Here is a 57,671-nt window from a genome sequence, read left to right as displayed (position 1 = left end):
CTTCGGCGGCAACACCGACTTCCTCAACATGCTGGAGCGCGAACGCCTCGAGTCCAAGAAGATCTCCAAGACCAGCGCGGTCACCAGCATCATTCCCTACGGCATGGCCGAAGATGACGTGCACGTCGGGCCGAGCGACTACATCCCGTGGCTCAAGGACCGCAAGTGGTGCCACATCCGGATGGAGGGGACGACCTTCGGAGACGTGCCGCTCAATCTCGAGATGAAGCTCGAGGTGTGGGACTCGCCCAACTCCGCCGGCGTGGTGATCGACGCGGTGCGCTGCGCCAAGATCGGCCTCGACCATGGGCTCGAGGGAGCGCTGATCGCCCCGTCGAGCTACTTCAAGAAGTCACCGCCGGTGCAGATCCCCGACGATCGCGCGCTCGAGATGACCGAGCGCTTCATCGCCGATCCGGTCGGGACCGAGCGCCTGTTGCGCGACAAGCCCCCGACCGTGAAGCGCGAGAGCCCGATGAAGGCCGGCTCGACCGGGCCCTCGGTGAACGGCCACCCCGCCGCCGGTCCGGACGAGCGGCGCTCGCGCGGCTCGGCCAAGAGGCGCAAGCGCCGCAAGGCGGTCCGCTCGCGCTGAGCGGCTGATGGCTGGGCAATTCATCACGTTCGAAGGCGGCGAGGGTTCGGGCAAGTCCACGCAGCTCGTCCGCATCGCCGCGCGCCTGCGGGCGCGCGGAATCGAACCGGTGATCACGCGCGAGCCGGGCGGCACGCCCCTCGCCGAGGCCGTGCGCGCGCTGTTGCTCGACCGCCAGGAGCCACTCGAGCCCGTCGCCGAAGCCGGGCTCATCGAGGCCGCGCGCGCCGACCTCTTTGCCCGCGTGATCGCCCCCGCGCTTGCCGCCGGCGGCACCGTGCTGTGCGATCGCCACGCCGACTCCACGCTCGCATACCAGGGATATGGCCGCGGGCTCGATCTCGAGCTGCTGCGCTCCTGGAACGCGGCGGCCACACGGGGCCGGGCCCCCGACATCACCCTGCTCTTCGACATCGACCCCACCCATGGGATCCAGCGTCGCGCCGCGGCCGGAGCGTCCAATCGCATCGACCGCGAGCCGCTCGACTTCCACCGCCGGGTGCGGGAGGGGTTCCTCGAGATCGCGCGCGGCGCTCCGGAGCGGTTCGTGATCCTGGATGCCTCCTTGCCCGCGGACACGATCGAGTCCCGCTGCTGGTCGATGATCGAGGAACGCCTGCGGCGCCCCGGTGAACCGGCCGAAAAACCCGTGATATAGTCGGGGTCCTCGCTTCCATTCCCGGCCGCCAGGAGGATGCTTGATCCGTCGACATTTTGCCCTGGCCGGACTGCTGGCCGCGCTGTTCGCCGTGGGCTGGTGGGTCGGGCGCAGCAGCGCCACCGGCCCCTCGGACCTCTACGCCAACGTCGACGGGTTCATCGAGGTCCTGCAGAAGGTCGAGCAGTCCTACGTCGACACGGTCGAGCCCGAGGTCCTGGTCGACGGCGCGATCAAGGGCATGCTCCACGACCTCGATCCCTACTCGCAGTACCTCGACGAGTCGTCCTGGGACAACCTCAAGGCCACGACCCACGGCAGCTTCGGGGGGATTGGCATCGTGGTCAGCGTGCGTGACAACTATCCGACGGTGATCTCTCCGATCGAAGGAAGTCCCGCATGGACGCTCGGGCTGCGGCCCGGCGATGTGATCGTGAAGATCGACGGCGCCTCCAGCGCGGGGCTCACCGTCGACGAGGTGGCGACGCGCCTGCGCGGCCCGGCCGGCACATCGGTGAAGATCGCCGTGCGTCGCGAAGGCGAGGAGGACGCGCAGGAGTACACGATCCAGCGCCAGGTCATCGTCACCAAGAGCGTTCCCTACTCGTTCATGGCCGAGGATCACACCGGATATCTGCGGCTCGCGAACTTCTCGGAGAACTCGGGAGCGGAGATGCGGACGGCGATGGAGCGCCTGCGGCTGCAGGGCGCCACGCGGCTGGTGCTCGATCTGCGCGCCAATCCCGGCGGACTCCTGGATCAGGCGGTGGACGTGGTCGAACAGCTCGTGAAGCCCAATACGCTGGTGGTGTTCACACGCGGGCGCGCGAAGGGACAGGACAATCGCTACTACTCCTCCGAGCGCCGCCCCCAGCTCGACTGGCCGATGGTGGTGCTGGTGGATCAAGGAAGCGCCTCGGCCTCCGAGATCGTGGCGGGCGCGCTTCAGGATCTGGATCGCGCGCTGGTGGTGGGGCAGACCACCTTCGGCAAGGGCTCGGTGCAGAGCGTGTTCCCGCTGCGCGGCAAGAACGCCGCGCTCAAGCTCACGACGGCCAAGTACTACACGCCTTCGGGACGCTCGATCCACAAGGCGCAGGCCTCGCGTCCCTCGCTGGAAGTCGAGAACGATGAGGAGGACGCCCTGGAGCCGCAGCCTTCGCCGGCGGATACCGCCCCGCGGCGCGCCTATCAGACGGCGTCCGGCAGGAAGGTCCTTGGCGGTGGCGGCATCGTTCCCGACGTGGTGGTGGTGGCGGACTCGCTGCCACCGCTGACGCGCCGGGTGGAGAGCCGCTCCCTCTCGTTCCGTTTCGCGAACCGCTGGACCAACCAGCACCCCGGAGCCAAGCTCGCCGCGCCGAACGAGGCGCAGTGGAAGGCGTTCCTCGCCTTCCTCGAGGCCGAGAAGGTGCCCGCGACCCCGGCCGAGATCCAGGCGGAGCGGCCCGTGCTCGAGCGCTCGATCCATCGCGAGCTGGCGCGCCGTCTCTCGGGCGATCCGGCCGCGGCGAAGGTGGCGCTCGAAGGCGATCCGGTGTTCGAGCAGGCGCTCGACATCCTGACGCGAGCCCGCACGGCCCGCGAGGTCTTCCGGGTCGCCGCGTCGTCGGGAAGCGGCTCGACGACCCGCTGACCTCCATGCGCACGGCTTATCTCTGTGACTTCGACGGCACCGTCGCGCCTTCGGACATCGGCGCCGCGCTGTTCCTTCGTTTCGCGCGCCCCGACCGGAAAGAGGCCGCGGCCGCGCTCGCGCGCTGGAAGGCGGACGAGATCGGTCACCGCGAGCTCACCGAGATCGAGTGCCGGTGCATGGACGTGAGCGCCGACGAGGCCCTGGAGTTCTCGCGCGGACATGGGATCGATCCGGGATTCGCCGGTTTCGTGCGCGCCGTGCACGAGCGCGGCGACGTGGTCATGGTGGCGAGCGAGGGGTACGACTTCTACGTCGCCGATCAGCTCACCCGCGCAGGGCTCTCGGATGTGCCGTGGCGCGCCAACCATGCCCGCTTCGAGGGCCGGACGATGATCCCGGAGTTCCCCTGGGCCGATCCGGGCTGCACGCGCTGCGGCAACTGCAAGGCGCAGTACGTTCGCGAGCACCGCGCCCGCGGCTTCCGCGTGGTGTTCGTGGGCGATGGACTCTCGGATCGCTGCGGGGCGCGCGCCGCCGACCAGGTGTTCGCGCGGGCCTCGCTGTGGGACTGGTGCCGGAGCGCGGGGGTCCTGGCGAGCCCCTTTGTCGATTTCCGCTCGCTCGCCCGAGCCGAGGCGGCATGACCCGGACCTCACGCGCGATCGGAGAGATCGAATTCGACTCGCCGTTCGTTCTGGCTCCGCTCGCCGGCGTGAGTGATTCACCGTTCCGCCAGCTGGCGCGGGAGCAGGGTGCTTCGGCGGTCTACACCGAGATGGTGTCCGCCGACGGACTGGCGCGCAACAACCAGGCGACGCTCGACTATTGTCGCTTCGAGCCCCATGAGCGGCCGGTGGGCATCCAGCTCTTTGGTGCGGACCCTGGCGTGATGGCCGAGGCCACGCGCATCCTCTGTGACCTTCCCGAGGCCGCGCGCCCCGATCTGATCGACATCAACATGGGGTGTCCGGTCCGCAAGGTGGTCAACCGCTGCGCGGGCGCCGCGCTGCTCAACGACCTGCCCCGGCTGTCGTCGATCGTCGCGCGCATGGCGGAGGTGAGCCGCGTCCCGGTCACCGCGAAGATCCGGCTCGGATGGGATGGCAATTCGCAGAACGTGGTGGAGGTGTCGAAGACGCTCGAGCAGAGCGGTGCCAAGGCCGTGGCGATCCACGCGCGCACGCGGGCCGAGAAGTTCGAAGGCGCGGCGCACTGGGAGATGATCGCCGCCGCCAAGCAGGCGGTCGGCATCCCGGTGATCGGAAACGGCGACGTGCGCACACCCGAGGACGGGGAGCGCATGCTCGAAACCACGGGCTGCGACCTGGTGATGCTCGGCCGCGCCGCCTTCGGAGACCCCTGGGTCTTTCGCCGGGTGCGCGCGCGCCACGAGCGCGGCGAGATCCTCCCGCTCCCGACCGCGGCGGAGCGGCTCGAGGCCGGCATCCGCCACCTCGAGCTGCTGGTCGCGGACGTCGGCGAACTGGTCGCGGCCAAGGAGATGCGCAAGCACGTGGCGTGGTACGTCCGAGGGCTTCCGCACAGCCACAAGGTCCGCGAGCAGGTGAACCAGACGCGGAACGCCGAAGATCTCGCGGCGCTCCTCACCGTCTATCTGGAGACGCTGGAGCAGGAAGGGCTCGCGGCGTTCGCGGGAGAGACCGCGCCCGATCTGGGGTCGCTCCGTGCGGCCGGCTGAGCTCGAGTCCCTGCTGCGCCGCGTGCGCCGTGGAACCATCACGCCGGCCGACGCCGCGCGCGAGATCGCCCAGGCGCCGCTCGAGCGGCTGGCCGCCGCGACCGTGGACCATCAGCGCGGACTGCGGGCGGGATTCCCGGAGGTGGTCTTCGGGCAGGGCAAGCGGCCGGACGATCTGGTCGCGATCGTGTCGCGGCTCTCGCGCCGCAATCCGGTCGTGCTCGCGACCCGCGTGGATGCGGAAGGCCGTTCGGCGTTGTCGGCGGCGTTTCCCCGCGCGCGAGTCTCGGAGCGCGCCCGCGTGGTCGTGGTCCCCAATGGCAAGAGGCCGCCGCGCCCGGTCGGCCGCGTGCTCGTGGTGTGCGCCGGCACCGCGGATCTTCCGGTCGCCGAGGAAGCCCTGCTCACCGCGCGCGCCATGGGAAGCCGCGCCGAGCTGGTCGCCGACGTCGGCGTCGCGGGCCTCCACCGGCTGCTGGCCCATCGCCGGGCGCTGCGCGGTGCGCGAGTGCTGGTGGTGGTCGCGGGACTTGAAGGAGCATTGCCGAGCGTGGTCGGGGGGCTCACCGATCGTCCCGTGATCGCCGTGCCCACGAGCGTCGGCTACGGTGCGCACTTCGACGGCCTGGCGCCGCTGCTCGCCATGCTCAATTCGTGCGCGGCCGGGGTCACCGTGGTGAACGTGGACAACGGCTTCGGCGCCGGATACGCAGCCCACCTCATCAACCGCGGCCGGGGGCGCCGGTGAAGATCGCCTACTTCGACTGCTTCTCGGGGATCAGCGGGGACATGACGCTCGCCGCCTTGGTCTCCGCGGGCTGGAGCGCCGACCAGCTGAGAGCACTGCCCGCGCGCATGCGGCTCGACGGCGCGAGCATCACGGTCTCCGAGACCAGGCGCGGACCCTTCGTCGCCACCCAGGTCCAGGTCCGGGCCGAAGGAAAGCAGCCGCACCGGCACCTGCGTCACATCCGCGATCTGCTCGGCGCCGCCGACCTCGACCTCGGGGTTCGCCAGCGGGCGGTCGAAGTCTTCACCCGGCTCGCGGAAGCCGAGGCCGAGGTCCACGGCGAGACGATCGAGAAGGTTCACTTCCACGAGGTCGGGGCGGTGGACGCGCTGATCGACGTCGTCGGAGCGATCGAAGGGCTGAAGGCGCTCGGCGTGGACGAGGTGTACGCGTCGCCGCTCCGGCTCGGCCGTGGAGCGGTGCGCTCGGAGCACGGACTGATCCCGGTCCCCGCTCCGGCGACTGCGATCCTGCTGCGCGGCGCCCCGGTCGAGATGCCCGACATCGAGGCCGAGCTGGTGACGCCGACCGGGGCCGCGCTGATCACCACGCTGGTCCGGCACTGGCAGCCTCCACCCGGCTTCCGGCTCGATCGCATCGGCGTCGGGGCGGGGCAACGCGACCTCAAGGAGCAGCCCAACGTGCTCCGCATCCTTCTCGGTGAGGCCGAGGCGCCCAACGGCCTCGGACTGCGCCGAGTGGCGGTCCTCGAGACCGCCCTCGACGACGAGAACCCGCAGTTCATCGCCGCGCTCGTGCCGAGGCTGCTCGAGCACGGCGCGCTCGACGCGATGGTGATCCCGACCACCATGAAGAAGGGGCGGCCCGGGGTGTGGCTGGTGGTCGTCGCCGAGCCGGCGAGCGCGCACGCGCTGGCCCGGCAGATCCTCACCGAGACCAGCTCGCTCGGCGTCCGCTTCCGATTCGACGAGCGACTGGAGCTCGCGCGCCGCGCGCTCGAGGTCGACACCCCATTCGGCCGGGTCGCGGTGAAGGTCGCCGACGTCCCGGGGCAGGGCCCTCGCGCCGCGCCGGAATTCGAGTCGGTGCGGGCGGCGGCCGAGAAGGCGGGTCGTCCCCTGCGAGAGGTGGCGGATGCGGCGCTTCGCGCGTGGCAGGAGGGGGAGCGCTCCCGCCGGGAATGAGCCTTCTCGTTGCCCGGGAACTGAGCGTGATCCCTCCTGGGTCAAGGCGCCCCGTGGTCGAGAACCTCTCCCTGTCGGTGTCCGCCGGTGAGTGGGTGGCCGTCACCGGGGGGAATGGCGGAGGCAAGAGCAGCCTGCTGCTGGGGCTCGCGGGATTATGGCCGACCCAGGGGGAGATCACTTTCGAGGGAAGGTCCCTCGACGGTCAGCCGGGGGGCCTCCGCCCGGACATGGGGATCGTGCTCCAGGATCCGAGCACCCAGATCCTCCAGCACACCGTCTTCGACGAGATGGCCTTTGGCCTCCGAAATCTGGGAGTCGCTGGCGACGAGGTGAGCGTCCGGGTCCGGCGCTGGGCCGAACGGCTCGGGCTCGATGAAGAGCTGGAGACCGATCCCACGAAGCTCTCCGCCGGGTGGCAGCAGCGGGTGCTCATCGGGGCCGCGCTGGTCACGGAGCCACGGCTGCTCCTGGCCGACGAGCCCACCGCGCATCTCGATGCCGAGACGAGGCGGCGAGTCCTGGACGAGGTGGCCCGGAGGACGTCGGAGGGGATGGCGGTGGTCTGGGTCACCCAGCTCGAAGAGGAGCTGGACCGGGCGACCCGTACGATCGAGGTGGGCCCTTCGCCTCCAGGTCGGCCCCCAGTCGCTCCGGCCCCCGCCGCCGGAGCCGAGAGCGTCCGGATCCGGGTGAGCCCCACCCCGGAGCCAGCCTCGAACGCACCCCGGGTCTCGATCAGTCATGCGATCGAGATCAGCGTTCCAGCGCGAGGAGTCACCGGAATCATCGGACGAAACGGGATCGGGAAGAGCGTCATCCTCGGCGCCGTGTCCGGCCATTCGCCAATCCCTCAAGTGGAAGCGAAATGGTCGATTACGACCGATCCGCCACCCATCACCACCCTTCAATATCCGGAGCTTCAGATCTTCGAGGAGAGCCCGGAGTCCGAAGTGGTCTATGCGGCAGTGGCGAGAGGGGTTCCACGCCCCGAGGCGGTCGATCTCGCCGGTAAGGCGCTCGAGGGTCTGGGGATCGACCTGGAGTCATGGTCGGCGCGGCGAACCTGGTCGCTGTCGACGGGTGAGAAGAGATTGCTCGAGGTCGTGTCGGCCCTGATCGCTCCCGCTTGCCTCTACGCTCTGGACGAGCCATCAGCCGGCCTGGACCCCGCTCGCAAGGCCTTGCTCGGTAGTCTCATTGCCAGACGCGCCGCATCTCGGCCGGTGCTGATCGCGACCCAGGACTGCGACTGGTTGGTGTCCCTTGGTGGTCGAGTCGTCGATCTCAATTCGAGAAAACAGCCCGTAAGTGCCCATATTGACTTAAAAACCCATTGACACCTGAGGCAGAAGTCCCTAGATTGTCAGCCACTAGGGCATCTGGTGCACCCCTGAAGTATCCCCTGTAGAGCACCTCCAGTTCCGCGGTGCTGTCGGTTCGAAGCTGGCAGCGGCTTCGATCTGTGGCGCCACATTGGAAAGACATCACGCAAGTTGGGCTCTGCCGCGTCGCCTTCTGCCAACGGCTGCGCCGGTAGCGGAAAGGAGGATTCGCACACAAGGCCCGAGGCATTCTCGCAGCGGTACCGCAACACGTGCCTTGTGGCGTCATCCGACGCCATGCGGTTTCTCGGAAGACCTCGTATGTCCCCGATGCGAGGGTGGAGGAAGTCCAAAATGAGGAAGCCGTATCAGTTGATTTTTGCACTGCTCGGCGTCCTGATGTTCGCTCTGCCGGCGGCCGATGTCCTTGCGGACATCGAGGAGATGACGAACGGCATGCCGGAATACCGGCAGTTCGTCTCCAAGGCCAGCCGGCTGCGCACGAGCGACGTCAACGACCCGGACACGGTCTGGATCGGCCACATTGGTGACGCCACGTGGCGTCCCCGCGACAAGAACGGAAACGTTCTTGGAAATGCCTCGATCCAAACCGGTGGCTACGGACCCTATCGCGTCGGCCGCGGCGATTACCGCCCCGGCATCGGACCCGGAACGCACTACAACGGCGTCTGGGACTTCGATCACTTCGGTGCGGCGACTCCGGCGCAGGGGAGCTTCCCGGCCCGGCCCGCTGAGGACGATTCACTCATGGGCTGGTGGCCTCTCGCCCGCCCGTTCCAGAGCGGCGATGCCGTGAACGTGAACGACAGAGTTCGTCCGTTCTATGGCCTCGACTACGGCAACTTCGGTAACTACGTCATCAACCAGGGTTCGCCCAAGCGGACCTTCGGTGTGACGGGTTACTGGCACCGGGACGTCGGCAACAACATTCCCGGCCTGGCGGACACGGGCGCCGTGGTTCCTGGTCCGGACGTCGAATGGAAGCCGATCGGCGGTGGTGCATCGGCCTGGTGCGGTCTCCGTGGCCAGGGCGACATGACCCACGTCGACCCGATCACCGGAAATGCCTTCAACCAGACGATCGTCTCGTACCGCGGGAATAATTCGTACTTCCAGCAAGGCTCCCAGTCCATCACGGGAACCGACCAGAACTTCCCCGGTTACGGTTCGCAGTGGGACCAGATGCTCTACCAGGACATCGTCCTGCCGAACACCGGTACGGTGAACGTGCAGTTCGACTACGCGACCGCCATGTCGCGCGTCCGTGGTGGAACGGCCCAGCAGCGCATCGGCTACTTCTACAAGGACCCGACGAAGACCGTCGCGGCCAACGACGGCAACTTCATCAGCGCGACCGACGCGGAAGCGACGCAAGGCGGTCCGGTGGACTCCTTCATGGTGTACATCGGTCGTCCGGTGGACGATGCCAACTGCCGGTTCGCGGACCTTTCGATCGCTCCGGTCTATGACCCGCAGCGTCGCTGGTTCTCCGAGGTCCTCCGTCTGGACAACTCCGGCGGCCTGACCCAGATGATCCAGATCGCCTCCGTGGCCGGCGTGACCGGCACCATGGCGGCGGACGGCACGATCACCCCGGCGCACGCGAACGTGAACATCACGAACGCGCAGCTCACGGCGATCGGCGCCGGCGCGGCGGGGAGCACGGTGCGTGTCGTGTTCCGCGTCAAGACCAACCGCGGCAACGACGACGAAGACTACGGCGCAGCCGCCGGCTTCACGTCGGGCACCCGCGGCGCGGCCATCATCGACAACGTCAACATCACCCAGGGCGGCGGCAACCTCGTCGACTTCGGTGATTTCGAGAACGCCAACTCCGTCGACAACAGCACGGGGACGCCGGCGACGCTCGCCTGGAAGTCCACGGGCAAGCCGCCGGGCATCTACGCCCACGTGCACAGCGTCGACCCGAGCCTCGGCAGCCAGGCGGCTCCTTGGAACGACCCGTGCAGCACGCCGAACTTCGCTGATCCTTCCGCTGCCAACCGGCAGTGCAACATGATCAGCAACGTGCTGACCGGCGGCGACCACGACAACCAGGAGAAGCCAGGCGGTCTGTTCGGTGGTCCGTCTCAGGACCGCGCTCGTTGGGTGGCTTCGCCGACCATCAATCTCAAGTCGAATGGCCCGGGGGACTACAACGGCCAGGGTATCGACTCTGAGATTGCCGACGCGACCGACTGGATCCTGGCGTGGGACTACCACAGCCCAGGGTTCCGCGGGAACGTGAACGGCAACTTCTTCTCGATCGGTATGCAGGCCTATCCGGCCCGCCAGAGGAACGGTCTGACGGTCTGGGGTGAGACTCGCCACGCGCTGACGATCTTCTTCCAGTCGGTGAACGCGTGCCTCACCACGGCCTTCTCGCCGAAGACCGGTGGTCTGATCCTTTCGACCAACGCCAACGGCATTCCGGACTCGATTCGTGTCTACTTCCAGTTCCTGTCGCGCTGCTTCACTTTCTCGCACGACGCGAACACGTGCTCACCGGTGTCGCCGAACGTTCTCACCGGCAACCACGTCGACAACCTGAGCTTCGCTCTGATCGACGTGCCGCCGCCGGCTGGACTCGCGGTGTCACCGTGGTACAAGTACTCGGACGCCTTCCCGGCGACGAGCACGACGAACTTCACGAGTACGAACTTCGACACCTGTGCGGCGCACGTGAAGAGCGGCTTCAATGCTCACGTTGCGAACATCGGTCTCACCAGGCCCTCGATCCAGGGCGACTCGTGCTGGGTGCAGACCGGTGTGGTGCCCAATATCCGCGTCGACCTCGTGTTCCGCATCCTTCCGGGTGTCGGCAACTACGTGACGATCGGTAACCGGAACAGCGGCATCCGTCGCATCCCGACCAGCACGGCCGCGGCAACCGTGGCCGATCCTGGCAACGGCGCGCTGACCGCCACCCAGAAGTTCTTTGGGGCTTACATGGCGAACAACGGCGCGTTCGGAACGGGCGGCAACGGCGTGTCGGGTCCTGGTCATCTGAACGGCAACAACTGGGATCCGAACAAGTGGAACAGCGCCCGCATGGACACGCTCGAGTCGAACCTGTTCCCGTGCTTGAACCTGGGAACGAATCTCCCTGTGCTCGACGCTGGCCAGTGGGTGTCGAACTACCACGAGCTGGATCCCAAGTACACGGTCCTCGGTCAGGCGAAGAACCGCTGCTTCGTGGTGGATCCTTCGCTGGGCCGCGGCACGGGCTGCGCCAGCACGTCGTCTGCCGCGACGTGCAACATGATCTGCGGCGCGACGTCCTTCTCGGCGTATCCGCCGCTGTGGACGTCTGACCTCACTTCGGGCGTATCGCCTTCCGAGAACGGCTTGCCGCCGGGCCGGACGTACGAATACACCAAGATCATTCCGGATGGGTTGCTGACGCCTGGCGCCCACGTGCAGTACTTCTTCCGCCGTTCGCCGGGCGCTTCGGCTCCGGTGGACTACCTGCCTGACACGAACTTCGTGTTCAACGCTTTCGCCGACGCGGCGCGCTGGTACCACTTCAGCGTGCTTCCGGACCGCTGGAAGGATGCGGCCTGGGGCGTGGGTGGCGTGGGCATGGCGTGCATGCTGGTGGACGACGTTCATGACCGCACCTTCGACGAGTTCTTCTTCGTCTCGGTCGCGGACTCGATCGGTCTCACCAATGCCAACAAGCGCGGCGCCCACAACGGGTGGCGTGCTCGCGGCGATCAGGGCGTCATCCTGAACGCCGACGACGGCAGCATCGGCAGCGACGACTCGATCGCCCGTCGCGACAACGGCGGACAGCCGGGGTCGTACTGGGATCTGTGGAACACCACCGCTGGCGAGTCGCAGACGACGGGCGCCGCCTGGCTTTCGAATCGCTCCGCGTTCCAGCCTCTTGCCGGCGAGCTCATCACAGGCAAGGGTGCCCGTACCGGTCCCACCGGCGACATGCTGCGGAACTGGTACCGGACGATGGTCTTCCTGACGGGCTCGATCACGACCAGCTTCTTCGGTCGTATTCCGAACCGTACCGACGACGACATGGCAATGCTGAACGACTTCGCGGCGATCCCCACGGGGACCGCGAAGCCTCGCTCGGTGTTCGTCATCGGCGCCGGCTTCTGCGAAGACCTGTCGAATCCGGGCGGTCCGACCGGCGGCGCGGGATTCCTGAGCGCGTACTTCGGTGCCAGCCTCAGAAGCCCTGTCTACCGGACCTTCTCGAGCAACCCGAAGCAGGTGGCGAACTATGATCCGGTGTCTGGTTCGGCCCTCGACGTCGCGGGTGCTGGCTTCGGCCTCTCCGGCATGAAGTTCGGCCTCAGCGACGGCTGCGGTCTCGAAAACGACGTGCTGAACGTGAACGCCGCGGTTCCGACCGCAGCGGCTCAGGTCCTGCACGAGAACGTGGGTGCATCCGGCCCGTACGTCGCGTCGGTCTACGCCCCGAACGCAGGTGCCCGTGAGCACATCTCGTATCTGGATGGCTCGCGTATCCAGCGTATCGGCGGCATCATTACCTACAGCGCGACGAGCGGCGCTCCGATTCTGCCGGTCAGCAACGCGGGACTCAGGGCCTACATCTTCAAGGCTCTGACGATCGTGGCCGGTGGGTTCTGCGGACCTCAGGGCGCGCCCGTTGGTGTGGGCGATGGCAATGAGAACGGCAATGGCTCCGCGTTCCTGTCGTACATGAACCTGAAGTCCAGCAACCCGATGCACTCCGGCCAGGCCCGAATCGCGTTCGGGCTGTCGAAGGCCGACAAGGTCAACATCAAGATCTACGACGTGACCGGTCGTGTGGTGAAGACGTTGGCTGATCGCAACTTCACCGCCGGTGTCGAGCACGTGGTGGTCTGGGATGGGACGAGTGACGCGGGCGCGAAGGTCAAGAGCGGTGTGTACTTCTACCAGCTCAAGACTTCGTCCTGGACGAGCCAGAAGAAGCTGGCGGTGCTGGCGAACTAAGCACCTTCAGTCGAGTAACGTTCGATGGGCGGGGAGCAATCCCCGCCCATCGGCGTTTTATGGCGTCTGCCAAGCCTCGACAGGATGGCCTGAACGCCCGGTTGCTGGAGCCCGGCCTCCGCCATCCCTGGCTGCGGCCGTCTGCGGACGGTCCTTCACCGCAACCAGGCGGTTCGGGCAACCCGGTCGCCCGTCGAGAGGGGGGCGCGCCGGAGCAGGATGCGGAGGCGACGCGAGTCCGAAACGCAACCCGGTGGTTCAGGGCAACCCGGCGGTTCAGGGCAACCCTGCTGCCTCGCAGCCCTCTCCAAACCCCGCCAATTGGGGCATTTGAGGCTTGACGGAGCTCTGTAGCCCGGATAGCCTTCGAGCACTCCCTTTACAAGACTGGGCTTTGGAGGGCGCTGATGCGCTTGCGTGTCGGGGTTGTTCTTTTTCTATTGCTGGCATATGTGGGAATCGGATGCAGGAGTCCGCTGACCCCGAACATCGACAGAAACCAAGCCCCGGAAACCTGGATCACCGCGGCACCGTCGGACACCATCACGGTCAAGAATGAGCGCGGGGAGATCATCGGTTTCCCGTTCCCGGGAACGATCCCGGTCCGCTTCCATGTCTATTGGGCGGGATCCGACAGGGACGGCGCGGTTTCCGGATTCTATTGGGCCGTCGTGGAGACGATTCCCAGGCCATTGCCCGGTCAGCCCTTCCTTCCGCAGCTCCCGGGTCCGAAGCCGCAGGACTACCACTTCACGACCAAGACCGACAGTTTCTTCATCTTCAACGTCGCCGAGGACATCCCCGACCGCCAGCACGCCTTCTACATCTACTCGGTGGACAACCTCGGAAAGCCCGACCCCACACCCGCGCGGTTCATCTTCAATTCGCAGGATCGCTTCCCGCCCATCCCGGTGATCGAGGAGTGCCGCTGCGTCGGCACCATCTACATCCCCAGCCCGGGGGGCGGCGTGACCGCCAGAGCGGACACCGTATACGTCACCGACGTGGACAACATTCAGAATCCGACGCCGCGAGACACCTGTCCCGCACGCTCGACCATCCGCATCAAGTGGCATGGCGAGGTCCAGATCGCGCAGACGGTGGTCACGGGCTTTCGCTACAAGCTCGATGAGCCCCGGTTCATCGAGGTCGGCCCCGAGGTCACCGAGGTCACCTACAACGACGGAATCCCGCCCAGCGACACCATCCCCCCGGCGCCAGGCCGGAAGATCTTCGTGCTGCGCGCGGTCGATCAGGCGTTCGGCACACGGGACAGCACGCGCCGCTTCCAGCTCAATTACTCGCCGGACACCTGGTGGTCCGGGCCCGATCGCAACAGTCCCTCGTTCTTCAGCAAGCCCAACGGCGAGCGCTACACGACGCTCTTCGGCGGCCATTTGCAGGGGCCGATCCAGGGCAGTCTGATGAGCCAGGACTCGACCTTCATCCTCCCGGCATCTCGGACGAGCCGGCGGACGTTCCTGGAGATCTGGAAGGACACGGTCTGGGTCCGGCAAGAGGGGGACACGGTCCACCTCAACTCGTGGCTGGTGATCCATGGGGGCGGCTACGACAAGGATTCGAGATACGCGGTGAAGGTGAATCCGATCATGCGGGACAAGGACGATGATGGGAACTACAAGTTCCCGGAGTTCATCGCCCAGGACGGGCCGGTTCTGGTGCCCGGGCCCGCCAACGGCTCACCCATCGGCTTCAAGTCGGTCGTGACCATGTCGCTGACGCCCGGGAATCAGCCCAGCCGTACCGCCTTGAGCGGGCTCTACCCGATCTACGACCCCAACGATGTATTCAACCTTCAGCGGATCGCGGGTTATCATCCGATCTTCCAGGCGGGTCGGGCCTTCGTCGTCATGCAGGCGGAGGATGCCGACGGAGATCGTGACCGAAGAGTGACGGATGGACGCGACCTCGTGACCCGGGTCGAGAACGGCACGGCAACTCCGGCAGAGCAGGCTCTCCGCCCTCTGGTCATGGCCTTCTACGTCGATAAGCCGCCGTACTTCGAGACCGGGCATCCCTTGTTCCGGCCCCGCACGGCGGTCGTCGATACCTTCACCTCGCTCCTCTGGGATCTGCGCATCATCGCCGGAGACACCGACCCGTTTCTGCCCGGAAGCAACACGCCGCCCGGCGGCCCGAGCCCCAACATCATGTTACGGACGAAACTGAAGGTCATCGGCCAGGACCTCCAGGGCGCTCCCCTGACCTTCGTGGACAACCACGCCTACGTGAATCAACAGAACATCACTCTGCTCGTGCCATCCTTCCTCGCCGGGGGGCCTTGTACGCTCGAGATCGAGCTGTGCGATTGCGAGCAGTGCGAAGAGGTCCCGGGGACGGGACGGTGCGTGACGTTGCGGATCCCCATCTATTACGCGAAGGCGGGGTCCACCCAATCCTCTTCTCTCGATACGAGCCGACCGGGTTCAGACGAGCTACACCCAGTAGGAGCGAAGCCATGAAGAACAAGCTCTGGACCCTGACGTACCAGGTGGTCCTGGGGCTTTCAGCCCTGGGTGCCGCGGGGTGTTCGAAGTCGGTGGACACGGTCTTCCGCGACAACCTGCCGCCGGAGGTCCGCCTCACCCAGGCGCCGATCCGGGCCAGCTCTTCGGATCCGTACTTCTATGCCTACCGCATGAACTGGGTGGGCTACGATCCGGACGGTCGCGTGGATCACTTCGTCATCTCGGTCGACCCACCGAGGCCGGACAGCGTCGAACTCGCGCTCAAGAACGACCAAGGACTGCCGATCTGGTCTCCCACGAACAAGAACGAGGAGATCATCTTCTTCCGCGCGACGACGCCGGAGTCGGCGGCATCGGACTACCTCAACGCCACCGACTTCCACACCTTCGCCATCGCCGCCGTCGACGACAAGGGCGCCCTCTCGACGCCCGTGTGGCGCACGTTCTTCTCGTACACCGTGGCCCCCCAGGTGTTCATCGAGTCGCCTTCTCCCAACTCCGTATTCACGCCCATCGTCACTCCGGTGGTGCGCATCGCCTGGCGCGGCATCGATCCGGACGGCCAGTTCACGGCCAAGCCGGTGAAGTACCGCTACCGGCTGTTCGGCAAGAAGAACCCGGACTTCCCGGAGATCGAGGACTTCGTCGCTCACGTCTGGTCGGAGCCCCGCTTCCTGCGCTGGATGTATGCGCCGACGTTCGGGCCATCCGAGAAGTGTCCGACCTGCACCGTGTGGGACTCGAGCAGCGCGGACACCACCGAGGTCCAGTACACCAACCTGGTTCCGGACCAGCTCTACCTCTTCGCCGTGACGGGATTCGACGAAGCCGGCGCCTACGACCCGAACTTCGTGCGCGGGTCGAACGTGTTGCGCTTCGCGGTCACGTACGCCGGCACGCTCGGTCCCCAGATCTGCATGGGCAACGAGTTCTTCAACTACTGCTACGACACCGGCGGCTACGCCAACGACCCCAGCCGCTACGTGAACGTCGAGGTCCCGGAGGGACAGCAGTTCTGCATCTACTGGTTCGCGATTCCACCCGAGGGCGCGAACATCCGCCGATATCGCTGGGTGCTCGACCTCCAGGACCTGACCGACGAGACGCCGAGAACCGATGAGCTCAAGGACTGGTACCACTGGAGCGCCTACAGCCTCAACACGATCACCGCCTGCGTGGGGCCTTTCGACATCGAGCCTTCACCCGACCACCTCTTCTTCATCGAAGCCGAGGACAACAACGGCCTCCGAAGCCTCGGCATCGTGCGGTTCACCGTCGTGCGGGCCACGCTCGACAAACCACTCCTGTTCGTCGATGACACGCGTCTGTCGCCCGACGCGAAGAGTCCGACGACGAACACCTACGAGCCGCCGCGCGGCACCTGGCCGACGTCCGCGGAGCTGGACACGTTCTTCTTCGCCAGGGGCGGATATCCATGGAGGGGGTACCCCGGCAGTCCTGATGGTCTTCCGGCTCCCACTCCAACGCTCAGCACGCCGGGGATCTTCAACGGGTATCCGTTCGATCCCCAGGACACGCTGACCACGCGCGGGATCCTCTCGGGGATCGTTCCGCTCGCCCGTCTGGGACGCTACAAGGTCGTCATCTGGTATACCGACGACACCGGCGCCACCTACACGGGATCACCCCTGGAGCTGTTCGCCCCCACCACCTCACTGCGTTTCATGAGCCAGCCGGGGCAGCCGTCGACGATCTCGACCTACCTCAAGCAGGGGGGCAAGGTGTGGATGTTCGGCGGAGGCGCGGTGTACGCGACCATGATCAACTGGGGACGGCGTAACACGCCGCCGAACGACTGGACCAACATCGATCTCGAGCTGGTTCCTGGGCGCTTCATGTTCGACTTCGCGCATTGGCAGTCATCGGTCGCCATCGCGCCCGCGCGCCAGGCGCTGATCAATACTCCGGACTGGTCGCCTCCCGAGTGGGGCTCGACCTACTCGATCGGTCGGAACTGGTCGGGCCACGGGATGGACGCTGACCTCGGCATGCCCAACTACGGCAGGCTGGTGAACAACCCGCGCGTCAGCATGTCGGTGCTGAGCCCTCGGACGTGTTTGTCGGACCCGCCGCCGTCGCAGAGGTTCTGCAATTCGTTCTACCTCGTATCCAGCTATCCGGCGGAGTACATCGGCCGCGTCGCGGGGCAATCATCGCCCCCCAACTTCATCTGGGAGGACATGGATCAGGATCCCAACGTCTTCCGTGAAGAGTCGACGCTCGATACGCTCTACGCCGCGATCGGGGGCTCGATGCCCGCGCAGCTGCCGGTGATGACCTATTACCATGGGAGGCAGACGCCCCAGATGGTGTTCAGCGGCTTCCCGCTCTGGTACTTCCAGCGCAGGCAGGTGATCGAGCTGGTCGACTTCGTGATGCAGGAGATCTTCGGGTTCCCGCCCCCGCCGGCGGGTGCGCGCGGGCTCAACGGGCCGGTCCCGGCCCGTGCGGTGAGCGCGGCAGGGACCACGACGGCGACTCCGATCGCGAAGTCCAGAACGGCCGCGGCGCCGCTCCGCCGATGACCGGCTCACGCGCGCCCGCCAGCCTCCCGTTCGCCAAGGCGCCGGCCCACACGGCCGGCGCGCGGCGCGTACGGATCGGTAAGCCCCGCCCGGCCGGACGGGAGCACCGTCTCTGATTTCGATTCCACGAGTTCAGACCGTGTCCTGGAGCCCACGATGAAGCGAAGCCCCCACATGCTCCGGCGAGGAATCGTCGTGCTCGTCGCACTCATCTGGACGACTTCGGCGTTCGCCGCCACGCAGTTCGTCACACAGACCATCCAATCCTCCGGGAACGTGGGGCAGTTCTCATCGCTCGCGCTCTCTGCGGGCGAACCGCGGATCGGATACTGGGGCGGCGTCCGCCAGGACCTGAATCTTGCTTCGCGCAGTGGGGGCGTTTGGACCGTGGAGACCGCAGACTCCACCAGGGCGCTCGGCCTGCACACCTCCCTGGCAGCCATGCCGACCGGTGACGTCCGGATCAGCTATTACGACGCCACCAACGGGGACCTCAAGCTTGCGGCTCGCACCGCCGGAGTGTGGTCCCTCGAAGCCGTGGACACGGTGGGGAACGTCGGGCTCTTCACGTCCATCGAGGTGAACGGCGCGGGTGAACCCCGGGTCAGCTACTACGATCGGTCGCTCGGCGATCTGAAGTACGCCAGCCGTTCCGGAGGCGCGTGGACCATCGAGACGGTGGATGCCGGCGGGGACGTCGGATCCTACACCTCGCTCGCGCTCGATGGAGGCGGCAACCCGGCCATCACCTACTGGGATGCCGCGAATGGCGATCTCAAGCTGGCTCGCAAGTCGGGCGGCTCCTGGTCGATCGAGACCGTCGACCCGGCGGGAACGGTGGGCGAGTTCTCGTCCCTGGCGCTCGACGGCTCCGGCAATCCGCATGTCAGCTACTTCGACCGCACGAGAGGGCGGCTCAAGCTCGCCGTCCGGAGCGGAGGCGGATGGACCCTCGAGACCATTCCGGACACGCTCGCGACGGTGGGACAGTACACGTCGCTCGCGCTGAACGCCCTGGGCGACGCTCGGATCAGCTACTTCGACGTCACCAACGCGGACTTGCGCTATGCCCGCTGGCTCCGGGAGGACAGGCCGGCTCCCCAGCCGGACACCGCCTACTGGACCCTCAGTCAAGTCGAAGGCGCCGGCAACGTCGGGCAGTTCAGCTCGCTGCAGCTCGACGCCTTCGACGATCCATGGATCGCGTATTGGGATGCGAGCACCCAGAACCTCCGAGTCGCCAGGGACACGGTCGGCACAGGCACCTGGTTCCAGCAGCTCGTGGAGTCGGCCGGGGACGTGGGTCAGTATGCCTCGCTGGTGATCAGCGCGGGAACGCCGCGCATCAGCTACTGGGACTCGTCGCGGCAGGACCTCAAGCTCGCGACCCAGGGCCTCACCGGCAGCTGGAGCATCGAGATCGTGGACGACGGGGGAAACGTCGGCCAGTTCACGTCACTCGCACTCAGCGCGCAGGGCGATCCCTTCCTCAGCTACTGGGACAACACCTACGGCGCGGCCAACCTCAAAGTGGCTTCCCGGGTGGGTGGGGTCTGGTCCCGCGAGACCATCGACAGCGGAGGCGATGTCGGCCGATTCACCTCGATCGCGGTCAACGCCCAGGGCGATCCGCGAGTGGCCTACTACGACGCCACCAACGGCGATCTGAAGTTCGCGATCCGCACGGGTACGACGTGGGCGCTCGAGACCATCGATGCCGCCGGCGACGTCGGTCGCTACGTCTCGCTCGTGCTCTCCGCGCAGGGGGACGCCCGGGTCAGCTATTACGACGCGACCGCGGGTGATCTGAAGTTCGCCACCCGTGGGGCGGCCGGAGGCTGGACGCCGGAAGTCGTGGACGGTACCGGCGACGTCGGGCAGTTCACCTCGCTGGCTCTCGATTCCCTGGGTGAGCCTCGGATCAGCTACTACGACGTCACCAACGGTGATCTCAAGTATGCGAGTCGGTCGGGCGCCATCTGGACGCTCGAGGTCGTGGACGGAGCGGCGGACGTCGGCCAGCACACGTCGCTCGCGTTGGCTCGCGGCCGTTCTCCTTACCGGCCAGGCGATGCGACGGGCGACCCGCGGATCACCTATTACGACGTCACCACCCGGGACTTCAAGTTCGCCTCCCGGACCGCGGGTCAATGGACCTTGGAAGCCGTGGACACCCAGGGTGACGTCGGTCAGTTCACGTCCATCAAGATCAACGATCAGACCAACGTCGTGGCCGCGTATTTCGATGTCACCAACGCCGACCTCAAGCTTGCCACCCAGCACTACCCGGATATCGCGTTGTGGGCCTACCCGGGGGCATTCCGGCCTCAAGGCGCCGATTCCGTCATCCAGGCCCGTGCGCGGACGACGACGCTCCGCTGGCTTCGCGATCCGATGATGGAGTCTCGCCCCGACTTCGGCGGGTATCGCATCTACCGCGTGTTCTATTCGCCCGACACCACGCGTATGGAGCTGATCCGCCGCTTCAGCGTCAACCCGTCCGACTCGCTGACCATGTGGCACTTCCCGAGGATCGACCTGAGCACTCCGCTCCCCCAGCGGGTGGCGACGTTCGTGGATCCCGACTCGAGCGGCGCGTTCTTCAAGCGATGCCGGCGTGACAGCATGGGCCAGTGCTATTCCCCCGGAGACTCCATCATCGTCCTGATGCCTCCACCGGGCCCGCACGACGGCTTCCGCACCTGGTACGCGATCACTTACGAGGGCCGGAACATCCTGAGCAACGACTACCTCGACATGCATCTCAACGACGCGATCGCCTGCGTCGAGATTCAGCGCTCCTCGTGTCCCAATCTCAACCACAAGGCGCGCAACGTGACCGGCCCCGTCGAGCCCACGGTCGGACCGAAGCAGGATCTGCAGAAGGTCTCGGTGGTCCCCAATCCATTCCGGGCCAGCGAAGTCTGGGACACCCCGGGTGGTCACGAAGTCCACTTCATCAACCTGCCGACCCAGGCCAAGATCCGGATCTACACCGTGGCCGGGGACCTGGTGGCCATCCTCGAGCACAACGATCCGGTGCGGGACTTCGAGCGCTGGAACCTCAAGAACGGCCAGGGTCGGGACGTCAGCTCCGGGATCTACATCTATCGCGTCGAAGCGACGGACTTCTTCAAGCAGGATCGCTTCATCGTCATCCGCTGACGGGGAGCCGCGTCCATGACGGTCACGCTCGAGGTCCAGGTGGGGCGTGGCGCTATTGTCGAATCGCGCCACAGGATCGAAGCCGCCGTGGCCGACGTCGAGGGCCGGGTCCTCGCGGCGACCGCCGAGCCGCGGCTGATCACCTCCTTCCGATCCTCGGCCAAGCCGTTCCAGCTGCTGGCGCTCGTCGAGCGCGGGCACGCCGACCGATGGGGCTTCTCGGACGAGCACCTCGCAGTAATGGCCGCCTCGCACACCGGCAGCGAATATCATCGCCGGCTGGTGACCGAGATCCTCGAGCGGATCGATCTCCTCCCCTCGCACCTGGCCTGCGGATATCACGACCCGATCGATCGTGAAGCGCTGGCCGAAGTGCGCGCACATCACGAGCGGCGCTCGCCGCTCCACAACAACTGTTCCGGCAAGCACGCGGGCATGCTCGCCCTGGCGCGGGCGGAAGGGTGGCCGGTCGAAGGCTACGAGCGCCCCGAGCACATGGTGCAGCAGGCGGCCCATCGCTCGGTGGCCGAAGTCTGCGGCCTGCCGGCGGAGGAGATCCTGACCGGGACGGACAACTGCGGGGTCGTGGTGTTCGGGCTTCCGCTTCTCTCCATGGCGCGCGGTTACGCGCGCCTGGCCGCGGCGGTGGCGACGGGCGACGCTCGTGAGCGCGCGCTCCAGCGGATCCGCGCCGCGATGGTCGCCTACCCTCAGGCGGTCGGCGGGGCGTCGCGCCTCAGCACACAGCTCATGCAAGCGTCGCGCGGCCAGCTGGTTTCCAAGGGCGGAGCCGAAGGGCTCGAGTGCATCGGGAGCTCGAGCCGGGGCCTCGGCGTGGCGATCAAGGTGCGGGATGGCTCGGGACGGGCGCTCGGTCCAGCCATCGTGGCCTTCCTCGAACACCTCGACCTGCTCTCCGAAAGCGACCTGGAGCGCCTCGCCGCGACACGTGAGCCGGTGCTCAAGAGTCACGCCGGCCGCGAGGTGGGACATCTCACCGCGGTCTTGGAGGCGCTGAGCACCACCGGTTAGCCGCCCGCGTGCGATAATCCCCGCGAATGCGTAGCTCCTGCCCCGGCGTCACTTTCGTCACGCTCCTGCTCCTGTTCCTGCTCCTGGGATCGCCGGTTCCTTTCGGAGCCGGCTGGGCGCGGGCGGCGCTTCCCTCGCCGTTGGCTTCGAAAGTCGAGCCGCGCCTGGTTCGGGCGCTGGAGGACGCCCCCGAGGACACGATCTCTGCCTGGATCGAGTTCGCCGACAAGGGAGAGCAGGGGCCCTTCGACCTGGCGCGCCGGCTCGATCTCGCGGCCCAGTCGATATCGCCGCGAGCCAAAGCGAGACGCGCGCGAGCGCACGCCGCCTCGGTCGACTACCTCGACCTTCCGATCGAGCCCGCCTACCTCGAAGCGCTGAGGTCCCTCGGTCTCGCGCCCTATGGCGCTTCGCGCTGGTTCAACCGGGTCGCGGTGCGTGCTCCGGCTCGCGTGGTCGTGGATCTGGCGAGGCTCCCGTTCGTTTCCCGCATGGCGCCGGTCGAGGTCATGCGGCGCTCCTCCGTTCCGGAGGTCGAAAGGCCGGCGCCGGCTCGTCCAACACGCTCTGCCGGCGCATCGATCGTGGGCTATGGCCTCATGCACGACACGATCACGCAGCTCAACCTGGCCGCGGTGCACGACTCGGGATACACCGGCGCCGGGATCCTGGTGTGCGTGCTCGACGAAGGCTTCAACTATTTCGACAAGCACGAAGCCCTTCGCGACCACGCGATCCCCACGAGCCACCAGCGCGACTTCCACCGCGGGCTCGCCACGGCTCAGGACACGCTCGACCCGAGCCTGGTGCACGGCACCTGGGTGCTCGGCGTGCTGGCGGGGCGCAAGCCCGGCACCTACGTGGGCGCCGCCTACGACGCCGACTATGCCCTGGGCCGGACCGAAGTGCGCTCGTTCGAGCGCCATGTCGAGATGGTGTACTGGGCGCAGGGCGCGGAATGGGCCGACAGCCTGGGCGCCGACGTGATCAATACCTCGCTCGGCTACACCACCTTCGAAGCTCCCGACCCCGACTACACCTACGCGAGCATGGACGGTCACACCACGATCATCACTCGCGCGGCCCAGATCGCAGCCAGCAAGGGCATCCTGGTGGTCGCCGCGGTCGGCAACGACGGCGCCACGGCCTGGCACTTCCTCTCGGCGCCGAGCGATGCGCACGGTGACAGCGTGATCGCCGTCGGCGCGGTCGACGCCTCGGGTGTGCCGGCGGCGTTCTCGTCCTACGGGCCGAGCTTCGACGGACGCATCAAGCCGGATCTCGCGGCGCGCGGACGCTCGGTGCCGACCGTGGACACGTCGGGCGACCCTCAGGGGTACTCGCCCGGTCGCGACGGCACTTCATTCGCCACGCCGCTGATCACGGGCGTGGCGGCGTGCCTGCTCCAGGCCCGCCCTTCGTGGTCGGCGCGTGACGTGATCCTGGCGATGCGGGACTCGGCCTCTCGCAAGGCCGCTCCGGACGACCGCGTGGGGTACGGCATTCCGAACGCCTTGGCCGCGCTCAATGACTCCGGTCCCAACCCGCCGCCGCCCACGGCACCCGGACTCTCGCTGCGATCGAGCGGCCACAATCCGGTGGTCTTCGAGCAGGGTCCCGCCCGGTTCACGCTCTCGATCCCTGCCTCCCGGTGCGGCACGCAGGCCGAGGTGCAGGTGCGCGATGCCATGGGCCGGAAGGTACGCGACGTGTGGTCGGGCGTGGTATCGTGCCCGGCGCTCTCGTTGACCTGGAGTGGCACCGACGACGAGGGCCGCGCGGTACCGGCCGGTCTCTACCTCGTGGACGCTCGTGTGGGAAGCGAGCGCCTCACGCTCCGAATCGTCGGCCTGCGTTGAATCGACCTCGAATCGAAAGGAACCCCCGGATGAGACGTGCGGGCATCTGGCTCGCCGCCGCCCTGGCGTGCGCGGTCCCGGCCCACGCGCTCGAGATGACCCGCGCCGAGACGGTGACGCTGAAGAACGGCGTGCGCCTGGTGATGGCGCCGGATCAGAAGGCCAAGTCGGTGGACGTCGCGGTGTGGTACGACGCCGGCAGCCGACACGACCCTGCGGGACGCACCGGGGTCGCGCACCTCTTCGAGCATCTGATGTTCCGCGGGTCGAGCCACGTCGGCGACGGCGAGCACGGCCGGCTGGTGAGGAACGAGGGCGGTTCCTCGGGCGCCTACGCCACCCACGACTTCATGTCCTTCTACGAGACGCTGCCGCCCGACGCGGTGGAGCTGGCATTCCGGCTCGAGGCCGATCGCATGTCCGGGCTCACGCTCACCGACCAGGTGCTCGACCAGGAGCGGCGGCTGGTGGCGGACGAGCGGGAGCGCAGGGCGACGCCGATCTCGCTCGCGCTCGAGCGTGCGTACGCGCTCGCGTTCCCCAACCATCCGTACGGCATCTCGGTGTACGGCCGGCCGGCCGATCTCTCGAAGATCACGCTCAAGGAGCTTCGCGATTTCTACCGCGCGCGCTACGGCCCGTCGCGCGCCCTGGTCACGGTGGTCGGGAGCTTCTCGCGCGACGACGTCGTGAGTCTGGCGCGCAAGTATCTCGAGCCGATCAAGGGACCCTCGGTGAAAGCCCCCTCGCTTCCGGCCGACAAGCCGCAGACGGCCGAGCGGCGAGCGGTGACCCACGCCCAGGTGCCGCTGAGGGTCATGATGGCCGCCTGGCGAATGCCGCCGCGCGGGCATGCCGACTGGGCCCCGCTGAGTCTTCTGGCCTCGGTTCTGACGCGCGCCAACGATGCGCCGCTGGCGGCCAGGCTGATCGGAACGCCGCCGCTCGCCTACTCGGTCCAGGGGGACCTCGACAGCCGGCGGGAGGCCTCCCTCTTCTATCTCGCGCTCGCGGTCGCGCCCAACGCCGACAGCACGGATGTGGAGCGCGCCCTGTTCTCCGAGCTGGAGCGGCTCGGTCGCGAGCCGGTGACCGAAGGCGACCTCGAGAGGGCCAAGCGTCAGGCCGAGACCACGATCGGCTTCGGGCTCCAGACCACGAGGAGCCGCGCGCAGGCCATCGGCTCGGGATGCATGCTCACAGGCGACACGCAGGATCTCGACCGGCTGCTGGACCGCGTGCGAGCCACCAAGGCCGCGGATCTGCAGCGCGTCGCGGCTCAGCTCACCGCCGCGCGGCGCAACGTCGTGTGGCTCCTGCCCGTCGCGGACAGCGGTCCCGGCCGCTCGAGTGGAGGGCGTCCATGAGCGCCATGCGATCCGCGATCGTCTTCGCCGGCGCGCTGCTGGCTCTCGGGAGCGCCGCGGACGCGGCGCCGACACTGGTCCGCAAGCTCGAGAACGGCGCCCAGGTCGCGGTCATCAGCGATCGCCGCCTGCCGATCGTCCAGATCCAGATCCTGGTTCCCGCCGGCACCCGCCACGAGGAGCCGCTGGAAGCCGGCGCGGCATCCGTCGTCGCGCTGCTCCTCACTCGCGGGACCAGCTCGCGCACCGCCGATCAGATCGCGCACGACGTGGAGAGCCTCGGTGGCACGGTGCTGGGAGAGGCGGCGCGCGACTACGCCACCGTGTCCGGCGCGTTCCGTTCGGCCGATCTCGAGCGAGGCCTCGAGCTGATGGCGGACGCGGTGATCAATCCCATCTTCGACGACCGCGAGCTCTCGGTGGCGCGTCAGGAGCTCGCGCGCCGCGTGCTCGAGTCGCGCACCCACCTCGACGTGGTGGCCCAGGAGCACGTGTGGGCGCTGGCGATGAAGGGACACCCTTACGCCGCGCCGCTCGGCGGCTCGGTCGAGGCGGCTTCGGCGCTCACCCGCTCGCGGGTGATGGGCTTCCACCGCGCGCAGTATCGGCCGGACCACGCCTTGATCGCCGTGGCCGGAGATGTCGACCCCGAAGCCGCGTTCACCGCGGCGCAGGAGGCCTTCCGGAGCTGGGCGGGTCGCGCCCGGACGGTGGCGCCGGCCACCGCCCCCGAGCCCCGGACGCTCTCGAGCCTCCAGATCCGGCTGGTGGACGTGCCTGGGGCGGAGGAAGCCGAGGTGCGGCTCGCCGTTCCGGTCTCCGCGCGTGGCGCCCGGGATGCGGGAGCGCTCGCGGTCGCCAACGACCTGCTCGGCGGGGCTGCAGGGTCGCGGCTGGCCGGCCCGGGCCGGGTGGCGCGCGCCTACAGCATGCTCGATCAGCAGCGTGAAGCCGGGCTCCTGATCCTCGCCTCCTCCGCGCGCAACGACTCCGTGATCGCGTCGGCGGCCTCGCTGCGGGCCGAGTTGAAGCGCTTCGCCGGCTCGCCTCCGCCGGCGGCGGAAGTGGAGCGCTCGCGGCGCATCCTGAGCCGCGCCTACCCGCTGCGGAACGAGACGCTCGGCGCGCAGGCTGCCACGTGGCTCACCGCCGCCTCGCTCGGCCTCGGCGACGATTACGGCGACCGCTACCCCACCGAGCTGGCGGCGGTGTCGCCCGAGAGCGTGCAGGACGTGGCGCGCCGGTACTTCGATCCGGATCACGCGGTGCTCGTGGTGGTGGGATCGGCCGAAGCCCTGAAGGCCGGGCTCCAATCGCTGGGCGCCGTCGAGGTCGTCCCCGTGGGGCAGCCCGCGACGCCGATCGCGGTGTCGCCCGCGATGCGGATGGACGAGCCCGACGAGGCGTCGATCCGCGAAGGCCGGAAGCGGGCGGATGCGGCCGTCACCGCACACGGCGGAATCAAACGCCTCAAGGCGATCAAGGACTCCCGGGTAGAGTCCGAGATCACGCTCTATCGCGGCAGCGAGTCGATCAGCGGCAAGCAGACCGAAATGAGGCTCGAGCCCGGAAGGCTCCGCACCGAGACGGCGTTCATGCAGCTCATGACGGTTCAGGCGCTTCATGGCGACACCGCATGGACCCGCATGACCGCGGGCGAGAACGACTCCACCTTCCAGGAGGAGGCGGATGGAGTCCAGGCGATGCGGCGGGCTTTTTCCGGCGACGTCCCGCACCTGCTGATCATGGCCGCGAACCCCCAGTCCCGGGTGGCATTCCGCGGCCAGGACGAGATCGGAGGCGTGATGGCCGACATCGTCGAAGTGGTGGGCCAGGAAGGCACGCGATGGGTGCTCTACCTCGATCCGAAGACCCGACGCCTGATCGGCGCCGAGGACAACCAGGGCTCGCCGCTCGCGGGGTCGGCGCTGAGACGCTTGTTCGGAGACCTCCGCACGGTGCAAGGTGTGTTGTGGCCGCACACCGAGGAGAGACAGGTCAATGGTGAGCGGACGCTCACCCTCAAGGTGACTCGAGTTCAGATCAACACGGGAATCTCGCCGGCCGCTTTCCTGAGCCAGGCCCCCACGAAGACCAGTCCACGCCGGCGCTAGGGAGGCGCGCATGACCGAATCTCAGGTGGTCACGTCCGACACGTACGTCTACTTTTTCGGGGAAGGCCGCGCGGACGGCAACGCGAAGATGCGCGACCTCCTCGGCGGCAAGGGCGCGGGCCTGGCGGAGATGTCGAACGCCGGAGTGCCGGTGCCTCCCGGCTTCACCATCACCACCGAGGTGTGCCGCCACTACTACGAGCACGGCAGGAAGCTCCCCCCGCGGTTCGACGATCAGCAGGAGGCCGCGCTCGAGCGCCTGCAGAACGTGATGGGCAAGCGCCTGGGCGATCCCCGGGATCCGCTGCTGGTGTCGGTGAGGTCGGGCGCCAAGTTCTCGATGCCGGGCATGATGGACACGGTGCTCAACCTCGGGCTCAACGACCGCTCGAGCCAGGGGCTCGCAGAGCGCTCGGGGGATGCGCGTTTCGCGCTCGACTGCTACCGGCGCTTCATCCAGATGTTCGGCTCGGTGGTGCTCGGGCTCGAGAAGAGCGAGTTCGAGGACCATCTCCACGCCCTCAAGAAGCGACGCCGGGTCGAAAGCGATCTCGAGCTCGGCCTGGAAGACCTCACCCTGTTGGTGCGCGACTTTCGTGAGCTGGTGCGGCGCCGCGCCGGACGCGACTTCCCGCAGAACCCGCTCGAGCAGCTCGCCATGGCGCGCGACGCGGTGTTCCGCTCGTGGAACAACGAGCGAGCCGTCTACTACCGCCGGCAGAACGGGATCCCCGACGACATCGGCACCGCGGTGAACGTCCAGGCCATGGTGTTCGGCAACCTCGGGCCGACGTCGGGAACGGGGGTCGGTTTCACCCGGAACCCGGCCACCGGCGAGAACCACTTCTACGGCGAGTACCTGGTCAACGCGCAGGGCGAAGACGTGGTCGCCGGCGTCCGGACGCCCGAGCCGATTCGGGTGCTCGGCGAGCGCATGCCCGACGTCTACGCGCAGCTGCGCGACATCACCAGCCGGCTCGAGAAGCATTACCGCGACGTCCAGGACTTCGAGTTCACGGTTCAGGAGGGCAAGCTCTTCCTGCTCCAGACCCGCACCGCCAAACGCACCGCGCAGGCGGCGGTCAAGATCGCGGTGGACATGGCGAGCGAAGGGCTGATCAGCCGACACGAGGCGGTCATGCGAGTCGAGCCGTCCTCGCTCGACCAGCTCCTTCACCCGCGGATCGATCCCAAGGCCAAGGCCCAGATCGTGGCCCAGGGGCTCGCGGCCTCTCCCGGAGCCGCGGCAGGACGCGCGGTGTTCGACGCCGACGATGCCGCGGAGCGCGGGGACAAGGAGAAGGTCATTCTGGTGCGCCGGGAGACCACGCCCGACGACATCCATGGGATGGATGCCGCGCAAGGCATCCTGACATCGACCGGCGGTCTCACCAGCCACGCGGCGGTGGTGGCGCGCGGGATGGGCAAGCCGTGCGTGTGCGGGGCCTCGCAGGTGGTCGTCGACACCAAGGCGCGACGATTCTCGGCCGGCGGCGTGCAGGTCAAGGAAGGTGACTGGGTCACGATCGACGGCGGCACCGGACGGGTGATGCTCGGCCAGGTCCCGACACTCGAGGCCGTGGTGAGCGGGGAGTTCGCCACCTTCATGAGCTGGGCCGACGAATCGCGCCGGCTCAAGGTGCGGGCGAACGCCGACATCCCGCGCGACGCCAAGAAGGCGCGCGAGTTCGGCGCCGAGGGCATCGGGCTGTGCCGCACCGAGCACATGTTCTTCGCCGAGGAGCGGCTGCCGCACGTGGTCGACATGATCATGGCCGCGCCCCAGGTCAAGGCCATCGAGGCGCGGCGCGCCGCGATCGAGAAAGACCTGCAGGCCGCCTCCCCAGGCGAGGCCAAGGCGCTCAAGGCGGACCTCGCCCGGATCGACAAGGAGCTGGCGGAGCCTTCCAAGCGCTACCGCGGCGCGCTCGCGAAGCTGCTGCCCTTCCAGCGCGCCGACTTCCGCGGCTTGTTCAAGGCCATGGACGGGTATCCGGTCACCATCCGCACGCTCGATCCGCCGCTTCACGAGTTCCTGCCCAAGCGCGAAAACCTGATGGCCGAGGTGGCGGTGCTCAACGCCGAGTGGGAGCGGAGCAAGAAGCGCGCGCGCAAGGCCGCCAAGCCGGCGAAGCTCGCCCGCCTGGAGAAGCTGCTCCACCGGGTCGAGGAGCTGCACGAGTTCAACCCGATGCTCGGCCATCGTGGCTGCCGGCTCGGCATCACCTATCCCGAGATCACCGCGATGCAGGCGCGCGCGATCTTCGAAGCGGCGTGCGACGCCGCGAAGGACGGCGCGCGGGCGATCCCCGAGATCATGATTCCGCTGGTCGGCCACGTGAACGAGCTCAAGGATCAGGCCGCCGTCGTGCGCCGCGTGGCCGAGGAGGTCATGGAGCGCCGGGGCACGCGAGTCGAGTACCTGGTCGGCACCATGATCGAGGTGCCGCGCGCCGCGGTGTCGGCCGCGGGGATCGCCGAGGAGGCGGAGTTCTTCTCGTTCGGCACCAACGATCTCACGCAGATGGCCTTCGGCTTCTCGCGCGACGACGCCGGCAAGTTCCTCGGCGAGTACGTGGCGCGAAAGATCCTGCCCAGCGATCCCTTCGTCTCGATCGACGAGGAGGGCGTCGGCCACCTGATGGAATGGGCGGTCAAGGAGGGCCGGTCGAGGCGCAAGCAGCTCAAGGTCGGCATCTGTGGAGAGCATGGCGGCGATCCTTCGAGCGTCGAGTTCTGCCACCGCACGAACCTCGACTACGTCTCGTGCTCGCCGTTCCGCGTGCCGATCGCCCGCCTCGCGGCGGCTCAGGCCGCGCTGCGCGGCAAGGCCGCGGGGAGCGATCAGCGGTGAGGATGCGGGATCTGAAGCCCGTGGCGCTGATCGCCGTGGGCTTGATGGCGGGAACCGCCGCGTTCGCCGCCGAGACGCCGATTCCCGACTCGAAGACCCGGCCCGACAGCATCATGTTCGCGTCGATTCGATGGCTCACGCCCGTCGACGACGTGGCGGCGCAGCTCGCGGCGAAGGGATACAAGGAGACGCCCGGCGCGCGCACCAAGGACCTGCTCGCCGCGGACGGGAAGATCTTCGACGCCTACGCGATCATCCACGCCCGGCTCGACGACGAAAGCCGTGTGGTGCGCTGGGAGATCACCGTTCCATCGAAGGGCGAGCGCAACGAGTACGCCATCCAGCGGAAGATCTACGACGACCTGGTGGCCGAGCTGCTGGCCAGGTACGGCCGGCGCCAGGAGACGGTGGAGAAGTTCCGCTTTCCCTACGTGAAGGGCGATCCCAACAGCGCGCGCGGGGTCCGTGGCGGCTACGTGACCATCCGCTCGGGCTGGGCTTCGAAGGGCGGCGATCGGGTGCAGGTGGAGATGACCGACGACATGTCGGTGGCGCTCACCTACGAGTCGCGCTGGTGGCAGAAGATGGAAGACGAGCGCCGGCGGAAGAAGGCCAAGAACCTGTAGGGCTCGGCCACCCCTCAGCGAGCCACGTTCGCCCGCTCGGGGTGCTCCATCTCGGCGAGCACCCGCTCGGCACGCCCGGCGATCTCGGTCCAGGCGGGATCGGCCCATTCCACCTGCCGGTAACCGACCATCGCTTCCCACGGGAACCCCCAGGCTCCCAGAGCCTGTGCCCGGGTGCGGATGCCCCAGGCGCGCGCGCGCGCGTCTCGCGCGGTGCGCTCGGCGGCCACCAGCTCGACCAGCGCCCAGCGGACCAGCTCGACTCTTTCGATCGAAGAGCGCACCGCGAACTCCTGGCGACCGAGATGGTGGCGGCTCTGGTGGACGGCATTGAGCATCGCGGTGGCGTAGTCGTGATGGAGCTGGGACAAGCTCGTATCCGACTCCATGACCCGGCGGAACATCGGCAGGCTCTCGATGAAGCGTCCTTGCTGGCTCAGCGTCATGGCCTCGGCATAGGTCTGGCGGGAATCGAATGGCGCGCCCCCGGTGTCCGGCGGCTGAGGGTGCCTGCCGAAGCGCCACCACAGGGCCGCTCCCACCGCCAGCGTCAGCACGACGACCGGCGTCACGATCGAGCGCTTCGGTCGCGGCGCGGGCTTCGCCGCCGGCGGCCGGCGCGCCGCGCGTGAGCGCTTGGGGCTCATCGCGCCGCGGCCAGCCGGCGCAGCCCCACGCGCGCCTCGCGGGTCCCGGGCGGCGCCATGATCACGGTGTCGGACCGCCGCGTGAGCGGTGACGGAGGATCGCCCGAGAGCGCGGTTCCAGGGGGAAGGGTGAGCGCGGTCCACACGTCCACCGGCGTCCATCGCCACGTCGCTTCGTCATTCCTGAGCCCGAACTCGAGGTCGATCCGGCCCCATCGGGTCGGCGCGCGCTCGATCCTCGAGCCTCGCCACCAGCGATCACGGGCGCCCATCGTCAGCGCCAGCACGTCGCCGTCATCGAACAGGAGCGCGTTGCGCGTGAGTGCGATCAGCGCCGCGGCGCTGGTCGGATGCGGCGGCAGGTTGCGGCCGAAGTCGCGCTCGCGGGAGAACAGCTCGGCCGAGGCACCGCTCGCGTTCCTCCAGTGGAGCAGCGCGGCCAGCACGCTGTCCGCCTCCGCGCGGCGCCCGGCGAGCAACGCCCAGGTGCCGAGGTCGGCGCCCACGTAGCCGTGCAGCGAGTCGCGATGGCCATAGATGACGAGCCCGACGTGGCCCGCTTCTCTCCACGCGCGCTCGGCCAGCGACGCCAGCCTCGGATGCAGAGGCGGAAGGGCCATGCACGGCCATCCCACCGCGAAGTTGCCCCAGTCCCTGCCGATGCCTTGCCACGTCGGTGGAATGTCACGGCTGCCGGTCCGGTCGAGCGCGGCCACGAAATCCGCGGTGTAGCGCTCGCGCGTCCGGTCCACGGCGGAGGCCTCCTGCTCGAGACCGGCGGCGCGCATCAGCCGCGCGGTCGCGCGATATCCCGCCAACGCCCAGGCATCGGTGCCCACCATCTGCGCCACGACCAGCTCGGCGTCTCGCGGATCGGCGTAAGGCAGCATGAGTCCAAACCGCCACCCGGACTGCCGCCCGAAGTCGCGCTGCCACTCGTACCACTTCCATGCGCGGCGCGCGGCGTCGACGTAGCGCGCGAGAGACTCCGCCGGCGACGGCCGCAGCATGGCCTGCTCGAACGCCCACAGCGCCTGGCCGGTGCCGTCGGGCTGCCCGCGCTGCGACATGAAGCCGCCCTGCGGCCACTGGAAGCGCATGAAGCCGCGAGCCAGAGCCTGCGCCTCCTGGGTATGGCCGGCCACCGAGAGGGCGGCGATCAGACGCGCTCCGTCGCGCAGCCAGATGTCGCGATAGTGGAAGGGCCCGCCGATCGGCATCCAGTCGGGGCCGCGGCGCTCGCGGCAGGAGAGGAGCAGCACGCGGGCCGCCGAGAGCGCGGCTTCCACTTCGGGATCTCCGAGCGCGAACCGCGTTGCGCCCTCGAGCGTCCGTGTCCAGTAATCCCGCGCGTCCGCCACACGGCGGGCGTGAGGAGTCCTGGCCAGCGCGCGGACGAGGGCGGCGGACTTCGGATAGGAAGGCAGGAGCACGCGCACGGTCCTGGTCTCGCCGGGCGCGAGCGTCCACTCGCTGCTCCACGTCGCTCCGGGCTTGGCGCCTTCCGTCCAGGCGTAGATCGTGTCCTTGCCGTTCGAGCCCCAGGTCAGAGGAGGCGTAGGGGTCTCGGGCGCATCGAATGCGACGAAGATCGGATCCGGGTCGGGGGGTGAGAGCGACAGGGTCAGTCGCGCCGGCCGCGGCTCGGCGGCGCGGTTGATGGCGCTCACCGCCAGCGAGGCCACCAGCTGACTGTCTCGCGGAGCCGGCTCGGGGAACGCCACCCCTTCGAACCGCCACTCGATGTCTCCGCTCTTGCGCCACCAGTGAGCGACCGGCAGCCAGCGGCCCTCGTAGGCGATCGCTTTGGGCGCGCTCGCGGCCGCCGTTCCTGAAGCGGGCTCCACTCGCACCTCGACCTCGCCGTCGAAGAGATCGCCTTCCGGCGTGATCTGCCATCCGCGCGTCGTGCCCGGCCACATCAGGGCCGCGGTGGAACGCGCGAACGCCTCGGGCATCGAGTCGGGATCGAACGACGCGGCCGGCCTCGGGCCCTCACCCGATGGCGAGGTTCCGCACGCAGCCAGCCACAGGATCGTGAAGTGAACCGCGGCCGCGCGGCAAACGCGAACGGTCAATGCGTGCCCCCGTTGCGGAGGTTTTCCTCGGCGGCGCTCGTCGCGCGCGCGATCACGCCGTTGTCGGGAGCCTGACGGGCCGCCTGGCGAAATTCCATCAGCGCGTCGATGGCGAACCCGAAGGTGTGGAAGGCCTGGGCGCGCTGGAAGAACACCAGGGCCTGGTCGGCCGGCTGGCTGGCCCACTTCAGAGCTTCCTCCGTCTGGCCCAGCGACTCACGGATCATGCTGATCCGCTCGATGCTCGAGCGGGTCGCGGGCTCGTTCTTCCCGAGATGGACGCGCGCTTCTTGAGCACCGTTGTAGAGCGTGCTGGCGTAGTTCTCTCGCGCGGTCCACGAATCGGGCGCCAGGGTCACGGCGCGGCGGAAGTAAGGCAGAGCCGCCAGGTGGTGGCCCGCGCCTCCGTGACGGAGGCCGGCCGCGAACGCGTCGTCGATGCTCATCCGCTCGATGGGATCGGCCGGGACCCGCCGCGCCTCGAAGGCGCGCCATGCGAGCCATGCGCCGATCGCGAGCGCCAGCGTGCCGAGGATGGCGATCGGCGCGCCGGACGCTTTGCGGTCGCGGCGCGAGGCGGTTCGCGATGGCGGACGTGCCTTCGGCTTGCGCCGACTCAAGCCACACTCGGAAGTCGCATGGGAGGCGAGTCTATGGCGAAGACCCGCGTCGAGACAACGGCTGGCGGTCGTGGGCGCTTTGCGGGAGGCCCTTCGTCGGTGCGAAGATGCGCGGCCATTCGTTCAGGAGGCCGCGTGCCGACCTCGCAGCATTGGCAGATTCCCCACGTGCTCCAGGTCATTGCCGAGGAGCAGCCCGCCACGTTGCTGGACGTGGGCGCGGGATACGGGAAGTTCGGCTGCCTGGCCCGCGAGTACGCCTCCCCCTCACGCGTCGACGCCGTCGACGCCAATCCTCCTCGCTTCGCGCAATACGATCACGTCTATCTCGGCGACCTTCGCCAGCTCGCCAGCCTGCTGCCGGCCGACGCGCCGCGCTACGACCTGGCGCTCTTCATCGACGTGATCGAGCACTTCGAGAAGGCCGAAGGATATCGGGTGCTGGACGAGCTCACGCGGCGGGCTCGGCGCGTGGTCGTGGCGACGCCGCTGGGCTTCCGTCCCCAGGAGATTCCGGGCATGCCGTTCGAGACCCATCGCTCCGGATGGTGGCCGTGGGACTTCGGCCGCTACCGCCTCCACCACTGGCGCGTCTTCCCCGGTCATCTCACCCGGCGTCTGGGCCTGCCCCGGCTCTGGCAGCTCCTGGTCGTCGTCGAGGCCAGGACCTCGGTCTGACGCCGGGTCTTACTCGCGCGGCGTCGACGTCGAGATGGCTTCCAACGCCTCGGCGGCCAGCTCGCGCTCCTTGCTGCCGGACACCGCAAGGTCCCCCAGAGAGAGAATGCCGGCCAGCTTCTGGTCACGGTCGAGGACCAGCACGCGGCGGATCTGTCGATCTTCCATGAGGCGCGCGGCGTCGTCGACCGCCTGATCCTCGTAACAGTAGACGACGTCCTGGGTCATCGTGCCCCGCACCCTGGCTGCGGTCGGATTCTCGCCATCCGCCACGGCCCGAACCGTGATGTCCCGGTCGGTGACCACCCCCATCGGCCGCGCGTCGTCGTCGCAGACCGGCAGCGTGCCCACGTCCAAGTCGCGCATCTTGCGCGCGGCCTCCTGAAGCGTCGCGTCCGGGCGGATGCATTCCACGCCCTTGGTCATGCATTCATCGAGTCGCATGGCGTAGCTCCCCGTGAAAGCCGCGCCTCGGATCCATGGGCGCTGGATTGACTCCGCTCCAAGCTGGCTGGAGCGGTTCCGTCCCATGGCCGAGGCGCAGCGAAACACCGCCGCCCGGCCTAGCCCGACCGGCGTCCTCTCTCGTAACCCCATCGACGGTCGTCGTCCCGCATCGGACGATGCTTCCAGTGCCGATCCGGAATGTCGTAGATCGCCTCGGGCACCGACCGTGCGTCGATCACCACGAAGGGGCCGCGATAGCTGGTGCCTCGGTACCAGTAGCCGTTGTCCGCGACGTACCAGTAGTCCCCGTAGCGGAACATGTCGAAGTCGAAATCCGTGTTGGCCATGACGTACGCGCCCGTCTCCGGCACGTAGAGCACGTCCGGCTGGCCGCGGAAATAGACCCGCGGAGCCGCAGGCGCGTTGTCGACGTCGATGAAGTAACCGTAGTAGGTCGGGCGATCGTCCAAGCCCTCGTCATAGGCGTAGCGATCGCTGTTCGGATGGTAGTTCCAGTACGCCATCGGCACCGTGTAGATGCGCGCAGGCACCGAGCGCGGATGGACGGCCCGCCACGGACCCCGATAGCCGGTCGCGCGGTACCAGTAACCGTCACGCGTCATGTACCAGAAGTTGCCGGTGCGGAACATGTCCACGCCCCATCGATCGACGTTCTGGACGACGTAGACTCGGCTGCGAGACTCGTATCGAATCTGCGGGGCCGTGCGGAAATAGATCCGCGGAGCCGGCGGGGCGTTCCGGAAATCGAGCCGAAAGCCCTCGTACGTCCTGATCTGGCTCGACGCAGGGACCGCGAACAGCGCGAGCAGTCCTACGAGGAGCAGCAGAGTGCGCTTCTTCATGGAATCCCTCCTTGAAACTCGTTCACATCGGCTTCACTCGGCCTGGAACTTTTCCCTCGTCACGGCCGGTGGCCTGTCCACGCACCCACGAGTGAAGCGAGGGAAGTGCCAGCGCTGCGAATGCGCATGGGGTGAAAGTGATGCGGGGCTCGGCTCGCTCGAGCGGCGCGCAATGCCGTTTTTGGCCTGATCGGCGCAGAAGTTACAAGCGATGCACGATGTTCCGTGCTCCGGGAGCCCTCGTTGTGCGCGAGGTCCCGGCCCCTTAAACTCCCGCGGCCTCGAACCTGGGAGCCGCAATGTTCATCGAGGAGTACCTTCAGGACCTGCGGCGCGAGCGCTTTTCTCCTCGCGCCTTCGGGGTGTATCTGCAGCGCGTCGCCGCTCGCGCGCGCGACGCCATGGTGGCCAACCCCGGCGCCGTGCGCTCCGTGTGGAGCATGGGTCTGGCCTTCTTCGCGGCGGCCTTCCTGGCGGCAGTCCAGATCGCGCTTCGCTACGACCGCCATCTCGCTTACGACTTCTTCCTGCAGACCTCGCTGTGGATCCTGCCGGCATTTGCCTTCGTCTCGCTCAACATCGAGCATCTGCGCGACCGGGAGGGCTTCGCGCTCTCCGCGCTCAACCTGCCCACGGCGCTCACGCTGCTGCGCGTCGTGCTGGTTCCCGGCATCGCCCTGTTCCTGGTCGAGCGCCATATCGCACTCGCGCTGGCCGTGTTCCTGATCGCCGCGCTCTCCGACGTGGCCGACGGATGGCTCGCGCGGCGGTGGAAGCAGGAGACCAAGCTCGGCCGCGCGCTCGATCCGGTCGTCGACATCGTGTTCAACCTGGCGATGTTCTTCGCCCTCATGGCGGCCGGCCTGCTGCCGGTCTGGGTGTTCGCGATGGCGGCGCTGCGCTATGGCATCCTGTTGATCGGTGGCGCGAGCCTCTATCTGTTCGTCGGTCCGCTCCGCATCCAGCCGACCCCGTTCGGACGCGCCACCGGCGTGGTGATGGCGTCACTGCTGGCGCTGCACCTGTACCTCCACGCCACCCAGGGGCGATTCGCCATGCGGATCGTGCCGCTCACCGAGGCGGCTCTCGGCATGCTGATGCTCGCGACCGTCATCCAGGTGGTGGTCATGGGCTGGTACAACCTCAAGCTCCTGCGAGGCGAGGCGCGGGCTCGCGGCCGCGTCGTGGGCGACGTGCGCTGGGGCGCTCCATGAGCGAGAGCCTGCGCGGAGAGCTCAGCCACTTCTTTCCCGCCGAGATCCTTCAGCTCCTGTCGCTCGCGCAGGCCACCGGCCGGCTCGATCTCGAGCGTCAAGGAGAGCGCGCCGAGATCTTCGTCGAGCGCGGCCAGCCGGTGTTCGCGCGGACCACCGGACCCACCGTCAAAGTCGGACAGGTTCTGGTCCATCGTGGAGCGGTCTCGCTCGAGACCCTCGAAGGGGTTCTGCAGAGCTCACCATCGAGGCCCGGCCAGCGTCTGGGAGGGCTTCTTATGTCCGCCGGCGTGGCGACCCCGGATCAAGTCCACAGCGCCGTGCGCGAGACACTGCGCCGCGTGCTCTACGGGCTCCTGCTGTGGCGCGAAGGGACGTTCGCGTTCCAGTCGGGGGAGCAGGCGCTCGGCGAGGACATCCATCTCGAGCTCGACCTCGACCGCCTGATCCTCGAGGGCTTGCGGCAGGCCGACGAGAGTCGCCGCGGCAGCTGACTCGTCGCGCGGGTAGCTCCTTACTCTCCCCGGGGAGAGTAGGACGCGACAAAGGCAGGGGCCGGCTCTGCGGCCATCACGCCTTCGATCTCCAGCAGCCGCTTCTTCCGCCACAGCCCGCCGCCGTAGCCGGTGAGCGCGCCGTTCGATCCCACCACGCGATGACAGGGCACCATGACCGCGATGCGATTGTCGCCGACGGCCTTGGCGACGGCGCGCACCGCCGCGGGACGGCCGAGGTCGCGCGCGACCGCCGCGTAGCTCACGGTCGAGCCGTAGGGAATGGCTTCGAGCCGCTTCCACACCGCACGCTGGAAGTCGGTGCCGGGCGTTGCCCGTGGAACCCCGAACTGCCGCCGGGTGCCCGCGAGGTACTCGCCCATCTCCTTCGTCGCCTGCTCGATCACGGGGTTGCTCCCCGGAGCGAACAAAGCCCCCAGACGGCGGCGCAGGACATCGAGCTGAGTCTCCAGCATGCGGCGGTCCGCGAACTCGAAGAGCACGAGCGAGCGCTCGTCCGCGGCCGCCACCATCGGCCCGAGGTCGCTGGGCACGCGCGCGATCGACAGGACGGGCGCGTCCTTGGTGCGGGTCGGACTCTTTCCGAGCAGGTTGCGGAAGGCCTCGTTGAACCCGCTCAGCGAATCGTAGCCGCTCGCGAAGGCCGCCTCGGTCACGCCGGCGCCGCCCCGGATCTGTCCCAGCGCGCTCGCCAGACGCCGCGCGCGGCTGTACGCCTGGAACGTCATGCCGTGATTCGCGAGGAACCACCGCCGCACGCGCGTCGGCTCGAGCCGAAGCGCACGCAGATCACGGTCACGCCAGCGCCGCGAAGGATCGCTCTCGATCTCGCCGAGCAGAGTGCCGAGCCACGGTGGCGGCGTGCCCGAGAGCTCCATCGGCCGGCAACGCCGGCACGGGCGATAACCGGCGAGCAATGCCTCGCGCGTCGAAGGGAAGAACTCCACGTTCTCGGGACGAGGCTTCTTCGCCGGACAGGTGGGCCGGCAGAAGATGCCGGTGGTGCGCACCGCGGTGAAGAAGACCCCGTCGTAGGACGTATCGCCGCTCATGTAGGCCGCGATCATGTCGGGCCGCGAAGGCATCGCTCGCGCGTTCATGGACGGGATCTTCCACGAATGGGTCCGCCGGCACTACCGGGAATTGAGCGGCGAATTCGGAAAACGATAGAGCCGCCACCGCTCCCGCTCACCGACGAAGTCCAACCCGGAGATCCAAGGGTCCAATGAAACGGACCATGGATCCACCAGCAGGTAGCGGGCGCCGTAGCGCGCCGCCAAGCGCTCGAGGGTTCCAATCCTCAGGCTCTCCGGCATGACGATGGCGGGGGAGCCCGAGTAAAGGGCGGTCTCCGCGGGAATGCGGGCGATGACAGGCCCGGCAGGCACGGTCGCCTTCATCCATAGGCAGACTCTCTCCCTGCTCGCGCGCTCGATTTCGTAATCCGGGAATTGTGGATTGGTATCGAGTCTCGTGTAGGGCAGCTGGACCCAGAATCCCCAGAGCAGCAGTGCCGCCAAGGCCGGTGGCATGACGAATCGTGACCAGCTCCGTGGACCACGACGAGCCATGACCCAGACCAGGAAGCCCACGACGGCCGAAGCGAGAGAAGCCCATGCCAACCGTGGCCACAGAGTCTGCCCCGGGAGAGCGAAGTGGGTATGCATCGCCAGCCAGCCAAGAACCGGTGGGGCCAGAAAGAGAAGCGATGCGAAGGTTGCCATGATCGCGAGGACCGCGGGCCGGCCCAGGCGTCGCGGGTCGGAAAGCGCCAGCCCGACCGGCCGGGAGAGCAGCACCGTGAGAGGAATGAAGTCTCGCGCCCAGAGATCGTGTGCGATGCCGTGCAGATAGAAGAGCGCGACCGCCACGGTGGCGATCAAAGTGCGCTCGACACCAGCGAGACGACGCAGACCGATGATCGCCAACGCCGCCAGCAGTGGATACCAAAGGGTGAGCGCGCTGATCGCGAGATAATCGACTGGCACCAGGCGACGGAGGACTTCCGGCAAGGAAGTCGCCGAGCTCAAGACTCGAGTGTGGTCGGGATCCCCCGGGGGGCGTCCCAGGAAGAACGCCGTCTTGGCGGTGAATGGCACTCCGATGGTGAGCCAGGTCATCGCGCCGAATGCGGCGACGAGAACCGCCAGGGTCGCCGTGTACATGAGGACGGACTTCGAGCGCCGGATGATCAGCGTCGCCAGCGTGGCCAAGCCGAGAATAGGAATGAGCTCGTACTGAACGAGTCCAGCTCCCAGCGTGGCGACGGCCAGCCACACTCCGATGGCTCGCGCGGATCGGCCCGAGGTCATGAGCCGCTGTGCGATCGCGATGAAAGCGAGAAGGACGACCGATACCGTGGCTTCCTTCATCAGCAATCCGCCATAGAGGACCGACCACGGCTCGAATGCCGCCACACTGGCGGCGATCAGCGCTCCGATCGCTGATTGCCGGCGAGTCAGTGCCCATGTCCCCACGATGGCTCCCGTGGAAGCCGCCACGGAGAGCAAGGGCGCCGCAGCGGTCTTTCCCCCGCCGATCGCCATCGCGCCCGCGACCAGATAACCGAAGGCCGGCTCGTAGTAGTCCTCGACGTGGGAAATGGCCTCGGGCGCTGTAAGGAAGTGATGGATGAAGTCGACTCGAGGGAAGCCGTGAGCGAGAACCGCGCGACCCATTTGAAGGTAGATGCCGGGGTCGCCAGGACCGAACAAGATGGGAATGGAGGCCGCAACCTGCAACCGCATGACGACGGCCACCGCAAGGATCGCCATCAACATGAGGACGTGCCACGCGAGCAACGGAGCGGTCGTCGCGGGAGCCGATGGCGAAGAGGCTCCTGCTTGGTGGACTTTGGGCACGGCTCAAGAGAAGCCGACAATGACAGGTCATCGCAAGGCCGACGTTCTCCATTGCCGCACGGAACAGAAACCCCTTGCGCAACGCCGGACGCATCCCTAGTCTGCCGATGCCCCAACGAACCCGCCCGCCGTCTTCGTGATCGCCACGACCGTTCATCTCGCCCCCAACGCACCCTGGATCTGGCTCCTCCTCGCGAGCCTGGCGATCATCGCGCTCGCGGTTTGGGCCTATCGCTTCGCCATTCCGCCGCTGCCTGCCCTGGCCCGGCGCGCGCTTCCGGCGCTCCGGTTGCTCGGCTTGCTGGCGCTCGTCTGGCTGCTCGCGCGGCCTGTGATCGAGCGTGATCGCGGGGGCCAGGGCACGAAGATCGCCGTTCTCGTCGACCGCTCGTGGAGCATGGACCTGCCGGTCGCGGGCACCGGCTCGCCCACGCGCGCGTCGGTGGCCGCGCAGGCGGTCGCCGATCTCAAGCGCTCGCTGCGAGGCCGGGCCACGGTGAAGGAGATTCCCTTCGCCGGCCGGCTCGGCGCCGACACGGCGTGGCGCTCCTCGCGCGGATCGACCGCCGTCGGCGGCGCGCTCGGCGCGCTGCCGCTCTCGCCCGAAGGCCAGGACCTCGATGGCGTCATCGTGGTGAGCGACGGCGTCACCAACATGGGCGAGGATCCGGTCGCGGCGGGACGCGCGCTCGGGGTTCCGGTGCATGCGGTCGCGATCGGCCGTCCCGGCGCCCGCGACCGCGCGGTGCTCGAGGTCGAAGCCTCGGCGCGCGTGCGCGTGGGCGAGGCCACGCCGGTGCGGGTGCGGGTCACGAGCCTCGAGGATCCTGGAACGCCGATTCCGGTGCGGCTCATGGACGGCAGCCGCGAGCTGGCGCGAGCGCAGGTCCCGGCACCGGCGCACGGCGCGGAAGCCACGGTGGAGATGCGGGTCACCCCCTCGGCCCCGGGTCTCGCGGTGTGGACCGCGCAGGTGGATTCGCTGCGCGATGAGATCACCACGCGGAACAACACCCGGCAGGTGGCGGTCGAAGTTTCGCCGAGCCGCCTCGGCGTGCTCATCGTCAGCTCGGCGCTCAACTGGGATCTCACCTTCCTGCGTCGCGCGCTGGCCGGGGACTCGAGTCTGGCGCTCGATACGCGGGTGCGCGAGCGCGACGGCTGGCGCGGAGTCGAGCGGCGAGCGGGAGCGCCGACCGCCGCGGACCTGCGCGGCAAGTCCGTGGTGATCCTGGACGGCTTGGCACCCGCCGAGATCAGCGCCCCGCTCGACGCCGCGGTCGCGGCCTTCGCGCGGAGCGGGGGCGGCGTGCTGGTGCTGGGCGGCGACGCGCCTGGACTGGGACGCTTCCGCGCCGGGACCGCGGGTGCTGCATTCGCGCTGCAGAGCGAAGGCGGGCTGCGCTCGGCAAACCCGCTGCCCACGCCCGAGGGACGTGATCTGATGGCCTGGGACGAGGATCCCGCGCGTGGCGAGCGAGCGTGGCGCACCGCGGCGCCGCTCACCCAGGTCGGCGCCTACCGGCTCGGAGGCGGCGACCGCCCGCTGCTCGGCGCCGCCGACAACGGCACCCCGATCATGGTGGCGCGCCGCGTGGGTCGCGGGCAGGCGCTGCTGGTCAACGGCACGGGCTTCTGGCGCTGGTCGCTCTCGGGGCTCGACGAGTTCGCGGGAGAGCGCGGTCAGCGCCTGTGGCGACGAGTGGTGCGCTGGCTGGCTGAGCCGGTGCAGGGCGAGCCTCTGCGGGTGCAGCCCGAGCGCTGGCTGTCGGCGCGGGGCGAGCCGGTGCGGCTGCTGGCCAGTCTCCAGGACAAGGAGTTCCAGCCGGTCGCCGGAGCCACGGTGCGAGGCGAGGTCATCGACGAGCGCGGCCGGCGCAGCCGCGTGAGCTTCGAGCCGCGCGAGCGCGGCTCCTACGTGGCGACACTCGAGGATCTCGAGCCTGGGCGCTATCGGATCGCGGCGCGTGCTGCGCGCGGCGGCGCCGAGCTGGGTGCGGCGAGTGGCGAGTTCGCCGTCGACCGCTGGAGTCTCGAAGAGGCGCGTGCCGAGCCGGACTCGGCCGCACTCGCGGCGCTCGCTCGTAATGCCGGAGGCCGGGTGACCGGCGCCGCCAACGTGAGCGCGTGGACGCGCGCGCTTCCCGCCCGGGCGCTGGCGCGCAACCGTTCGGTCAGCCTGCGGCTTTGGGAATCTCCGTGGGTGTTCGCGGTGGTGGTGGGCTTCTTCACCATCGAATGGGCCTGGCGCCGGCGCCGCGGACTCCCGTAGCGACCGCTCCCCGGACACAGCCCCCCATCCAGCTCCCGCTCGCCCCCGCAAGGAGAGCGCATGCTCGCCGTGCGGCTTCATGCGGCGCCGGTCGCGGCGCTGGCTCTGTTCCTGTTCGCGAATGTGGTCCACGCGCAGACCTGCGCCCCGCCGCTCCACGCCAGGATCGCCGAGGTCCATTACGACGCGGTCGGTGACGACACCGGCCGCGAGTTCGTCGAGCTCTTCAATCCCTTCGCCACCGCGCTGAGCCTGACCGGAGTCCGCCTCGAATCGGGCGACGGCTCGGGACCTGGACGCTGGACGCCGCGCTGGACCGGAGCGCCGGACGACAGCATCGGCCCCGGCGCGCGCTTCGTGATCGGCGGCGCGCTGATCGGGGCGGCTCCGGACGCGCTCGTCACGCTCGATCTGCAGAACGGCCCCGACGCGGTGAGGCTCGTGTGGCCGGACGGCGCGACCGAAGTGGTCGGCTACGGCGTGGCCGAGTTCGCGGAATACGCGTGCGGCCCGCCGGCGATGGACGTGGGGTCGGGGCAGTCGCTGGCGCGAATTCCCGACGATGCGGACGGCGGCGGCAACGCCTTCGACTTTCGCGCCGCACCGCCGACGCCTGGCCGCGCCAACCAGCGGCGGCGCGATCTGTCGTGGCTCAGCGGCTCGGTGGGACTCATGGCGCCGGTGACGAGCGCCGCGATGCCGGTCGTTCTGAGGGGGACGCTCGAGAATCGCGGCTCGGAGCCGCTCCCGGCCGCCTCCTGCGGCTGGTCGGTGCGCGAGATGGGTGACACGCTCACGCTCGCCCGCGGCGTGGTCGCTTCCGCGGTGGCCCCGGGCGAGACGGTGAGCGTGACCGCAACGCTCGCCGGTCTCGCCCCCTCCAAGCGGCGGATCGTCATGGTCGCGTCCGTGCCCGGTGACGAAGCTCCCGAGAACGATGGCGACTCGCTGTGGGTGCGCGTGGGTCTCGGCCCGCTCCAGCTCACCGAGATCCAGTTCCATCCCGCCGCGGGCGAAGGCGAGTGGGTCGAGGTGGTGAACGCCGGCGCCATGCCGCTCGACCTGGGAGCGTTTGGCATCGCCGATCGGGCCCTGAGTCCCGGCCATGTCGTCGCGACGATGCTGGCTCCCGAGAGCCTGGCGGTGCTGGCGCAGGACCGCAGCGGATTCCTCGCTCGCTTCCCACGGCTCGACAGCACGCGTGTCCTGCGCGTCAGTCCGTGGCCAACGCTCAACAACAGCGACGACGACCGGCACGTGGCCGACGTGGCGAGTCTCATCGAGACCGAAGGCACTTTCAGCGACTGCGTGCCGTACTCGGCCGCGGGCGTTCCGGCGGGTGTGCCGCTCGAGCGCGACCGCGCGGGGCGCTGGGCCGCGTCGGCCGTGGCTTCCGGCACGCCTCTCGAGCGCCCCCGGCCGCGCGCCTCCGTTCCCGGGCGTTTCCAGATCGAGCCACGACGCCTGCTGGCCGGAGCGGAAGCGCGGTTGTCGTGGGATCTTCCCTGGCCGCGCGCGCGGGTGACGTGCGCGCTCTACGACATGGCGGGCCGTCCACGCGGCGTGGTGCTGCCGTCCATGGAGGTGTCCGGCCGTGGCGAGCAGCGCTGGGCGCCCCGTGACCTGAGCGCCGGTCTCTACCTGCTCGTGCTCGACGCGCGCGCGGCCAGCGGCCAAGGCAGCCTCGCTTTGACGCGGCCGCTTCGCGTGGATGCTCCGTGAAGCGGCGCGTTCTCTCATGCGCGCTGGCCGCGGCGCTGTTCTCGGCCACGGCGAGCTCTGCCCAGGAGTTCTCCGAGCCGGCGCCGGCGGCGCAGCTCACCGTGGCGGCCTTGCTCGAGCGCGGGTTGCCGGCGAGTGACGGAGCGCTCGGCGCCATCGCGCTCGCCACGCGCTGGCATGGGCTGGCCGAGATCGAGACGCGATCGCTCGCGATCGCCTTCGGCGCTCGCTCCGTTCGATTCGCGGCGGGGGCATCGCAGACCGGCGAGGCGGAGCTCGGCTGGACGCAGGCGTCGATCGGGGCCGGAGTGGCCAGCGAGTGCTATGGATTCGCGCTTCGCGGGTGCGTGCGCCGCCGGGCGGTCGTGAATGGCGAAGGAACCGGCGGGGAGGTGGGCGCCGGCGCCTGGGTCGAGGCCTCGCCGAGCGTCGTGGTCTGGGCCACGGCGCCTCAGCTCTGGACGCGCGGCGATCCACCGCCGCTCTCCCGATGGCTCGAGATCGGCGCGCGCCTCGAGCGAGCCGAAGCGCATCTCTGGCTGGCGCGCTCGGCCGCGCCCGGCGCTCCGAGCGGACTTCGCGCGGAGCACCTGGCCGGCCTGCTCGTGCCCGTGGGCTTAGCCGCGATCTGGATCGAAGGCCGCGACCACCCAGCGCGCGGCACGCTCGGCATCTCGGTCATGGCGGGCACGCTGCGCGTGAGCGCGGCGGTCGAAGGTCATCCCGTGCTGGGCGAGACGGTGCGTCTGGCGCTCGGCATCGGCGAGCGGTCATGGTGGTGAGCGTGCGCGGGCGTCGCGAGCTCCCGCTCATCGCACTGCTCGCCCTGCTGGCCTCCGCTGCGCGCGCGGAGCCGGTCGACGCTCCCGCCGGCGTCGCCGAAGGCGAGGATGTCACGTACGAAGAGAACGATTCGCTCGCGGTGGGCGAAGTCGAGCTCGGCCTCGCGGTCGCGGGATCGTCGGCGAAGAAGCCGCAGCATCGCCGTCGCGTGCGCTTCGACGAGCCCGATTTCTCGGGGGCGCTGCGCGAGGGCTCCGGCGATCCGCTCTCGGGCGGCGAGGTGACCGGTCGCTCGGCGAGCGACCGTTTCGTGCTCGGCAAGCTCTCGCCGCGCTGGGGCCGCGGGCTCCTGCTCGGCTCGCCAGGGGAGCCCTGGCAGCGCGCCACGCACACCATGCAGGGGGGCCGCCGAGGGCGCGCGGGCGAAGGACTGCTGCTGAGCCGCGGCCACGAGCGGCGCGTCGAGCTGGTCGCCGGCCGCTTCGCGCGCCGTGATCTCGCCGGACTCCGTGTCGGCCACCGCGCGGTGGGGGTGGGCGTCCTCGTGGGCCGAGGGCGCGAGCTGCAGTCTTCGCTCGCGGTCCGCCGCGGCGCCGGCGAGATCGAAGCGGCGCTCGACCGCGGCGGATCGTGGCGGGCCGAAGGACTGCTCGAGCGCCCCCTGGGCGTCTGGTCGGCAGCGGGCACCGTGCGCGCCGGCGCCGCCGGCTTCCGCTCGCTGGCCGAGCCCGCTCGGCAGACGCCGACACGCGCCGTGGCCATGACGCTCACCGGCCCGGCCTGGGGCAGCGAGATGGCCGCGCTGGCCGGCGTGTGGCGCTTCCGCGCCGGCCAGAGTGGATCACGCGTGGCGCTGGAATGCCGCCGATCCATGGGAGACGGGCGCCTGGTCTTGGGCTTCGAGGAGCAGCAGGGCGTTCGCAAGGACGCGGTCTCCGCCGCGGGCGCCATGCGGCAGGGCGGCTGGATCGAATGGAGCGGAGGTGCGCCGCTGGCGCTCGGTGTGCGGCACGAGACCTGGAGCGCCAGGGCTCTCCTCCAGGACGTGGTGCGCTCGGTGACGTCCACCCGCGTGGACGCACGCGCGCCGCTCGGGATCGAAGTCACGCTCGCGCACTCGATCTTTCGCACGCGGCGGGGAGAGAGCCTGTATCTCGCCGAAGCCGAGAGCGACCGGCTCGTGCTGCGCGCGCTGAGCGGCGAAGGCCAGCGCTCGAAGCTCGAGGTGCTCGTTCCCGCCGGCCGCCGCGGACGCGTGCTCGGCACGCTGCTCGTCCACACGGCCAGCGGTGTCCAGAAACCTCCGCAGTGGAGCATCGAGTGGATCCGGCGCTCGCGCGCCGACCGAACTCCATGACCCCCGCTCACCGCCCCCGGGAGAACATCTCATGCGCAAGGCATTCACCATCGCTCACGGCTTCCTCCTCATCCTGCTCGTCGGGCTCGTCCCGGCTACCGCCCGGGCGGAGCTGCGGCTCAACGAGTTCCTCGCCGGTCCGGCGCGCGACTGGGACGGGAGCGGAGGGCTCTCCACCCGCGATGACGAATGGGTCGAAGTCTGGAACGACGGCGCGGCGCTCCTCGAGCTGAGCGGCTACTTCATCACCGACGGCGACACGCTGCCGCGCTTCGGATTCAGCGGGACACTCGGACCGCAAGGCCGGGTGTTGGTATTCGGGAGCCAGGCCGTGGATTGGGAGCGAGCCAACGGCTTCCCGGTGTTCGGACTGTCGCTCGGGAACACCGGCGATCGCGTGATGCTGTGGCACGCGGCAGCCGGCGATACGACACTCGTCGACCAATACGTCTATCTGGCCCACGAAGCCGCGGCCGACCGCGCCGTCGGACGAGGCACGGATGGCGGCGCCTGGACGCTGTTCGACGCACTCAACCCGTATGCCGGCTCCGTCCCGCCGCTCGGCAGTGGATGCGCCCCGAGTCCCGGAGCGCCGAACCAGTGCGGGCCGACACCCGCGCTGCGGACGAGCTGGGGAAGTCTCAAAGCGCTCTACCGCTGAGGCTTGGCGCGGGCGCAGCGGTTGACGCTCCACCGGGCGGGGCCTATAGTCCCCGCCCGGCTTCGTGCGGAAGTGGCGGAACTGGCAGACGCACTAGATTCAGGTTCTAGCGCCCGAAAGGGTGTGGGGGTTCAAATCCCCCCTTCCGCACCACCACCGCCATCCTCGCCCGCCCCGCTCGATCCCGATGGCCCCTGAGAGCCCGCGCATGCCCCGCGAATCACAACCGGCCGACCGACTGGTGGCGCAGAATCGCCGCGCCGGCCACGACTACTTCATCCTCGAGACCGTCGAAGCGGGGCTGGTCCTCACCGGCACCGAGGTGAAGAGCCTGCGCAGGGGCAAGGCGAGCCTGGCCGAGGCCTTTGCCACCGTCGAAGGCGACGAAGCCTGGGTGCGCCAGCTTCACATTCCTCCCTACGAGCAGGGCAACCGCTGGAACGTGGATCCGGTGCGGCCGCGGAAACTGTTGCTCCATCGCGCCGAGATCGACATGCTGCGCAAGGCGGTCGCACAGAAAGGGCAGACCATCGTTCCGCTCAAGCTCTACTTCTCCGCCGGCTACGCCAAACTGCTGATCGCCGTGGCGAAGGGCAAGAAGACCCACGACAAGCGCCATGCGATCGCCGAGCGTGACGCGCGGCGCGAGGTCGCGCGGGCGCGGGCGCGAGGCGGCGATTGAACGCAAGGTGTCGCCGATGAAGCGAGCCGCCTGGATCGCGGTCGCCCTGGCACTCGGCGCGGGGGCGCTCACGAGCGCGTCGGACTGGCGCACGCCGCCTCCCGGCGAGGGACCCGAGACGGTGGCGGTGCGCAAGCTGGAAGGCCGGCCATACATCGGCGTCAACGACCTCGCGCGCCTGATCGAGGCCACCAAGTTCTGGCGCGCCGACGTGCGCCGGCTGGTGCTGCGCACCAGCTCACACACCATCGTGCTCACCGCCGACAACCCGTTCGTGGTGGTGGACGATCGCACCTTCTGGCTGGCCGATCCCGTCCGGTCACAGGACGGCGAATTCCAGGTCCCGGTCGCGCTCGTGGATTCGTTGCCTTCGGATTCCACGCTCGCGCGACTCATCTACGACGCGCGCCGCTCGCGCGTGGTGGTGCTTCCGGTGAGCGGAGGCGTCGGCAGTCCGCGAGTGGCGATCGTCGGCGCCATGACCCGGATGACGTTCCCCGCCGATCATGCCGAAGAGGCGGTGGTGGTCACGCGCGGGCGGGCGCGCTTCCGGCTGCGCTTCGGCGGCGTGTTCGTTGGCTCGTTGCCCGATTCGATCCCCGCCGGCGCGCTGGTGACCGGGATCCGCACCATCGCGGCCTCCGGAGGCAGCGCGTTCGAGCTCGCGATCTCGCCGGCGGCGACCGGATATCGACTGATCCATGACCCCGACCGGCGGCGGGTCGTCTTCGATGTCACGAGCGCGCGGGACGATGGCTTCGAGTCCTTCGCGACCGAGACGCCCCCCGGGGAGCGCGCGTTGCGGGTGGTGGTGATCGATCCGGCGCACGGCGGCGCGGATGCCGGCGTCGTCGCCGGCGCGGCGGTGGAGAAGGATCTCGCGCTCGATCTGGCACGCCGGCTGGCGGCGGAGCTGGAGCAGCAGGGCATGCGCGTGGTGCTCACGCGCAACGACGACCGCAGCGTCCCCGCCGAGGCGCGCGCCGCGCTGGCGAACCGTCTGAACGCGGACCTGGTGCTCGCGCTCCACTTCGACGGCTACGTCGATCCGCGCGCGCGCGGCGCCACGGCGTTCTGTCCTCCGGCGACCGTCATGGAGGATCGGCTGTCGCGCGACGACGACGAAGCCTCGGCTTCCGCCGGCGCGACGCCGGCGCCGGGGCGCATCATGCTGCTGCCCTGGCGCGACGTGGCCACGCGGCACGCGGTGCAGAGCCGCGATCTCGCCGAGGCGGTGCTCTCGGCGCTCGAGCTGCGCGGCCAGGGCCCCACGCGATTGCGCGAGCGGCTCCCGTACGACCTCCTGGGCGTCAACGCTCCCGGCATTCTCCTCGAGTGCGCCACGCTCACGGCGCCCGGCGATCGGGATCGCGTGCTGCAGGAGGAAGGCATGCGGCAGCTCGCCGCGAGCATCGCCGAAGGCGTGTCGGCGTACCGGAGGAGCCAGTGAGACGCGTGTTCGTTGGTTTGATCGTGATCGCTGTGCTAGCGTGGCTCGCCCACAGTTGGACGCGCCGCAGTGGACGGGCGCCGCGTCCCGAAGCGACCGTCGCGGACTCTTCGGCCGCGGGCGTCAAGGCGATGCGGTTGTTCTTCGGTGCGGCCAATGGTGACAGTCTGGTCGCGGAGTCGCGCGAGATGATCGAGGCCACGGGGCTCCACGACCGCATCTCAGGACTGGTCACGGAGCTGGACCGCGGTCCTCGCGCTCGCGGCGTGGCGGTGCTCCCCGCGGGCACTTCGGTGCTCAGGGTGTTCCTCGACGATCGTGGACTCATGACTTTGGATCTATCGGGCGCCTTCCGGCAGCGCTTCCGGGGCGGCGCCAGCGCGGAGTATCTCGCCGTGGCTTCGCTCATCCGCACCATCGGCGCCAACGTTCCGGAGGCCAGGCAGGTGCTGATCATCTGCGCGGGCCGCCCGGTGGCGACGCTCGGAGGGCACTTGCCGCTCGACCGCCCGCTCGACGTCTCGGACTGGCCCTGATGCCCGCGTCCCACGATCCACGGCCCATCGGCGTCTTCGATTCGGGCATCGGCGGGCTCACCGCGGTGCGCGAAATGTTCCGCGTGCTGCCTCACGAGTCGATCGTCTACTTTGGCGACACCGCGCGCCTTCCGTACGGCTCCAAGTCGCGCGAGACGGTGACGCGCTTCAGCCTCGAGATCTCCTCGTTTCTGGTGCGCCAGAACGTCAAGGCGCTGCTCGTGGCATGCAACACCGCGTCCTCCTATGCGCTCGACACGCTGGTGCAGCGTCTCGATCTGCCGGTGGTCGGCGTCATCGAGCCGGCGGCGCGCGTCGCGGTGGAGAAGAGCCCGCACGGGCGCATCGGCGTGATCGGCACGATGGGCACGGTGGCGAGCGGCGCGTATCCCACGATGATCGAGAAGCTGGCGCCCGGCGCGGCGGTGATCTCACGAGCCTGCCCGCTGTTCGTGCCGCTGGTCGAGGAAGGCTGGATCCAGCATCCGGTCACGCGCCAGGTCGCCGAGGAGTACCTGCTCGAGCTGCGGAATGGCGGGCTCGAGAGCTTGATCCTCGGGTGCACTCATTATCCTCTGCTCGCGCCGCTGATCGGCGAGCTGATGGGCCCGGCGGTGAAGCTGGTCGACTCCGGCGCCGAAGCAGCGCGAGCGCTGGCGCAGCTTCTGGCCGAGCGCGGCCAGCTGGCCCCGAGCGTCACGCCCGAGCATCGTTTCTTCCTGAGCGACGTGCCGCGAACCTTTGCCCGCGTCGCCGAGTCTTTTCTCGGCGGTCCGCTTCCGGCCTCGCTCGGCGTGGTCGATCAGACCGACCTTCCATGGTTCGAGCGCACCCACCCCGACTGGACTCAAGGCACTGGACAGGCCGTGAGCCGAAGCGAGCGTCCGTGACTCGGTTCCCTCGAGCGATTCGCGAGATCCAGTGACCCGCCCCCCTCGAGCCATTCGCGAGCGCGAGGGCCAGGCGCCGGTCGAGGCCATGGCGCGCCCCGACGGCCGCGGCCCGAGCCAGATGCGGGCGCTCAAGATCGAGCGCGGCGTCATGCGCAACGCCGAAGGCTCGGCGCTCGTCACCATGGGCAACACGCGCGTTCTGTGCAGCGCCACGGTCGAAGATCGGGTGCCGCACTGGCTGCGCGGACAAGGCCGGGGATGGGTGACCGCGGAGTACGGCATGCTGCCTCGCGCCACCAACGAGCGCACTTCACGCTCCGCCCAGACCGGCGGGCGCTCCCAGGAGATCCAGCGGCTCATCGGCCGGAGCCTCAGGACCGTGACCGACCTCACGCGCTTCGGCGAGCGCCTGATCCTGATCGACTGCGACGTGCTCGACGCCGACGGCGGCACACGCACCGCGGCGATCAACGGCGCACTGGTCGCGCTCCACGACGCATTCGTGGTCTTGTCGAACCGAGGTCATCTCACGGGACCCCCGCTCAAGGACGCGGTCGCCGCGATCTCGGTCGGCATGGTCGGCGGCACGCCGCGACTCGATCTCGCCTACGCCGAGGACTCGGCCGCCCAGGTCGACATGAACGTGGTCATGACGGGGGCGGGCCGCTACGTTGAAGTGCAGGGCACCGGCGAATCGGTGGCCTTCAGCGACGCCGAGCTCAAGGCGATGCTGAAGCTCGCCCGCACTGGAATTCGCAGGGTGTTGGCGCACCAACGCCGGCTGCTCGGCGACTCCGGGCTGCTGCCTACGCCCTCGCCCGCCACGCCTTCGCCCGCCACGCCCTCGCCCGCCACGCCCTCGGCGTGAAGCTGGTTCTCGCGACCTTCAATCGCGACAAGGCGCGCGAGTTGCTCGCACTGCTCGATCTGCCGGGACTCGAGCTGGCCATTCTGTCCGACGTTCGAGGCGCGACGTCGCCGGAGGAGGCCGGCGCCACGCTGCTCGAGAACGCCGTGCTGAAGGCCGAGGCCGCGCTCAAGCTCACCGGGCTTCCAGCGATCGCCGACGACACCGGTCTCGAGGTCGATGCTTTGAACGGCGCTCCTGGCGTGCACGCCGCGCGCTTCGCCGGGCCGAGCGCCACATACGCGGACAACGTCCGATTGCTGCTCGAGCGCATGGAGGGCGTGCCGCGTGAGCGGCGCTCCGCGCGCTTTCGGACCGTCTGCGTCTCCGTTTTCCCCAACGGTTCGCGGCTCGAGGCGGAAGGCGTGGTCGCCGGTCGCATTACGGAATCGCCGCGAGGCGTGCAGGGCTTCGGCTACGACCCCGTGTTTGAAGTGCCCGAGCTGGGACGGACGTTCGCGGAGATGACGACGGAGGAGAAGAACACCATCTCCCATCGCGCGCGTGCGGCACGGGCGCTGGCCGAGAAGCTTCGCCGGCATCTTGCCGAATTGACCTGAGCCCACGAGAAGTGATTTGACCTCACGAGAAGCGACCGAGCTGATCGCCGCTGCTGTCGATCGCAGCAACGCCTCATGGACCGATCGCAGCAAGGCCTCATGGGCCGATCTCGGCGCCGGCGATGGCATGTTCACGCTAGCGCTGGCAAGCCTTCTCGTGCCCGGCAGCTGCATTTACGCGGTCGATCGAGACAGCCGCGCGCTGAGTGCGCTCAGCCGCCGGGCCAAGGACTCGGAAGCGGACATCAAGGTGATCCCGATACGGGCCGACTTCACCAAGCCATTCGAATGGCCGGGCCTCGAAGACGAGCAGCTCGACGGCATGCTGTTCGCGAACGCGCTTCACTACGTACATGATCCTGCGCCGCTGCTTGGCCGCCTCGTCTCGCGGCTGAAGCCCGGCGGGCGCGTGGTGGTCGTCGAGTATGACCGTCGCGACCCCAATCCTTGGGTGCCGCACCCGATTCCGAGCCGTGACTTGCCGTCCATCACGAGAGACGCCGGTCTGTCCGAGCCCAAGGAAGTCAGGCGACGACCTTCGGCGTTCGGTGGCGATCTCTACGTGGCTGTTGTCGATCGGCTGTAGTTCGCAGCCCGCTTCCGGCTCATGAACGTAGCGCCAAACGTTTGCTCCGCCGTGTACTGATTATGAGCCCGGCATCGAAGTCGAATACCATCCACAGTGGCTCTGCCACCGCGCGCAACTTCAACCACATGATCGAACTCCAGGAAGCGCCGTTCCGTGCAGCGATGGCCATCTGAACTCACGAACGTGCACTGCCCTCCATCCCGGGCCGTGACCGCGCGCTTCACATGGGCGGGGATGGTACGAGGGTTGGTGGAGCGAGCCTGCGTCTTGTGCGGCCTGGTCGTGGGCTTGTGCGGTCTGGTCGCGGGCTTGTGCGGTCTGGTCGTGAGCTTGTGCGACCTGACCGCCGCGAGCTTCTGTCTCTCGAGTTGCGCGATTGCCAAGTCCAGCACCTTCTCCAAGACTTGAGCGAGGTCACCTGTCGGAATCTGATGGCTGAGCAAAGCTTGCGCCTGACGCAGCTTGTCGTGCGCAATCTGGCCAATCGTGACCTGGAGTGCGTAGCGCTTTGGCGATAGGGGAGTGACCCTCCGCTGGGAAGTGGGATGAGCCGCCATGAGATCGGGCATGGGGCCCGCGAGAGGTGCCGCGGCACCGGCAACGAGACTCGCAGTGGCCGTGGAGCCGACCATGGAGTCTCCCGCGGGACCGCCAACGAGATTCGGCGTGTCCGCCGCGGAGCCGGCCATGGACCCAACCGTGGACTCTGCCGGGGCACCGGCTGCCACAACTGTCCCCGAGGACAGTTGTGATGTTGCCGGAATGGCAACTTGGTTTGCACCTCGCTCACTCGACCTTGACCCCAAAGGCTGGTTTGCATGTGCATTCGCCCCGGGATTCATGTCTGCATTTATACCCGGCACCATGGAAGGATCAGACATCCGACCAGTAATCGGGTACGGGATGGGACCCATGGCGGTCAGAGTTCCTTGCATCCACATGGAATCGGGCGCTGGCTGCTGACGGACAAGACGCAGACGAGCCGGTATATCAGCTCTCGGGAACCGTTCTGCCAGGAGCTTCTCGACCTCGAACCTGCTCTTGCCTTCGGCCGAGGCCAGTAGGCCTTCTGGGTCTCCATGCTTCAGGTAAGGAGCAACGAGGACGATCAGAGTCAGGTTCAGGCGCCCGCTCTCGATTGCGGCGAAGAGCGATGGATGGCGGCGGGCGACCCGTGCGACCCGGATCCTCTTGAATGCGGCCTGCTCCGACAGACCGAACTTGTCCGTGCAATAGGCGAACATCGACGGGTATCCGGCCGGCAGGTAGAGCCTGCGGGCATCGAACTCGGCGATATCGGCCAGGAGCTCCGCGGTGCTGGCACGCTCACGTGCGAATGAAGCGGAAAGCTGGTGGCTGAGCGTCTCGTCCGAAAGCTGCGTACGCGAGTAGGAGGTGGTCATGGCACATCTCGACGGGGGCGATGACGTCGAGGGCCGACCGGCTTCTTATACCACAGGCGGATCGGGCGCGAGCGCCGATGCAACGGCCAGACATCGATCACAGAAGTGGGCATCGGTCATAGACCGAGAAGCGTGCTGCCTTTGACCTCCCAGCCGGGAGTGCACCTGCCGGGTGCGCCGGTCGGGTGCACCGGTCGGGTGCACCGGTCGGGTGCACCGGTCGCAAGGCCGGCTGCTTCAGCTTCCCAGTCGATGCACCCGAATCGTATTCGTGCTTCCGATCACGCCCGGCGGCGTTCCGGCCACGATCACGACCGATTCGCCCGGCCTGCCACACCGCGACAGGAGCACCGCCTGGTTCACCTGGTCGATCATGACGTCGGTGTCGGTGGCGTGCGGCATGACTGCGCTCTCGACGCCCCAAACGAGGGCGAGATGACGACGCGTGTTCTCATCGGTGGTGAACGCCAGGATGGGAATCGGGGGACGGTGGCGAGCGAGGCCGCGGGCGGTCGCGCCGCTCACCGTGAAGGCCGCCAGCGCGCATGCGCCAAGCTCGACCGCCATCCGGGCCGCAGCCGAGGCGACCGCGTCGATCGTCGAATCCCCGACCGCCGAATGCCCGGCTGGCGAATCCCCGACCGCCGAATCACCGGCTTGCGAATCCCCGACCGCCGAATGCCCGACCGCCGAATGCCCGGCTGGTGAATCCCCGGCCGGCAGAGACCCCAAGGACGCGTCCGAGGAGGCTTCGATGGTCTCGATGATGCGCGCCATCATGGCCGTGGCCTCGATCGGATGCTCGCCCACGCTGGTCTCACCCGAGAGCATCAACGCGTCGGCGCCTTCGAAGACCGCGGCCGCCACGTCCGTGACCTCGGCGCGGGTCGGTCGTGAGTGGTGGATCATCGATTCCAGCATTTGCGTCGCGACGATCACCGGCTTCCCGCGCTCCCGAGAAAGACGGACCGCACGTCGCTGGGTGAGCGGCACCTGCTCGAGCGGCATCTCCACGCCGAGATCCCCACGCGCCACCATCAGTCCGTCGAAGGCATCGATCACCTCTTCGATGCGGACAACGGCCTCGGGCTTCTCGAGCTTGGCGATCAGCGGCACGCGCCGACCCACGGCTTTCATGACGTGCCGCGCCGCGCCGGCATCGGCGGGGTCGCGCACGAACGACAGCGCCACCAGGTCCACGCCGAGGTCGAGCGCGAAACGCAGGTCCTCGACATCCTTGTGAGTCAGCGCCGGCGCGCTCACCGCGACACCCGGCAGGTTGATGCCTTTGTGGTCGGACACCTTGCCGCCTTCCACCACGCGGGCGCGCACGTCCTGACGATCGACGGCCAGGACTTCCAGGCTCACCGCACCGTCGTCCAGCAGCACCGCGTCGCCGCGCTTCACGTCGCGCGGCAGCGCTTCATACGTCGTGGACGCGCGCTGCGCGGTGCCCACGACTGACTCCGTCGTGAGCACGAACTCGGAGCCCGTCACCAGCGTCGCGGCCCCGCCGCTGAAGCGGCCGAGCCTGATCTTGGGACCCTGGAGATCGGCCAGCACCGCGATGGGCCGCTGGACCGACGCGCTCGCCTCACGCACCGCGCTGAACATGGCGTGGTGGTCTTCATGCGATCCGTGGGAGAAGTTGAGGCGCGCCACGTCCATGCCCGCCTGGATCAGGGCACGGATCCTCTCGACCTCACGGGTGGCGGGGCCGAGCGTGCAGACGATCCTGGCGCGGCGGCTCATCGGCCCAGTGTGGCGGTGATGACCAATGAGGCTCAAGTGTCTCGGCTCGCGATCGTCGCCCACCGAGACCATGGAACCGTGCCGCGCCTCGGGCGCGGGCGCTGGCGCTGGCGCGGGCGCGGGCGCTGGCGCGGGCGCTCGCGCGGGGGGCGGGTACGGGGCCGAGTACGGGCCTTCAAACTGGAGAGGCGGGATCCGTGCTGCGATCCCACCTCTCTCCCCCAGGTCGAGAAGGACTCTTTACTGCACCACGAAGGGACCGAACGAGCTCCCCTTACTGCACCACGAAGGGACCGAACGAACTCCCCTTACTGCACCACAAAGGGACCGAACGAGCTCCCCTTACTGCACCACGAAGGGACCGACAGACACCCGCACGGAGGCGCTCATCGAAGATCCGGCCGCCATCCCCGACGGGCTGACCGCGTTGCGCCGCATGACGCCGACCACCTGGTCGTTACGCGCGTCGTTGTGACCCTTGGCAATCTTGTCCACGCCGTCGTCCAAGACAGGGCCCACGGTCCAGTCCTTGGAGTCGATCCAGGCTTCCTGAGCCGCGACCGCGCGGGTCCACGACACGTCGAGATGGCCGTTCGAGCTGAGCGTGTCACCGGCCGACGGCGAGATGATGTTGTGCGCGTCAGGCATGTCCATCGATCCGGAGGCGACGTCCGAGCCACGAGCGACCGCGAGGACATACAGACCCCCGGCGTGACCACTGCGCTGCGCGCGGTAGGTGCCCGGCGTGCTCGAGTCTTCGCTGAGGCTCACCGTGCCGGAAGGCGTCGAGAACTCGACCGTCGCGCCGCTGGCGGCCAGGCCCGACCCGGTGTCGGCGAGCGACACGGTGAAATCGGTGGAGAAGTTGCGCGACGGATCGGCGTTGGACACCACGCTGGCGACCACGACGAGCGTGCCGGCTTGAGACGTCGGAAGTGTCGGCGCGGTCGGCTGGTTCTTGCCTCCTCCGCCGTTCGATCCACAGCCGGCGAGCAGAGGCAGCAGCAAACCGACAGTCGCGCTCAGCGCGCAGCGACGGTTCGAGTGACCCTGGCGATGCATGTCTTCTCCTTTATCCATGCTGGGTGGGTGCGCATGGGCTGAAGTCTGCCCAGGTACCAAGCGCATTCCCCGTGCCCATCGGAAGAGGAGGTTGCATCCCGCGCGGAATGGCTGCGCCACAACGGCCTGCGGCAGTCCTGACGACGGATCGCTCGATCTGCCTTACAGGCAATGGCCGGACGCAATCCGCGATTGGGCGTTCTCACCAGCCCCAGTGTGGGGTTTCCCCACAC

At 68.6% G+C, this 57,671-nt stretch carries 43 protein-coding genes and 1 tRNA gene (1 of these 44 running past the window's edge); 34 read left to right on the top strand and 10 right to left on the bottom strand.

All coding sequences use genetic code 11. The annotated features are described in order from the left end of the window. From VFQ05_15735 to VFQ05_15650, 18 genes are all read left to right on the top strand, one after another. Positions 1-595 carry the final stretch of an inositol-3-phosphate synthase gene (locus VFQ05_15735; protein ID HET9328218.1) on the top strand. The gene continues 662 nt to the left of window position 1, outside the view, so the window shows 595 of its 1,257 coding nt (coding positions 663-1,257); its start codon lies beyond the left edge, outside the window; the stop codon is at positions 593-595. 7 nt (positions 596-602) lie between these two features. Further along, positions 603-1,253: a dTMP kinase gene (gene tmk, locus VFQ05_15730; GenBank protein ID HET9328217.1), complete on the top strand. Its 651-nt coding sequence runs from the start codon at positions 603-605 to the stop codon at positions 1,251-1,253. A gap of 40 nt (positions 1,254-1,293) precedes the next feature. Next, on the top strand, positions 1,294-2,889 hold the full coding sequence (locus VFQ05_15725) for a S41 family peptidase (GenBank protein ID HET9328216.1): 1,596 nt from the start codon (positions 1,294-1,296) through the stop codon (positions 2,887-2,889). Positions 2,890-2,894: 5 nt separating this feature from the next. Next, entirely contained in the window at positions 2,895-3,536 is a 642-nt protein-coding gene (locus VFQ05_15720) for a haloacid dehalogenase-like hydrolase (protein HET9328215.1), read from the top strand. Beyond that, positions 3,533-4,591 (top strand): tRNA dihydrouridine synthase DusB, encoded by a 1,059-nt coding sequence (dusB, locus tag VFQ05_15715; GenBank protein ID HET9328214.1) that lies wholly within the window; start codon positions 3,533-3,535, stop codon positions 4,589-4,591. The genes VFQ05_15720 and dusB overlap by 4 nt, the downstream gene beginning before the upstream one ends. Next, on the top strand, positions 4,578-5,339 hold the full coding sequence (gene larB, locus VFQ05_15710) for a nickel pincer cofactor biosynthesis protein LarB (protein ID HET9328213.1): 762 nt from the start codon (positions 4,578-4,580) through the stop codon (positions 5,337-5,339). The genes dusB and larB overlap by 14 nt, the downstream gene beginning before the upstream one ends. Further along, positions 5,336-6,526 (top strand): nickel pincer cofactor biosynthesis protein LarC, encoded by a 1,191-nt coding sequence (gene larC, locus VFQ05_15705; GenBank protein HET9328212.1) that lies wholly within the window; start codon positions 5,336-5,338, stop codon positions 6,524-6,526. The genes larB and larC overlap by 4 nt, the downstream gene beginning before the upstream one ends. 53 nt (positions 6,527-6,579) lie before the next feature. After that, the gene (locus VFQ05_15700; GenBank protein HET9328211.1) at positions 6,580-7,866 is read left to right on the top strand and encodes an ABC transporter ATP-binding protein; all 1,287 of its coding nucleotides are present in this window, start codon (positions 6,580-6,582) and stop codon (positions 7,864-7,866) included. Between the two features lie 339 nt (positions 7,867-8,205). Beyond that, on the top strand, positions 8,206-12,834 hold the full coding sequence (locus tag VFQ05_15695; GenBank protein ID HET9328210.1) for a FlgD immunoglobulin-like domain containing protein: 4,629 nt from the start codon (positions 8,206-8,208) through the stop codon (positions 12,832-12,834). Between the two features lie 407 nt (positions 12,835-13,241). After that, positions 13,242-15,317 carry a hypothetical protein gene (locus tag VFQ05_15690; GenBank protein ID HET9328209.1) on the top strand — a complete coding sequence of 692 codons (2,076 nt, stop codon included), beginning with the start codon at positions 13,242-13,244 and terminating at the stop codon, positions 15,315-15,317. Next, positions 15,314-17,869 carry a hypothetical protein gene (locus tag VFQ05_15685; GenBank protein HET9328208.1) on the top strand — a complete coding sequence of 852 codons (2,556 nt, stop codon included), beginning with the start codon at positions 15,314-15,316 and terminating at the stop codon, positions 17,867-17,869. The genes VFQ05_15690 and VFQ05_15685 overlap by 4 nt, the downstream gene beginning before the upstream one ends. A 156-nt stretch (positions 17,870-18,025) precedes the next feature. Beyond that, a complete protein-coding gene (locus tag VFQ05_15680; GenBank protein HET9328207.1) occupies positions 18,026-21,034 on the top strand; it encodes a hypothetical protein in 3,009 nt (1,002 codons plus the stop codon). Between the two features lie 15 nt (positions 21,035-21,049). After that, on the top strand, positions 21,050-22,066 hold the full coding sequence (locus VFQ05_15675) for an asparaginase (protein HET9328206.1): 1,017 nt from the start codon (positions 21,050-21,052) through the stop codon (positions 22,064-22,066). Positions 22,067-22,092: 26 nt separating this feature from the next. Beyond that, the gene (locus tag VFQ05_15670) at positions 22,093-23,925 is read left to right on the top strand and encodes a S8 family serine peptidase (GenBank protein ID HET9328205.1); all 1,833 of its coding nucleotides are present in this window, start codon (positions 22,093-22,095) and stop codon (positions 23,923-23,925) included. 29 nt (positions 23,926-23,954) lie between these two features. Continuing rightward, positions 23,955-25,292: a pitrilysin family protein gene (locus VFQ05_15665; GenBank protein HET9328204.1), complete on the top strand. Its 1,338-nt coding sequence runs from the start codon at positions 23,955-23,957 to the stop codon at positions 25,290-25,292. After that, complete coding sequence (locus VFQ05_15660; GenBank protein ID HET9328203.1) at positions 25,289-27,406, top strand: pitrilysin family protein; 2,118 nt, start codon at positions 25,289-25,291, stop codon at positions 27,404-27,406. Before VFQ05_15665 ends, VFQ05_15660 begins: the two co-directional genes overlap by 4 nt. Before the next feature lie 10 nt (positions 27,407-27,416). Further along, positions 27,417-30,260 carry a pyruvate, phosphate dikinase gene (gene ppdK, locus VFQ05_15655; protein HET9328202.1) on the top strand — a complete coding sequence of 948 codons (2,844 nt, stop codon included), beginning with the start codon at positions 27,417-27,419 and terminating at the stop codon, positions 30,258-30,260. Between the two features lie 2 nt (positions 30,261-30,262). Continuing rightward, the gene (locus VFQ05_15650; GenBank protein HET9328201.1) at positions 30,263-30,886 is read left to right on the top strand and encodes a hypothetical protein; all 624 of its coding nucleotides are present in this window, start codon (positions 30,263-30,265) and stop codon (positions 30,884-30,886) included. 14 nt (positions 30,887-30,900) lie between these two features. Here VFQ05_15650 and VFQ05_15645 read toward each other — a convergent pair whose 3' ends face one another. Genes VFQ05_15645 through VFQ05_15635 form a run of 3 tightly spaced genes read right to left on the bottom strand, consistent with a single transcriptional unit; the run spans position 30,901 to position 34,231 of the window. Beyond that, positions 30,901-31,533, bottom strand: a complete 633-nt coding sequence (locus VFQ05_15645; protein ID HET9328200.1) for a hypothetical protein — start codon at positions 31,531-31,533, stop codon at positions 30,901-30,903. Then, positions 31,530-33,611 (bottom strand): hypothetical protein, encoded by a 2,082-nt coding sequence (locus tag VFQ05_15640; GenBank protein ID HET9328199.1) that lies wholly within the window; start codon positions 33,609-33,611, stop codon positions 31,530-31,532. Before VFQ05_15640 ends, VFQ05_15645 begins: the two co-directional genes overlap by 4 nt. Continuing rightward, entirely contained in the window at positions 33,608-34,231 is a 624-nt protein-coding gene (locus VFQ05_15635; GenBank protein ID HET9328198.1) for a hypothetical protein, read from the bottom strand. The genes VFQ05_15640 and VFQ05_15635 overlap by 4 nt, the downstream gene beginning before the upstream one ends. 135 nt (positions 34,232-34,366) lie before the next feature. Here VFQ05_15635 and VFQ05_15630 point away from each other — a divergent pair, with 135 nt between their 5' ends. Then, the gene (locus VFQ05_15630) at positions 34,367-34,909 is read left to right on the top strand and encodes a class I SAM-dependent methyltransferase (GenBank protein HET9328197.1); all 543 of its coding nucleotides are present in this window, start codon (positions 34,367-34,369) and stop codon (positions 34,907-34,909) included. A 9-nt stretch (positions 34,910-34,918) separates the two neighbouring features. Here the strand turns inward: VFQ05_15630 and VFQ05_15625 are convergent, their stop codons facing one another. Together VFQ05_15625 and VFQ05_15620 are read right to left on the bottom strand one after the other, a co-directional pair. Beyond that, positions 34,919-35,353 carry a CBS domain-containing protein gene (locus VFQ05_15625; GenBank protein ID HET9328196.1) on the bottom strand — a complete coding sequence of 145 codons (435 nt, stop codon included), beginning with the start codon at positions 35,351-35,353 and terminating at the stop codon, positions 34,919-34,921. A 119-nt stretch (positions 35,354-35,472) separates the two neighbouring features. Continuing rightward, positions 35,473-36,219, bottom strand: a complete 747-nt coding sequence (locus VFQ05_15620) for a hypothetical protein (protein ID HET9328195.1) — start codon at positions 36,217-36,219, stop codon at positions 35,473-35,475. 299 nt (positions 36,220-36,518) lie between these two features. Between VFQ05_15620 and VFQ05_15615 the strand changes: the two genes are divergently transcribed. Both VFQ05_15615 and VFQ05_15610 read left to right on the top strand, forming a co-directional pair. Continuing rightward, positions 36,519-37,433: a CDP-alcohol phosphatidyltransferase family protein gene (locus VFQ05_15615; protein HET9328194.1), complete on the top strand. Its 915-nt coding sequence runs from the start codon at positions 36,519-36,521 to the stop codon at positions 37,431-37,433. Continuing rightward, positions 37,430-37,927: a DUF4388 domain-containing protein gene (locus VFQ05_15610; protein HET9328193.1), complete on the top strand. Its 498-nt coding sequence runs from the start codon at positions 37,430-37,432 to the stop codon at positions 37,925-37,927. Before VFQ05_15615 ends, VFQ05_15610 begins: the two co-directional genes overlap by 4 nt. A 20-nt stretch (positions 37,928-37,947) precedes the next feature. On the opposite strand, the gene VFQ05_15605 is transcribed toward VFQ05_15610, so the two are convergent. Together VFQ05_15605 and VFQ05_15600 are read right to left on the bottom strand one after the other, a co-directional pair. Then, positions 37,948-39,048 carry a methylated-DNA--[protein]-cysteine S-methyltransferase gene (locus tag VFQ05_15605; protein HET9328192.1) on the bottom strand — a complete coding sequence of 367 codons (1,101 nt, stop codon included), beginning with the start codon at positions 39,046-39,048 and terminating at the stop codon, positions 37,948-37,950. Positions 39,049-39,081: 33 nt separating this feature from the next. Then, positions 39,082-40,728, bottom strand: a complete 1,647-nt coding sequence (locus VFQ05_15600; protein ID HET9328191.1) for a hypothetical protein — start codon at positions 40,726-40,728, stop codon at positions 39,082-39,084. Positions 40,729-40,945: 217 nt separating this feature from the next. Between VFQ05_15600 and VFQ05_15595 the strand changes: the two genes are divergently transcribed. The 13 genes from VFQ05_15595 (at position 40,946) to VFQ05_15535 (ending at position 53,218) form a co-directional block, all read left to right on the top strand. Next, positions 40,946-43,081, top strand: a complete 2,136-nt coding sequence (locus VFQ05_15595; protein HET9328190.1) for a vWA domain-containing protein — start codon at positions 40,946-40,948, stop codon at positions 43,079-43,081. Positions 43,082-43,141: 60 nt separating this feature from the next. After that, a complete protein-coding gene (locus VFQ05_15590) occupies positions 43,142-44,803 on the top strand; it encodes a hypothetical protein (protein HET9328189.1) in 1,662 nt (553 codons plus the stop codon). Further along, positions 44,800-45,585: a hypothetical protein gene (locus VFQ05_15585; protein HET9328188.1), complete on the top strand. Its 786-nt coding sequence runs from the start codon at positions 44,800-44,802 to the stop codon at positions 45,583-45,585. Before VFQ05_15590 ends, VFQ05_15585 begins: the two co-directional genes overlap by 4 nt. Continuing rightward, positions 45,576-46,943 carry a hypothetical protein gene (locus tag VFQ05_15580; GenBank protein HET9328187.1) on the top strand — a complete coding sequence of 456 codons (1,368 nt, stop codon included), beginning with the start codon at positions 45,576-45,578 and terminating at the stop codon, positions 46,941-46,943. The genes VFQ05_15585 and VFQ05_15580 overlap by 10 nt, the downstream gene beginning before the upstream one ends. A gap of 31 nt (positions 46,944-46,974) precedes the next feature. Beyond that, positions 46,975-47,604: a lamin tail domain-containing protein gene (locus VFQ05_15575; GenBank protein HET9328186.1), complete on the top strand. Its 630-nt coding sequence runs from the start codon at positions 46,975-46,977 to the stop codon at positions 47,602-47,604. A 66-nt stretch (positions 47,605-47,670) separates the two neighbouring features. After that, positions 47,671-47,757 (top strand) — tRNA-Leu (locus VFQ05_15570). A 55-nt stretch (positions 47,758-47,812) separates the two neighbouring features. Next, positions 47,813-48,286 (top strand): SsrA-binding protein SmpB, encoded by a 474-nt coding sequence (gene smpB, locus VFQ05_15565; GenBank protein ID HET9328185.1) that lies wholly within the window; start codon positions 47,813-47,815, stop codon positions 48,284-48,286. 16 nt (positions 48,287-48,302) lie between these two features. Continuing rightward, positions 48,303-49,736: an N-acetylmuramoyl-L-alanine amidase gene (locus VFQ05_15560; GenBank protein HET9328184.1), complete on the top strand. Its 1,434-nt coding sequence runs from the start codon at positions 48,303-48,305 to the stop codon at positions 49,734-49,736. Beyond that, positions 49,733-50,272, top strand: a complete 540-nt coding sequence (locus VFQ05_15555; GenBank protein HET9328183.1) for a GerMN domain-containing protein — start codon at positions 49,733-49,735, stop codon at positions 50,270-50,272. The genes VFQ05_15560 and VFQ05_15555 overlap by 4 nt, the downstream gene beginning before the upstream one ends. Then, positions 50,272-51,162, top strand: coding sequence for a glutamate racemase (murI, locus tag VFQ05_15550; GenBank protein ID HET9328182.1), 891 nt, complete (start codon positions 50,272-50,274; stop codon positions 51,160-51,162). The genes VFQ05_15555 and murI overlap by 1 nt, the downstream gene beginning before the upstream one ends. A gap of 88 nt (positions 51,163-51,250) precedes the next feature. After that, entirely contained in the window at positions 51,251-52,033 is a 783-nt protein-coding gene (gene rph / locus VFQ05_15545; GenBank protein HET9328181.1) for a ribonuclease PH, read from the top strand. Beyond that, the gene (rdgB, locus tag VFQ05_15540; GenBank protein HET9328180.1) at positions 52,030-52,632 is read left to right on the top strand and encodes an RdgB/HAM1 family non-canonical purine NTP pyrophosphatase; all 603 of its coding nucleotides are present in this window, start codon (positions 52,030-52,032) and stop codon (positions 52,630-52,632) included. Before rph ends, rdgB begins: the two co-directional genes overlap by 4 nt. Positions 52,633-52,648: 16 nt before the next feature. Then, entirely contained in the window at positions 52,649-53,218 is a 570-nt protein-coding gene (locus VFQ05_15535) for a class I SAM-dependent methyltransferase (GenBank protein ID HET9328179.1), read from the top strand. Here the strand turns inward: VFQ05_15535 and VFQ05_15530 are convergent. The 3 genes from VFQ05_15530 to VFQ05_15520 form a co-directional block, all read right to left on the bottom strand. Further along, a complete protein-coding gene (locus tag VFQ05_15530) occupies positions 53,191-54,624 on the bottom strand; it encodes a hypothetical protein (protein HET9328178.1) in 1,434 nt (477 codons plus the stop codon). The genes VFQ05_15535 and VFQ05_15530 overlap by 28 nt on opposite strands. 237 nt (positions 54,625-54,861) lie before the next feature. After that, on the bottom strand, positions 54,862-56,376 hold the full coding sequence (gene pyk / locus VFQ05_15525) for a pyruvate kinase (protein ID HET9328177.1): 1,515 nt from the start codon (positions 56,374-56,376) through the stop codon (positions 54,862-54,864). Between the two features lie 342 nt (positions 56,377-56,718). Continuing rightward, positions 56,719-57,438: a hypothetical protein gene (locus tag VFQ05_15520; protein HET9328176.1), complete on the bottom strand. Its 720-nt coding sequence runs from the start codon at positions 57,436-57,438 to the stop codon at positions 56,719-56,721. Positions 57,439-57,671 lie beyond the last annotated feature (233 nt).

The sequence above is a fragment of the Candidatus Eisenbacteria bacterium genome (genome assembly GCA_035712145.1).
Lineage (GTDB): Bacteria > Eisenbacteria > RBG-16-71-46 > RBG-16-71-46 > RBG-16-71-46 > DASTBI01.
The sequence above is the reverse complement of the archived record's forward strand: the minus strand, read 5'-3'. Positions and strand labels throughout refer to the sequence as shown.

What these genes read in the sequence shown, in the direction of transcription:
- tmk (HET9328217.1), top strand. Translation starts at nt 603, where the DNA reads ATGGCTGGGCAATTCATCACGTTCGAAGGCGGCGAGGGTTCGGGCAAG.
- VFQ05_15720 (HET9328215.1), top strand. Translation starts at nt 2,895, where the DNA reads ATGCGCACGGCTTATCTCTGTGACTTCGACGGCACCGTCGCGCCTTCG.
- dusB (HET9328214.1), top strand. Translation starts at nt 3,533, where the DNA reads ATGACCCGGACCTCACGCGCGATCGGAGAGATCGAATTCGACTCGCCG.
- VFQ05_15695 (HET9328210.1), top strand. Translation starts at nt 8,206, where the DNA reads ATGAGGAAGCCGTATCAGTTGATTTTTGCACTGCTCGGCGTCCTGATG.
- VFQ05_15690 (HET9328209.1), top strand. Translation starts at nt 13,242, where the DNA reads ATGCGCTTGCGTGTCGGGGTTGTTCTTTTTCTATTGCTGGCATATGTG.
- VFQ05_15685 (HET9328208.1), top strand. Translation starts at nt 15,314, where the DNA reads ATGAAGAACAAGCTCTGGACCCTGACGTACCAGGTGGTCCTGGGGCTT.
- VFQ05_15680 (HET9328207.1), top strand. Translation starts at nt 18,026, where the DNA reads ATGAAGCGAAGCCCCCACATGCTCCGGCGAGGAATCGTCGTGCTCGTC.
- VFQ05_15675 (HET9328206.1), top strand. Translation starts at nt 21,050, where the DNA reads ATGACGGTCACGCTCGAGGTCCAGGTGGGGCGTGGCGCTATTGTCGAA.
- VFQ05_15670 (HET9328205.1), top strand. Translation starts at nt 22,093, where the DNA reads ATGCGTAGCTCCTGCCCCGGCGTCACTTTCGTCACGCTCCTGCTCCTG.
- VFQ05_15665 (HET9328204.1), top strand. Translation starts at nt 23,955, where the DNA reads ATGAGACGTGCGGGCATCTGGCTCGCCGCCGCCCTGGCGTGCGCGGTC.
- VFQ05_15660 (HET9328203.1), top strand. Translation starts at nt 25,289, where the DNA reads ATGAGCGCCATGCGATCCGCGATCGTCTTCGCCGGCGCGCTGCTGGCT.
- ppdK (HET9328202.1), top strand. Translation starts at nt 27,417, where the DNA reads ATGACCGAATCTCAGGTGGTCACGTCCGACACGTACGTCTACTTTTTC.
- VFQ05_15650 (HET9328201.1), top strand. Translation starts at nt 30,263, where the DNA reads ATGCGGGATCTGAAGCCCGTGGCGCTGATCGCCGTGGGCTTGATGGCG.
- VFQ05_15645 (HET9328200.1), bottom strand. Translation starts at nt 31,533, where the DNA reads ATGAGCCCCAAGCGCTCACGCGCGGCGCGCCGGCCGCCGGCGGCGAAG.
- VFQ05_15625 (HET9328196.1), bottom strand. Translation starts at nt 35,353, where the DNA reads ATGCGACTCGATGAATGCATGACCAAGGGCGTGGAATGCATCCGCCCG.
- VFQ05_15620 (HET9328195.1), bottom strand. Translation starts at nt 36,219, where the DNA reads ATGAAGAAGCGCACTCTGCTGCTCCTCGTAGGACTGCTCGCGCTGTTC.
- VFQ05_15615 (HET9328194.1), top strand. Translation starts at nt 36,519, where the DNA reads ATGTTCATCGAGGAGTACCTTCAGGACCTGCGGCGCGAGCGCTTTTCT.
- VFQ05_15610 (HET9328193.1), top strand. Translation starts at nt 37,430, where the DNA reads ATGAGCGAGAGCCTGCGCGGAGAGCTCAGCCACTTCTTTCCCGCCGAG.
- VFQ05_15605 (HET9328192.1), bottom strand. Translation starts at nt 39,048, where the DNA reads ATGAACGCGCGAGCGATGCCTTCGCGGCCCGACATGATCGCGGCCTAC.
- VFQ05_15600 (HET9328191.1), bottom strand. Translation starts at nt 40,728, where the DNA reads ATGTTGATGGCGATCCTTGCGGTGGCCGTCGTCATGCGGTTGCAGGTT.
- VFQ05_15590 (HET9328189.1), top strand. Translation starts at nt 43,142, where the DNA reads ATGCTCGCCGTGCGGCTTCATGCGGCGCCGGTCGCGGCGCTGGCTCTG.
- VFQ05_15580 (HET9328187.1), top strand. Translation starts at nt 45,576, where the DNA reads ATGGTGGTGAGCGTGCGCGGGCGTCGCGAGCTCCCGCTCATCGCACTG.
- VFQ05_15575 (HET9328186.1), top strand. Translation starts at nt 46,975, where the DNA reads ATGCGCAAGGCATTCACCATCGCTCACGGCTTCCTCCTCATCCTGCTC.
- smpB (HET9328185.1), top strand. Translation starts at nt 47,813, where the DNA reads ATGCCCCGCGAATCACAACCGGCCGACCGACTGGTGGCGCAGAATCGC.
- VFQ05_15560 (HET9328184.1), top strand. Translation starts at nt 48,303, where the DNA reads ATGAAGCGAGCCGCCTGGATCGCGGTCGCCCTGGCACTCGGCGCGGGG.
- murI (HET9328182.1), top strand. Translation starts at nt 50,272, where the DNA reads ATGCCCGCGTCCCACGATCCACGGCCCATCGGCGTCTTCGATTCGGGC.
- rph (HET9328181.1), top strand. Translation starts at nt 51,251, where the DNA reads ATGGCGCGCCCCGACGGCCGCGGCCCGAGCCAGATGCGGGCGCTCAAG.
- VFQ05_15530 (HET9328178.1), bottom strand. Translation starts at nt 54,624, where the DNA reads ATGACCACCTCCTACTCGCGTACGCAGCTTTCGGACGAGACGCTCAGC.
- pyk (HET9328177.1), bottom strand. Translation starts at nt 56,376, where the DNA reads ATGAGCCGCCGCGCCAGGATCGTCTGCACGCTCGGCCCCGCCACCCGT.
- VFQ05_15520 (HET9328176.1), bottom strand. Translation starts at nt 57,438, where the DNA reads ATGCATCGCCAGGGTCACTCGAACCGTCGCTGCGCGCTGAGCGCGACT.